This window comes from Streptomyces sp. ALB3, from assembly GCF_044385685.1.
Classification (GTDB): Bacteria; Actinomycetota; Actinomycetes; order Streptomycetales; family Streptomycetaceae; genus Streptomyces.
Genome location: NZ_JBISCE010000003.1, coordinates 683,882 through 739,226, shown reverse-complemented (window position 1 = coordinate 739,226; position 55,345 = coordinate 683,882). Strand labels below are relative to the sequence as shown.

Annotated in this window: 53 protein-coding genes and 1 pseudogene (2 of these 54 cut by a window edge); 21 read left to right on the top strand and 33 right to left on the bottom strand. The window is 71.5% G+C overall.

The window, feature by feature from the left end; genetic code table 11:
• Positions 1 to 782 (bottom strand): annotated as a pseudogene (locus tag ACHFIV_RS05265) (MFS transporter) (it extends 587 nt beyond the left edge of the window).
• 69 nt (positions 783 to 851) lie between these two features.
• Here ACHFIV_RS05265 and ACHFIV_RS05260 point away from each other — a divergent pair.
• Entirely contained in the window at positions 852 to 1,838 is a 987-nt protein-coding gene (locus ACHFIV_RS05260) for an ArsR/SmtB family transcription factor (protein ID WP_398964073.1), read from the top strand.
• Between the two features lie 34 nt (positions 1,839 to 1,872).
• On the opposite strand, the gene ACHFIV_RS05255 is transcribed toward ACHFIV_RS05260, so the two are convergent.
• The 3 genes from ACHFIV_RS05255 to ACHFIV_RS05245 form a co-directional block, all read right to left on the bottom strand.
• Positions 1,873 to 3,330 (bottom strand): glycosyl transferase, encoded by a 1,458-nt coding sequence (locus ACHFIV_RS05255; protein WP_398964070.1) that lies wholly within the window; start codon positions 3,328 to 3,330, stop codon positions 1,873 to 1,875.
• A gap of 155 nt (positions 3,331 to 3,485) precedes the next feature.
• Positions 3,486 to 3,779 carry an MTH1187 family thiamine-binding protein gene (locus tag ACHFIV_RS05250; protein WP_398964068.1) on the bottom strand — a complete coding sequence of 98 codons (294 nt, stop codon included), beginning with the start codon at positions 3,777 to 3,779 and terminating at the stop codon, positions 3,486 to 3,488.
• Positions 3,776 to 4,126, bottom strand: a complete 351-nt coding sequence (locus tag ACHFIV_RS05245; RefSeq protein WP_398964065.1) for a DUF3817 domain-containing protein — start codon at positions 4,124 to 4,126, stop codon at positions 3,776 to 3,778. Before ACHFIV_RS05245 ends, ACHFIV_RS05250 begins: the two co-directional genes overlap by 4 nt.
• 209 nt (positions 4,127 to 4,335) lie before the next feature.
• On the opposite strand from ACHFIV_RS05245, the gene ACHFIV_RS05240 reads away from it, so the two are divergent.
• From ACHFIV_RS05240 to ACHFIV_RS05225, 4 genes are all read left to right on the top strand, one after another.
• Positions 4,336 to 4,968 (top strand): AIM24 family protein, encoded by a 633-nt coding sequence (locus tag ACHFIV_RS05240; protein WP_398964237.1) that lies wholly within the window; start codon positions 4,336 to 4,338, stop codon positions 4,966 to 4,968.
• Positions 4,968 to 5,618 carry an AIM24 family protein gene (locus tag ACHFIV_RS05235; RefSeq protein ID WP_398964062.1) on the top strand — a complete coding sequence of 217 codons (651 nt, stop codon included), beginning with the start codon at positions 4,968 to 4,970 and terminating at the stop codon, positions 5,616 to 5,618. The genes ACHFIV_RS05240 and ACHFIV_RS05235 overlap by 1 nt, the downstream gene beginning before the upstream one ends.
• 2 nt (positions 5,619 to 5,620) lie before the next feature.
• Positions 5,621 to 6,424 (top strand): AIM24 family protein, encoded by an 804-nt coding sequence (locus ACHFIV_RS05230; RefSeq protein WP_398964234.1) that lies wholly within the window; start codon positions 5,621 to 5,623, stop codon positions 6,422 to 6,424.
• Positions 6,425 to 6,520: 96 nt separating this feature from the next.
• Entirely contained in the window at positions 6,521 to 6,997 is a 477-nt protein-coding gene (locus ACHFIV_RS05225; protein WP_398964059.1) for a MarR family winged helix-turn-helix transcriptional regulator, read from the top strand.
• A 12-nt stretch (positions 6,998 to 7,009) separates the two neighbouring features.
• Here ACHFIV_RS05225 and ACHFIV_RS05220 read toward each other — a convergent pair whose 3' ends face one another.
• Both ACHFIV_RS05220 and ACHFIV_RS05215 read right to left on the bottom strand, forming a co-directional pair.
• Positions 7,010 to 8,458 (bottom strand): sensor histidine kinase, encoded by a 1,449-nt coding sequence (locus tag ACHFIV_RS05220; RefSeq protein ID WP_398964056.1) that lies wholly within the window; start codon positions 8,456 to 8,458, stop codon positions 7,010 to 7,012.
• Complete coding sequence (locus ACHFIV_RS05215) at positions 8,455 to 9,114, bottom strand: response regulator transcription factor (RefSeq protein ID WP_398964053.1); 660 nt, start codon at positions 9,112 to 9,114, stop codon at positions 8,455 to 8,457. The genes ACHFIV_RS05220 and ACHFIV_RS05215 overlap by 4 nt, the downstream gene beginning before the upstream one ends.
• A 128-nt stretch (positions 9,115 to 9,242) precedes the next feature.
• Between ACHFIV_RS05215 and ACHFIV_RS05210 the strand changes: the two genes are divergently transcribed.
• The gene (locus tag ACHFIV_RS05210) at positions 9,243 to 9,914 is read left to right on the top strand and encodes a PepSY domain-containing protein (protein WP_398964051.1); all 672 of its coding nucleotides are present in this window, start codon (positions 9,243 to 9,245) and stop codon (positions 9,912 to 9,914) included.
• 35 nt (positions 9,915 to 9,949) lie between these two features.
• On the opposite strand, the gene ACHFIV_RS05205 is transcribed toward ACHFIV_RS05210, so the two are convergent.
• From ACHFIV_RS05205 to ACHFIV_RS05190, 4 genes are all read right to left on the bottom strand, one after another.
• Positions 9,950 to 12,172, bottom strand: coding sequence for a protein kinase domain-containing protein (locus ACHFIV_RS05205; RefSeq protein WP_398964048.1), 2,223 nt, complete (start codon positions 12,170 to 12,172; stop codon positions 9,950 to 9,952).
• Positions 12,169 to 14,526, bottom strand: a complete 2,358-nt coding sequence (locus ACHFIV_RS05200) for a protein kinase domain-containing protein (protein WP_398964045.1) — start codon at positions 14,524 to 14,526, stop codon at positions 12,169 to 12,171. The genes ACHFIV_RS05205 and ACHFIV_RS05200 overlap by 4 nt, the downstream gene beginning before the upstream one ends.
• 150 nt (positions 14,527 to 14,676) lie before the next feature.
• Positions 14,677 to 15,639 carry a methylmalonyl Co-A mutase-associated GTPase MeaB gene (gene meaB / locus ACHFIV_RS05195; protein ID WP_398964042.1) on the bottom strand — a complete coding sequence of 321 codons (963 nt, stop codon included), beginning with the start codon at positions 15,637 to 15,639 and terminating at the stop codon, positions 14,677 to 14,679.
• A 31-nt stretch (positions 15,640 to 15,670) separates the two neighbouring features.
• A complete protein-coding gene (locus tag ACHFIV_RS05190) occupies positions 15,671 to 16,873 on the bottom strand; it encodes an acetyl-CoA C-acetyltransferase (protein ID WP_398964039.1) in 1,203 nt (400 codons plus the stop codon).
• Positions 16,874 to 17,008: 135 nt separating this feature from the next.
• Between ACHFIV_RS05190 and mce the strand changes: the two genes are divergently transcribed.
• The 7 genes from mce to ACHFIV_RS05155 all read left to right on the top strand — a co-directional run bounded on the left by mce (position 17,009) and on the right by ACHFIV_RS05155 (position 26,596).
• On the top strand, positions 17,009 to 17,437 hold the full coding sequence (gene mce, locus ACHFIV_RS05185; protein WP_398964036.1) for a methylmalonyl-CoA epimerase: 429 nt from the start codon (positions 17,009 to 17,011) through the stop codon (positions 17,435 to 17,437).
• Positions 17,438 to 17,674: 237 nt separating this feature from the next.
• Positions 17,675 to 21,469 carry a polarized growth protein Scy gene (gene scy / locus ACHFIV_RS05180; RefSeq protein WP_398964034.1) on the top strand — a complete coding sequence of 1,265 codons (3,795 nt, stop codon included), beginning with the start codon at positions 17,675 to 17,677 and terminating at the stop codon, positions 21,467 to 21,469.
• A 174-nt stretch (positions 21,470 to 21,643) separates the two neighbouring features.
• The gene (locus tag ACHFIV_RS05175) at positions 21,644 to 22,579 is read left to right on the top strand and encodes a cellulose-binding protein (RefSeq protein ID WP_398964031.1); all 936 of its coding nucleotides are present in this window, start codon (positions 21,644 to 21,646) and stop codon (positions 22,577 to 22,579) included.
• Between the two features lie 90 nt (positions 22,580 to 22,669).
• Complete coding sequence (locus ACHFIV_RS05170; RefSeq protein ID WP_398964028.1) at positions 22,670 to 23,683, top strand: ATP-binding cassette domain-containing protein; 1,014 nt, start codon at positions 22,670 to 22,672, stop codon at positions 23,681 to 23,683.
• 5 nt (positions 23,684 to 23,688) lie between these two features.
• Complete coding sequence (locus ACHFIV_RS05165; protein WP_398964025.1) at positions 23,689 to 24,468, top strand: ABC transporter permease subunit; 780 nt, start codon at positions 23,689 to 23,691, stop codon at positions 24,466 to 24,468.
• A 137-nt stretch (positions 24,469 to 24,605) separates the two neighbouring features.
• Entirely contained in the window at positions 24,606 to 25,739 is a 1,134-nt protein-coding gene (locus ACHFIV_RS05160) for an ABC transporter ATP-binding protein (RefSeq protein ID WP_398964022.1), read from the top strand.
• Positions 25,736 to 26,596: an ABC transporter permease gene (locus tag ACHFIV_RS05155; protein WP_398964019.1), complete on the top strand. Its 861-nt coding sequence runs from the start codon at positions 25,736 to 25,738 to the stop codon at positions 26,594 to 26,596. Before ACHFIV_RS05160 ends, ACHFIV_RS05155 begins: the two co-directional genes overlap by 4 nt.
• Before the next feature lie 33 nt (positions 26,597 to 26,629).
• Here the strand turns inward: ACHFIV_RS05155 and ACHFIV_RS05150 are convergent, their stop codons facing one another.
• Positions 26,630 to 26,959 (bottom strand): ATP/GTP-binding protein, encoded by a 330-nt coding sequence (locus tag ACHFIV_RS05150; RefSeq protein ID WP_398964016.1) that lies wholly within the window; start codon positions 26,957 to 26,959, stop codon positions 26,630 to 26,632.
• A 217-nt stretch (positions 26,960 to 27,176) separates the two neighbouring features.
• Here ACHFIV_RS05150 and ACHFIV_RS05145 point away from each other — a divergent pair, with 217 nt between their 5' ends.
• Positions 27,177 to 28,208 carry an LLM class flavin-dependent oxidoreductase gene (locus ACHFIV_RS05145; protein WP_398964013.1) on the top strand — a complete coding sequence of 344 codons (1,032 nt, stop codon included), beginning with the start codon at positions 27,177 to 27,179 and terminating at the stop codon, positions 28,206 to 28,208.
• Between the two features lie 97 nt (positions 28,209 to 28,305).
• On the opposite strand, the gene ACHFIV_RS05140 is transcribed toward ACHFIV_RS05145, so the two are convergent.
• Positions 28,306 to 28,698: an SCO5389 family protein gene (locus tag ACHFIV_RS05140; RefSeq protein WP_203182494.1), complete on the bottom strand. Its 393-nt coding sequence runs from the start codon at positions 28,696 to 28,698 to the stop codon at positions 28,306 to 28,308.
• A gap of 257 nt (positions 28,699 to 28,955) precedes the next feature.
• On the opposite strand from ACHFIV_RS05140, the gene nucS reads away from it, so the two are divergent.
• Positions 28,956 to 29,627 (top strand): endonuclease NucS, encoded by a 672-nt coding sequence (nucS, locus tag ACHFIV_RS05135; RefSeq protein ID WP_398964009.1) that lies wholly within the window; start codon positions 28,956 to 28,958, stop codon positions 29,625 to 29,627.
• A 70-nt stretch (positions 29,628 to 29,697) separates the two neighbouring features.
• On the opposite strand, the gene ACHFIV_RS05130 is transcribed toward nucS, so the two are convergent.
• The 4 genes from ACHFIV_RS05130 to ACHFIV_RS05115 all read right to left on the bottom strand — a co-directional run bounded on the left by ACHFIV_RS05130 (position 29,698) and on the right by ACHFIV_RS05115 (position 34,560).
• A complete protein-coding gene (locus ACHFIV_RS05130; RefSeq protein WP_398964007.1) occupies positions 29,698 to 32,169 on the bottom strand; it encodes an ATP-binding protein in 2,472 nt (823 codons plus the stop codon).
• Positions 32,170 to 32,380: 211 nt separating this feature from the next.
• Entirely contained in the window at positions 32,381 to 32,704 is a 324-nt protein-coding gene (locus ACHFIV_RS05125; protein WP_398964005.1) for an STAS domain-containing protein, read from the bottom strand.
• 239 nt (positions 32,705 to 32,943) lie between these two features.
• A complete protein-coding gene (locus ACHFIV_RS05120) occupies positions 32,944 to 33,792 on the bottom strand; it encodes a 3-hydroxyacyl-CoA dehydrogenase family protein (protein ID WP_398964002.1) in 849 nt (282 codons plus the stop codon).
• Between the two features lie 126 nt (positions 33,793 to 33,918).
• Complete coding sequence (locus tag ACHFIV_RS05115) at positions 33,919 to 34,560, bottom strand: TetR/AcrR family transcriptional regulator (RefSeq protein WP_398964000.1); 642 nt, start codon at positions 34,558 to 34,560, stop codon at positions 33,919 to 33,921.
• Positions 34,561 to 34,642: 82 nt separating this feature from the next.
• Here ACHFIV_RS05115 and ACHFIV_RS05110 point away from each other — a divergent pair, with 82 nt between their 5' ends.
• From ACHFIV_RS05110 to ACHFIV_RS05100, 3 genes are read left to right on the top strand one after another with little or no spacing between them, the layout of a single operon-like run.
• Complete coding sequence (locus ACHFIV_RS05110; RefSeq protein WP_398963997.1) at positions 34,643 to 35,425, top strand: ABC transporter ATP-binding protein; 783 nt, start codon at positions 34,643 to 34,645, stop codon at positions 35,423 to 35,425.
• A gap of 8 nt (positions 35,426 to 35,433) precedes the next feature.
• Complete coding sequence (locus ACHFIV_RS05105) at positions 35,434 to 36,183, top strand: ABC transporter permease (RefSeq protein WP_398963994.1); 750 nt, start codon at positions 35,434 to 35,436, stop codon at positions 36,181 to 36,183.
• 13 nt (positions 36,184 to 36,196) lie between these two features.
• Positions 36,197 to 36,769 (top strand): cob(I)yrinic acid a,c-diamide adenosyltransferase, encoded by a 573-nt coding sequence (locus ACHFIV_RS05100; RefSeq protein WP_398963991.1) that lies wholly within the window; start codon positions 36,197 to 36,199, stop codon positions 36,767 to 36,769.
• On the opposite strand, the gene ACHFIV_RS05095 is transcribed toward ACHFIV_RS05100, so the two are convergent.
• Positions 36,770 to 37,327: a hypothetical protein gene (locus ACHFIV_RS05095; RefSeq protein ID WP_398963988.1), complete on the bottom strand. Its 558-nt coding sequence runs from the start codon at positions 37,325 to 37,327 to the stop codon at positions 36,770 to 36,772.
• A 150-nt stretch (positions 37,328 to 37,477) separates the two neighbouring features.
• Between ACHFIV_RS05095 and ACHFIV_RS05090 the strand changes: the two genes are divergently transcribed.
• The 3 genes from ACHFIV_RS05090 (at position 37,478) to ACHFIV_RS05080 (ending at position 41,373) form a co-directional block, all read left to right on the top strand.
• Positions 37,478 to 38,674 carry a sensor histidine kinase gene (locus ACHFIV_RS05090; RefSeq protein ID WP_398963986.1) on the top strand — a complete coding sequence of 399 codons (1,197 nt, stop codon included), beginning with the start codon at positions 37,478 to 37,480 and terminating at the stop codon, positions 38,672 to 38,674.
• Positions 38,671 to 39,321, top strand: coding sequence for a response regulator (locus ACHFIV_RS05085; RefSeq protein WP_398963984.1), 651 nt, complete (start codon positions 38,671 to 38,673; stop codon positions 39,319 to 39,321). Before ACHFIV_RS05090 ends, ACHFIV_RS05085 begins: the two co-directional genes overlap by 4 nt.
• 168 nt (positions 39,322 to 39,489) lie before the next feature.
• A complete protein-coding gene (locus tag ACHFIV_RS05080) occupies positions 39,490 to 41,373 on the top strand; it encodes a glycosyl hydrolase family 18 protein (protein ID WP_398963981.1) in 1,884 nt (627 codons plus the stop codon).
• Positions 41,374 to 41,461: 88 nt separating this feature from the next.
• On the opposite strand, the gene ACHFIV_RS05075 is transcribed toward ACHFIV_RS05080, so the two are convergent.
• From ACHFIV_RS05075 to prfA, 16 genes are all read right to left on the bottom strand, one after another.
• The gene (locus ACHFIV_RS05075; RefSeq protein WP_398964232.1) at positions 41,462 to 41,908 is read right to left on the bottom strand and encodes a DUF2550 domain-containing protein; all 447 of its coding nucleotides are present in this window, start codon (positions 41,906 to 41,908) and stop codon (positions 41,462 to 41,464) included.
• 142 nt (positions 41,909 to 42,050) lie between these two features.
• Positions 42,051 to 42,425 (bottom strand): F0F1 ATP synthase subunit epsilon, encoded by a 375-nt coding sequence (locus ACHFIV_RS05070; protein ID WP_325747706.1) that lies wholly within the window; start codon positions 42,423 to 42,425, stop codon positions 42,051 to 42,053.
• A gap of 109 nt (positions 42,426 to 42,534) precedes the next feature.
• Entirely contained in the window at positions 42,535 to 43,977 is a 1,443-nt protein-coding gene (gene atpD, locus ACHFIV_RS05065) for a F0F1 ATP synthase subunit beta (protein ID WP_033298380.1), read from the bottom strand.
• The gene (locus tag ACHFIV_RS05060) at positions 43,977 to 44,894 is read right to left on the bottom strand and encodes a F0F1 ATP synthase subunit gamma (RefSeq protein WP_382092057.1); all 918 of its coding nucleotides are present in this window, start codon (positions 44,892 to 44,894) and stop codon (positions 43,977 to 43,979) included. Before ACHFIV_RS05060 ends, atpD begins: the two co-directional genes overlap by 1 nt.
• Before the next feature lie 3 nt (positions 44,895 to 44,897).
• Complete coding sequence (gene atpA / locus ACHFIV_RS05055) at positions 44,898 to 46,469, bottom strand: F0F1 ATP synthase subunit alpha (RefSeq protein ID WP_073745255.1); 1,572 nt, start codon at positions 46,467 to 46,469, stop codon at positions 44,898 to 44,900.
• 144 nt (positions 46,470 to 46,613) lie between these two features.
• Entirely contained in the window at positions 46,614 to 47,429 is an 816-nt protein-coding gene (locus ACHFIV_RS05050) for a F0F1 ATP synthase subunit delta (protein WP_398963976.1), read from the bottom strand.
• The gene (locus ACHFIV_RS05045; RefSeq protein ID WP_398963974.1) at positions 47,426 to 47,968 is read right to left on the bottom strand and encodes a F0F1 ATP synthase subunit B; all 543 of its coding nucleotides are present in this window, start codon (positions 47,966 to 47,968) and stop codon (positions 47,426 to 47,428) included. Before ACHFIV_RS05045 ends, ACHFIV_RS05050 begins: the two co-directional genes overlap by 4 nt.
• A gap of 42 nt (positions 47,969 to 48,010) precedes the next feature.
• Positions 48,011 to 48,256 (bottom strand): ATP synthase F0 subunit C, encoded by a 246-nt coding sequence (gene atpE, locus ACHFIV_RS05040; protein WP_014048348.1) that lies wholly within the window; start codon positions 48,254 to 48,256, stop codon positions 48,011 to 48,013.
• A 73-nt stretch (positions 48,257 to 48,329) separates the two neighbouring features.
• Positions 48,330 to 49,145, bottom strand: coding sequence for a F0F1 ATP synthase subunit A (gene atpB / locus ACHFIV_RS05035; protein ID WP_203182480.1), 816 nt, complete (start codon positions 49,143 to 49,145; stop codon positions 48,330 to 48,332).
• Positions 49,146 to 49,367: 222 nt separating this feature from the next.
• A complete protein-coding gene (locus ACHFIV_RS05030) occupies positions 49,368 to 49,805 on the bottom strand; it encodes a hypothetical protein (protein ID WP_398963971.1) in 438 nt (145 codons plus the stop codon).
• 262 nt (positions 49,806 to 50,067) lie between these two features.
• Positions 50,068 to 51,426, bottom strand: coding sequence for an MraY family glycosyltransferase (locus ACHFIV_RS05025; RefSeq protein ID WP_398963968.1), 1,359 nt, complete (start codon positions 51,424 to 51,426; stop codon positions 50,068 to 50,070).
• Between the two features lie 95 nt (positions 51,427 to 51,521).
• Entirely contained in the window at positions 51,522 to 52,802 is a 1,281-nt protein-coding gene (locus tag ACHFIV_RS05020) for a serine hydroxymethyltransferase (RefSeq protein ID WP_398963965.1), read from the bottom strand.
• A gap of 127 nt (positions 52,803 to 52,929) precedes the next feature.
• Entirely contained in the window at positions 52,930 to 53,571 is a 642-nt protein-coding gene (locus ACHFIV_RS05015; protein ID WP_398963963.1) for an arsenate reductase/protein-tyrosine-phosphatase family protein, read from the bottom strand.
• The gene (locus ACHFIV_RS05010) at positions 53,568 to 54,215 is read right to left on the bottom strand and encodes an L-threonylcarbamoyladenylate synthase (RefSeq protein ID WP_398963960.1); all 648 of its coding nucleotides are present in this window, start codon (positions 54,213 to 54,215) and stop codon (positions 53,568 to 53,570) included. The genes ACHFIV_RS05015 and ACHFIV_RS05010 overlap by 4 nt, the downstream gene beginning before the upstream one ends.
• 67 nt (positions 54,216 to 54,282) lie before the next feature.
• On the bottom strand, positions 54,283 to 55,128 hold the full coding sequence (gene prmC / locus ACHFIV_RS05005) for a peptide chain release factor N(5)-glutamine methyltransferase (protein ID WP_398963957.1): 846 nt from the start codon (positions 55,126 to 55,128) through the stop codon (positions 54,283 to 54,285).
• Positions 55,129 to 55,172: 44 nt separating this feature from the next.
• Positions 55,173 to 55,345, bottom strand: the 3' portion of a protein-coding gene (gene prfA / locus ACHFIV_RS05000; RefSeq protein WP_398963955.1) for a peptide chain release factor 1. The gene runs 904 nt beyond the window's last position; the window shows 173 of its 1,077 coding nt (coding positions 905–1,077); the start codon falls outside the window, past its right edge; it ends in the stop codon at positions 55,173 to 55,175.

Genomic DNA, 55,345 nt, shown 5'->3' with positions numbered 1-55,345 from the left:
CGGTCACCCAGGACGGCGCGGGCCCCGGCGAGCGAGTCCCCGATCAGTGCGCCCCCGGCACCCCCTCCCGCGCGGGCCGGCCGGTCCTTGGTGCCCAGGCGCAGCAGCACGGCGGAGCAGAGGAACGTGGCGACGGTGACCGTGATCGCCCCACGCGGGGACAGGACGGTGAGCAGCGCCCCGCCCGCGCCGAAGCCGGCGAACAGGGCGCTCTGGGAGACCAGGCGCAGGAGCGAGCGGCCGAGGACGTAGAGGTCGCCCTCACCGAGGATGTCGGTGAGGGCCGCCGTCCGTGTCCCGGTGAAGACGGGCGCCACCGCGGCCACCAGGCAGCGCAGCACCAGCAGCCCCGCGACGGGGGTGCCGGGGAGCGCCATCACGGCGACGCAGCCGGCGCAGACCAGGTCGCAGGTGACGAGGACCCTGCGGGCCGGGTACCGGTCGGCGACGCCGGCGAAGAGCGTGCCGCCGACGGCGTACGGGAGGAAGCCGAGCGCGAGGGTGAGCGCGGACAGCAGGGGCGAGCGGGTGAGCTCGTAGACGAGCACGGTCAGGGCCAGCTCGCTGACGACCACACCGAGGAGCGAGAGCACGTGCGCGGCGAACACCGGCCGGAACTCCCGCACGGCGAACACCGCCCGGTAGCCCCCGCCCGGGTCCGCCCCCGGCTCGGGGCCCGGGCCGGACGCGGAGGAACGCTCCGGGGGCGGTGCCGGGGACAACGCCTCGGCGGCGGTCGTGTCGCGGGGTGTACCCGCCGGGGTGGTGGTGTCTCTCGGCATGGACGCAGCGTGGAGGAACGGCCCCGCCGCGCCGTAGACTTTCGGCTCACGCCGAAACTTGGATGGCCGATGCCGTTCCGCCTGTACTTCGACGAGAGCGATCTGCTCCGCTGCCGCTTCGCCCTCTCGCCGCTCTGGGAGACGCAGGAGGCCGTGCGGACGCTCCACCGGCCCGGCCGTCACGGCTACCACCTGCCCTGGCTGCGGCGCGTCCGGGAGAGCGCCGCCGGGCTGGACCTGGCGCCGCTGTGGCTGCTGATGCCGGACGGCGGCCACAACCCCGACTTCATCTGTCCGCCCCCACGGGGCCCGCTCGCCACCTTCACCGAGGAGCTCGCGGCCGTCCGGGCGACGGACCCGGCCACCGCCCGTGACGACATGGCCCTCGCGCTCGCCGACCAGCCGGGCGGGCCGGGCTCTCCCGCCGGGCGGCGGCTGCTGGCCGACCCGGCGCGGACGGTCCAGGAGCTGGCGGACCTGCTGGAGCGGGCCTGGCAGGTGATGGTCGAGCCGCACTGGCCCCGGCTGCGGGCCCTGCTGGAAGCGGACATCGCCTACCACTCGCGCCGCCTCGCCGAGGCGGGCTTCGAGCGGCTCCTCGGCGAGCTCAGCCCCCGGCTGCGCTGGGCGGACTCGACCCTGACGGTGGCCGGCACCCGGGGGGACCACAGCCGGGTCCTGGGCGGACAGGGGCTGGTCCTGATGCCCAGCGTGTTCGTGTGGCCGGATGTGGTGGGCGGCTACGAACCACCCTGGCAGCCGGCCGTGATCTATCCCGCGCGCGGGATCGGCGGCCTGTGGACCGAGCCGGCCGGCCGCACGCCCGACGCGCTCGCCCGGCTGCTGGGAAGGGCCCGTGCCGACGTGCTGTGCGCCCTCGTCGAACCGGCGGGGACGAGCGCGCTGGCGCACCGGCTGTCGCTCGCCCCCTCGTCCGTGTCCGCCCACCTGTCGGCGCTGCGCGCGGCGGGGCTGCTGACCTCCCGGCGGTACGGTCATCAGGTGCTGTACGAGCGCACCCCGCTGGGTATCGCGCTGGCGTCGCAGGAGCCCTGAGCGCGGGACCGGAACGGTCCGCCCCCGCCGTGGATCAGGTGCCTCCCGCCGGGCCGCTCGCGGTGGCGGCTGTGGCGAGCGCCGGCTCCCCGTCCTGGACGGGACGCACGGTGCGGGAGCGGCTCCCGGCCGCGCGGCGCGGACGGCCACGCAGCAGCGTGGAGGACCACAGCAGGCCGGGCGGGAGGGCCGCGGCCGCCAGGGCGCACACCGTCTGGACGCGTGTCTGGGCCTGCGTGAGGGCCAGCAGGCAGCTCAGTACGCAGAACAGGCAGGTGACGGCTGCCACGGGGCGGCGGAGGAGGGTCAGCGTGTAGCTGAGGAGACGCCCGGGCGGCACCCGGAACAAGGCTTTGCCGTACTGCGTCAGCAGGGCCCCGTACGCCCCGCGGGCCCGGCGGCGCCGCCGGGTGAGGGCGTGCGCCGGGGCGCTGAGGCCGTCGCCGGCGGCCGGGGCGTCCGGGGTGTGGACCGAGCGCCAGAACCGCCCGGTCCGCGGGTTGCGCAGACGGTGGATCCCGAAGCCGGTGGCCATGTCCCCCGCGGCCGAGTCCTGGAAGCCGCCGGCCCGCCGCAGGGCCGCGACACGCATGACGCGGCCGGTGCCGGCGAGGACGGGCGCTCCGTAGCGGTTGCCCGCGCGCTGGACCAGCGCGCGGAAGGGTGAGTGCGGGGGCCCGGCGATCCCGGTGACGGCGGGGGCGTCACCGTAGTGGAGGGGCGGTGCGACGACGAAGGCGATGTCCGGGTCGCGGAAGTAGCCCGTCATCCGCTCCAGGAAGCCCGGCAGCGGGACGAGGCCGGTGTCCAGGGAGGCGAGGAAGTCGTAGTCGTCCCCGTGCTTGGCGAGCCAGGCGTTGTAGTTGCCGTGCCTCGTCCCGGTCCGGTGCGGGCCTGCCTCACGGTTCCACTCGGGCACCCCGAGGCGGGTGAAGTGGTGCACGCCCAGCTCCGCGCAGAGCATCCTGGCCTCCGGGTCGTCGCTCTCGTCGAGCAGCCAGACGTCCAGGGGCCCCGGGTGCCGCAGTCGTACGGCGCCCTCCAGGGTGGCCCGCACCGTGGAGAGGTGCTCCCTGCCCGGTACGTACGTCACGAGGAAGGCGAGCCCGGTGCCGCGCTCGGGCGCCACCGGGACGGGATCCCGGACGACCCACGCGGCGTACGCGACGGCGATCACGTTGACCAGCAGGAACAGTTCCGCCATCGCGAGGGACACGAGTGTCACGGAGTCCGCGAGCGCCACCCATCTCTGGGCGTTCCCGCGGCCCGTCCAGTGCGTGTGCCACAGCGCGTGGAGCAGCAGCAGTCCGGCGAGCGCGGGGGCGAGCGCCGTCAGCAGGACCGCTCCCGTCCGGTACTTCCCGGCGCGCGGGAGGACGCGGTACCGCACCCGGTACCCCGTCGGGGGCGGCTCGGCGAGCACCCCCGCGAGACGGCCCCGGTTGTCGTGGTCGTAGCCCTCCGACGGCATCACGCCTCCCTGGTCGGCCATGCGTACCCCTGTAGAACGCGTATCCCTACAGAAGGGGAGATATGACGACGTGTCGAGCCGGAAGGCCCGAGTGAGGGATTCCTTCGCCCGAACGGGAGGAGCCCCCGTGGGCCGGGGGCTCCTCGTCTGCCCGGGGGCCGGGCGTGGGGGCCGAGTCAGCCCGCCAGGTGCCGCTCGACGGTCTCGACCTTGGAGGTCAGGCCGTCGGTGACGCCCGGCCGGATGTCGGCCTTCAGCACCAGGGAGACGCGGCCCGCCCGCGCCTCGACGGCGGCGACGGCACGTCTGACGACGTCCATGACCTCGCCCCACTCGCCTTCGACGGAGGTGAACATCGCGTCCGTGCGGTTGGGCAGCCCGGACTCACGGACCACCCGGACGGCGTCGGCGACGTACTCGCCGACGTCCTCGCCCACGCCCAGCGGACTGACGGAGAAGGCGACGATCACGCGCTGACCGTCCCCTCGGCGCGGGCGCGGGCGGCGATGACGCCGTCCGCCTCGTACTTCTTGAGCAGCTTCTCGCCGTAGAGGCCGCCGAAGGGCACGACCGCGAGGAGGAAGAACAGTGCGACGCGCTTGAGCGGCCACTTGGCCTTGACCCAGACGTCCAGCAGGAACACCACGTAGACCGTGAAGAGAAGGCCGTGGAGCGCGCCGAGGGGCGGCATCAGGAAGTCGATGTCCGAGACCCGCATGAGCAGCGAGCCGAAGATGAGCAGCGCCGGGAAGGACAGCGCCTCGGGAAGCGAGATGAGGCGCAGCCGGTGCAGGGCGGAAGCGGTCTTGATGTCCACGAGGGCACCTTCGGTGGGAGGGGCGTGTCGGCTTGTGAACGCAGGCACAAGCAGAGCCATTGTGGCATCGTTGCCGGCTCTCCGGGGCAGGGGGTCCGCGTCCGGCCGCCGCTGCGCGAATCAGCGCATATCAGGGTCATGTCGGGGTCCGGATCAGCCACCGGGCTCTGTCCGGCGGGGTCCCGTGCGGCTAACGTCGCACCGTGGCGATGTTCCGACTCCAAGGCAGCAAGACGCTCGCCGTCGACCTGACAGGCGATGCCGTCAAGGCGAAGAACGGCTCGATGGTCGCGTACGACGGCCGGATGGGTTTCAAGAAGATGTCGGGCGGCGGTGAGGGCCTCCGGGGGATGGTGACCCGCCGGCTGACCGGCGAGCAGATGGAGATGATGGAGGTGAGAGGGCAGGGCACCTGCTACTTCGCCGACCGCGCGAGCGAGATCAACCTCGTGTCGCTGCGCGACGACACGCTGTACGTCGAGGCGAGCAACCTGCTGGCCTCGGACGCCGGACTGCGCACCGGCACCTCGTTCACGGGCCTCCGCGGCGGCGCGAGCGGCAACGGCCTGTTCACCACGACCGTCGAGGGCACCGGCCAGGCCGCGATCACGTCGGACGGCTCCGCCGTGGTGCTGCGGGTGACGCCCCGGTACCCGCTGAGCGTGGACCCCGGCGCCTACATCGCCCACCAGGGCAGACTCCAGCAGCACTTCCAGTCCGGGGTGAACTTCCGCACGTTCATGGGCGAGGGTTCCGGCGAGTCCTTCCAGATCCGCTTCGAGGGCGACGGCCTCGTCTACGTGCAGCCCAGCGAGCGGAACACCGTCGGGGGCGATGCCTGATGCCTTTCCGTGAGATCAACTCGAAGATGGTCGAGGCCGTGGTGGCCCCCGGCCGGACGATCTACAGCCAGCGCGGCGCGATGCTCGCGTACCGGGGGGACGTCTCGTTCACCCCGGACATCCAGGGCGGGCAGGGCGGCCTGGGGTCGATGATCGGCCGGCGGGTGGCGAACGAGGCGACCCCCCTGATGACGGTCGAGGGCAGCGGCACGGTGATGTTCGGCCACGGCGGTCATCACATCCAGGTGATCGACCTGGCGGGTGACACCCTCTGCGTGGAGGCCGACCGGCTGCTCGCCTTCGACGGGACGCTCCGGCAGGGCACCCTGTTCATGGGCTCGCAGGGCGGGGTGATGGGCATGGTGCGCGGCCAGGTGACGGGCCAGGGCCTGTTCACGACGACGCTCAAGGGCCACGGCGCGGTCGCCGTGATGGCGCACGGCGGTGTGATCGAACTGCCGATCACGCCGGGCCGGCCGGTCCATGTGGACCCGCAGGCCTATGTCGCCCACCACGGGGACGTGACCAACAAGCTGTCCACCGCCCTCGGCTGGCGCGACATGGTGGGGCGCGGCTCCGGTGAGGCGTTCCAGCTGGAGCTCAGCGGCAGCGGAGCGGTGTACGTCCAGGCGTCGGAGGAGAAGCTGTGAGCATGCCGGATCGGGGCCCCGCCACGGGCGCCGGGCCCGAGGGGGCCTTCGACCCGACGACGCTGCCGTCGGACGACAACGTCAACGCCTACACCTTCTGCGTGGAGCTCAAGGGGAGCCAGTGGTTCCTGCAGAAGGGCAAGATGATCGCCTACTACGGGCAGATCGACTTCAACGGCATCGGGCACGGGCGGTTCGAGCGGCTCGTCCGTACGAGCTTCCACTCCCCACTGCACGCGAGCGACTGGGTGGTGGCCGAGGGCAGCGGCAAGATGCTCCTCGCCGACCGGGCCTTCGACGTCAACTCCTTCGACCTGGAGGACGGCAATCTGACGATCCGGTCCGGCAACCTGCTCGCCTACCAGCCGACGCTGGCGCTGAAGCAGTCGATCGTGCCGGGCTTCCTGACCCTGATCGGGACGGGGAAGTTCGTCGCCGCGTCCAACGGCCCGGTGGTCTTCATGGAGCCGCCGCTGCGCGTGGACCCGCAGGCGCTGGTGGGATGGGCGGACTGCCCCTCACCGTGCCACCACTACGACCACGGCTACATGAGGGGCGTGATGGGCGGCCTGCGTGCGCTGACCGGGATCGGCGGCACCTCCGGCGAGGAGCACCAGTTCGAGTTCGTCGGGGCGGGCACGGTCCTGCTCCAGTCGACCGAACTGCTCATGCCCGAGCAGGCGACGGGCGCCGTCCCGCACGAGCCGGGCGTGCCCGGAGGCGGACCGGGGGCCGGCGGTCAACACGGCTCCACGCCCCGCATGCCCGGACAGCTGGGGGACCTCCAGCGTCGCTTCGGGCTGTGAACGGTAGTCTGCGGAGTGTGACGTCCGGCAGGCGCGTGCGCGGGGTCACACTCCCAGACTTCGTCCGGCTTTCAACATCTTAGGTAGAATCGATACATGGAGACCGAGACGGCCACCCGCTGGCTGACCGATGCTGAGCAGTGCGCCTGGCGCACGCACCTGGACGTCAGCAGGCTGCTGACACACCAGCTGGAGAAGGACCTCCAGCCGTTCGGCCTGACCATGAACGACTACGAGATCCTGGTCAACCTCTCGGAGTCCGACGACCAGCGCATGCGGATGAGCGATCTCGCCTCCGCCACCCTGCAGTCCAAGAGCAGGCTCTCGCACCAGATCACCCGCATGGAGAACGCCGGCCTGGTCAGGCGCGAGCACTGCGAGTCGGACCGGCGCGGACTGTTCGCGGTCCTCACGGACGCGGGCGGCGAGACCATGCGGAAGGTCGCACCGCACCATGTCGAGTCGGTGCGCAGGCACTTCATGGACCTGCTCTCACCGGAGGAGCTCGCAGGACTGCACTCGGCGCTGACCCCGATCGCGGAACATCTGCGCGGCCGGCGCGGCAAGCCGTAGCACGGGCCGCTCTCAGCCCCGGCCCGCCGCCGGCTCCCGGCCGGGCAGCCGCAGGGTGAAGAGCGCGCCGCCGCCCGGAGCCGTACCCACCGTGAGTGTGCCTCCGTGCCTGGAGGCCACGTCACGGGCGATGGCGAGACCCAGCCCCGCCCCGCCGTCGTCGCGGCTGCGGGCGTCGTCCAGGCGCACGAAGCGCTCGAAGATCCGGTCGTGTTCGGCCTCGGGCACGCCGGACCCGTCATCGGTCACCTCCACGAGCACGTCGCCGCCGTCCGCCCGCACGCACACGCCGACGGAGCGCGCGGCGTGCCGCTCGGCGTTGTCCAGGAGGTTGCCGACCACCCGGGCCAGCTGGCCGCGTGAACCGGTCACCTCGAGTGGCCCGGCCGCCGCGACGGACACCTCCGGCGGGATCCGGTCCGCCGCTCGCTGGGAGACCTCCTCACGGACGAGCGCGCCGAGGTCGACCGGTGTGAGCCCCGGCCGCTCCCCGGCGTCCAGCCGGGCGAGCAGCAGCAGGTCGGCGGCCAGCGCCTGGAGCCGTACCGTGTCGGCGACCGCGCCGGGCACGTCCAGCAGCTCCGGGTGGGCCGCACCCACCTCCAGCTGGGTGCGGAGCGAGGCGATCGGGCTGCGCAGTTCGTGCGAGGCGTCGGCGACGAAACGCCGCTGCCGGTCGACCGAGGCCTCCAGGACGGTCAGGGTCTCGTTGGTCGTGCGGGCCAGCCGCGCGATCTCGTCCCGCGAGCCCGGCTCGGGGACGCGGCGGCCGAGGTCCTCGGACGCGGTGATGGCGGCCAGTTCACGCCGGATGCCCTCGACCGGGCGCAGGGCCCGCCGTGTGACCAGCCAGGTCACCCCCGCGACGACGAGCAGCATGAGGGGCAGCCCGGTCAGCATGGAGGTGCGCACGGTGTTCACGGCCTCCTGCTCGGCGGCGAGCGGGGCGCCCGCGTGGACGGTCAGGGTGATGTCCTGCTCGGTGGTCGCCTCGACCGAGGCGAAGCGGTAGTCCGCCGTCTCGCCGTCGACGGTCGCGGTGCCGTTCGCGAAGTCCGGCGCGTCGGTGGAGACCTCGCCGCGTGCGGGGTCGTGCCCGCCGTCGTCATCGTCGTCGTCTCCGTCGCCCGGGCCGGGAGCCGGGGCCGGGGACACGGGTACGACCCCTGACGTGCCGGTCCCGGAGATGGCCTCCAGGTCCTTGGAGACGGCCACCACGCGCCCCGCCTCGTCGGTCACCTGCACGGGGTGGGTGTCCTCGTCGCCGGGCTCCAGCTCCGCGTACGCCGTTCCCAGCGCCAGCTCCCCGGCCACCTCCCGGGCGGCCACTTCGGCCTCCAGGCCCGCTCTGTCCGTCAGATTGCCCCGCAGGACCGCCAGGACCGCCAGTCCGGCGACCGTCAGGGCGACGGCGACGACGAGGGTGGCGCCCAGGGCGGCCCTGGCCCGTACGGACCTCATGGCGCCTCCAGCCGGTAGCCGGCGCCCCGCACCGTACGGATCGAGTCGGCGCCGAGTTTGCGGCGCAGGGTGCTGACGTAGACCTCGACGATGTTCGGGTCGCCGTCGTAGGCGAAGTCCCAGACGTGTTCCAGGATGTCCGCCTTGCTGACCACCTCGCCGGCCCGCTGCACCAGCTGCTCCAGGACGGCGAACTCCTTGGCGGTGAGCGCGACTTCTTCGTCGCCACGGTGCACCCGGCGGGCGGCGGTGTCCATCCGCAGCGTTCCGGCGGTCAGCACCGGCGAGGCGGAACCGCCACGGCGGCGCAGGAGCGCCCGGACGCGGGCGACGAGCACGACGTAGGAGAACGGCTTGGTCAGGTAGTCGTCGGCGCCCGTGTCGAGGCCCTCCGCCTCGTCGTACTCCCCGTCCTTGGCGGTCAGCATCAGGATCGGCATCTCGTGCCCCGCCGCGCGCAGGGCGGCGCAGATCCGGTAGCCGTTCATGCCGGGCAGCATGATGTCCAGGACCACGAGGTCGTGGACGCCCTGGCCGGCCAGGTGCAGGCCCTCCTGACCGTCGTGCACGACGTCCACGGCGAAGCCCTCGGCGGTGAGTCCTCTCGCGAGGGACGTGGCGAGACGCTTCTCGTCCTCGACGATCAACAGGCGCATGGGGACAGCTTCGCAAACCGGAGCTGAAGAAGCCTTCAGGTGGCTTCAGGCTGCGTTCAGCATCGCCGGGCCAGTGTGGTTCCCGTCGCTCAGCACGATCCGGCACATCCCATCGGGAGGAACCCACCATGAAGCGCAACATCGCCGTCGCCACCCTCACCGCGGCCGTACTGGCCGGCGGCGGGCTCGCCGCGACCGCGGCCTTCGCGGACTCCGACGGCAACGGGGAGGACGGCCGGACGACCGCGGCCGAGCGGTCCCCCGGAGCCACCGGGGAGCAGCGGACCGCGCGGCTCACCGTGGACGAGGCCGTCGGCGCCGCGCTGAAGTCCGTCCCCGGCACGGTCACCGGTGCCGAGCTCGACGACGACGACCGCGACCGCACCGTCTGGGAGCTCGACGTGTACGGCTCCGACAAGGTCTGGCACGACGTGACCGTGGACGCGCGGAACGGCAAGGTCCTGTCCGACCGCGAGGACGACGACAACGACGACCGCGACCGGCACGCGCCCCGCTCGGCGGCCGTGTCCCTGGACGCGGCGGTGAAGGCGGCCCTCGGGGCGCAGCCCGGCACGGTGACGTCGGTGGACCTCGACGACGACGGTGACGACGGGGCCGAGGGCGAGCGCGGTGCGCTGCGGTGGGACGTCGACGTCGTGGGCAAGGACGGCAAGGACGGCAAGGACGGCAAGGACGGCAAGCAGCACGAACTGCACGTCGACGCGAAGAGCGGCAAGGTCACCGCGGACCACGACGACAACGACGACACCAACGACAGCGACAACAACGACGACGACTGACCCGCCGGGCCCCGGGCGGTCCTGTCCGGTGCTCCTCAGGGGGCGATACCGGACAGGACCGTGCCGTCGTCGGGCGAGGCGAGGAACAGCGCGTCGCCGACGGCGATCAGGGAGGGCGGGGCACCGCCGATGGGCAGCGCGAACGTCTTGCCGGTGGCGGGAGGGTTCGCGCCGCGCTCGTCCAGTTCGTGGGCGCTGACCGTGACGTCCGCGTGGACGAAGGCCCTGGAGCCCACGACCGACACGTTCCCCGCCGCCTCGTCCAGCAGGGTGTCGACGTGGTGCCAGAGCTCCTCGCCGTCACGGAGCCGGAACGCCCTGACCTCACCGGGCGCCGAGACCACCACCGTGCCGTCCGCCGTGACGGCGGGCTTCATCGCGCCCTCCATCCCCCGGGCCAGGGTGCGCCGGGCGGCGGGAGCGGAGAGACCGGTCACAGTGAGGCCGTCCCGGGCGACGCAGATCAGCTCGCCGGCCTTGAGCACGGGATGGCCGCACTCCGTGTCCTCCTTGCCGACGCCCGGCAGCCGCTTGCCGGAGCTCGCGTCGAAGACCCGGATGTCGCTCCCCACGGCGACCACCCGGCCGTCGCCCGCCAGCAGGGTGAACTGGAACTCGTCGTAGTCGGCGCCCCACTTCTCGGGCTTCCCCTCGCCGGTGATCTGCTGGGCGACCAGTCGGCCGGCCGAGCCTCCCGCGACCCTGGAGACGTAGTAGATCACTCCGTCCGCGTACACCGCGCCCGTCCCCAGGCGGCCGTCCGGCAGGGGGCGCTTCCACACCTCCTTGCCGTCGGCCAGGCGCAGCCCGACGAGGTCGTCCCGCACGAAGGCGTAGACCGTGCCGTCCACCACCGCGGCGATCGACCGGCCGTCCGTGCCGGTCCGGGAGCCGGACTTCTCCGGGACGTTCCAGCGTTCTTCGCCCGTCGCCGCGTCGAGGGCGGTGACGCCCCGCCCGCCGGAGCAGACCAGGGTCCCCGCCGACAGCACGCAGCCGTACTCGCCCACGTCCTTGCCGGTCGTCCAGGGTTTCCATCCCGCCGGGCGCGCGGAGAGGTCCGCGCCGAGGGCCCCGAAGTCGTCGGTGCGGCCGGCGTCCGCCGCGGGCACCACCGTGGGCCCCTCCGAGGCCGCGGAGGCGGACGGGGAAGCCGCTCCCCCGGGCCGGCCGGCGGCCGGGGTGTCACCGTCGAGCAGCCCGGGCAGCAGTACGGCGCCGAGCGCCGCGACGGCCACCACGAGCGCGGCCACGGCCACCAGGGGACCACGCCTCCGGGCGGGTACGGGAGCTTCCGGCGGCACGGGGCGGGCGGCCGGTGGTGGCGGGACCGCCGGCACCGACCCGGCACACCTCAGCGCCGCTTCCGCGTGCGCCGCGCACCGCTCGCGCACCGCCGGGTGCCACGGGAAGGGCTCCGGGACCCCGCCCGGCGCGAGCAGCCCAGCGAGCTCGGCCGGAACCGGCCGGTCCTCGGGACGGGTGGCGAGGCAGCGCTCGATCACGGGCCGCAACCCGGGTGGTACGCCGTCGAGCGAGGGCTCACCGTGCGCGATCCGGAAGATGACCGCCGCCATGTCGGGGTCGTCGAAGGGGCCGCGTCCGCACGCCGCGAACGCCAGCACCGCCCCGAGGCAGAACACGTCCGAGGCCGGGACCAGAGCGGTCGAGCCGTTGACGTGTTCGGGCGAGATGTAGCCGGGACTGCCGACCACCACCCCGGTCCGGGTGAGCTGGGTGGCCTCGAAGGCCTGGGCGATCCCGAAGTCGATCACCTTGGGGCCGTCGGCGCCCAGCAGGACGTTGCCCGGCTTCAGGTCGCGGTGCAGCACCCGGACCGCGTGCATGTCGGCGAGGGCCAGGGCGAGGCGCGCACCGAGGACGCGGACCACGGCTTCGGGCAGCGGTCCGCCGCGGGAGACCGCCTCGGCGAGCGAGGGTCCCGGCACGTATTCGGTGGCGAGCCAGGGCGCCGCACCCGTCGCGTCCCCGGCCACCAGGGCCGCGGTGTGACGGCTGCGCACGGCACCGGCCGCCGCGATCTCCCGGCGGAAGCGGATCCGGAAGCCGTCGTCCAGGTCGAGCCCGGGCAGCACGGTCTTGAGGGCGACCAGCCCGGCGGACGGGCCGGCGCCGGCGGGCGGCGCGGCGTCCGCGCGTGCCAGGTACACCTCGCCCATGCCGCCCGCGCCGAGCCGTCCCAGGAGCCGGTAGGGGCCGACGCGGGTGCGGCCGCCGGGGAGAAGTGGCTCGATCATGAGCTCCGTCCGGGCAGCGCGAGGGAGACGGCGAAGCCGTGGCGGTAGACGATGTGGACGACCCCGCCGGCCGGGAAGACCTCCGGCGGCCTGTTCTCCTTGCCCAGCGCGATCCCGAAGTCGGGGTCGTACGGCTCCTCCACAGCGGGGACGGGCACGTCCGCGATCGGGGTGCGGCGCAGCGGCCCCGGCGTGTCCCCGTCACCCAGCTCGACGCTGGTGAGTGCGCCGGTGTCCGCCCAGAGGAGGGTGCCGTCGGCCACGACCGGGGCCGAGACCGGGTTCTTCTTCCGCGCCTCGGCGTCCTTGCCCAGGCCGTAGCGCTTCAGCACCGTCCCGTCGCCCCTGCGCACGAGCACGATCTCGGGTTCTCGCGCCTCGCCCGCGCCCGGCCCGTCCGCGGCCCCGCCCTCGGCGTTCCCCGTCCTGTACACGGTCAGGCGGTCCGTCTCCGCGACCACGGCCGCGTCCTCGCCGACTCCGGGCGGCGGGTCCTCCTCACCGGTTCCGTCCCCGGATCGCACGCAGTGGACAGCGAGGTCGGCCGGGGTCTCCCGGGGGCATCCGGCGGTCCGTTCCTTGCCGTCCTCGGCGCGGAAGGCCCGCAGGCCGTTCTCGTCGCTCGCGTAGAGCACCCCGTCGCGGGCGCCCAGTGGCCAGAAATCGCCCCTCTCGGCCTTCGACAGGCCGTCGCCGGCGAGCGGTCTGCGCCACTTCTCCGTGCCGTCCCGGACGTCGAAGGCGGCGAGCCCGGACCCTTCGGGCAGGTCGCCGCCGGCGGCGAAGACCAGCCCGTCCGCGGCCTGCGGTGAACTCTGCGGCATGTGGGCACCGCCGGCGCGGACCTCCCATCGGGTCCCTCCGGTTCCGGCGTCGACGGCCAGGAGCCGGTTGCCGGTGGCGAAGTAGACCGAGTCCTCGTGGACCAGGGGGAGGGTGGAACCGCCCGGCATGAAGAACTGACCGCTGGGGCTGATCCGGGCATCCCCGTCCCCCGGCTCCTCGACCGAGGCGAAGTCCCAGCGCTTCCCGCCGTCGGCCGAGGAGAGCGCCTCGTAGCCCCCGTCGGCCGTGCGGCAGACCACCACGTCCTGGCCGGCCGCGCAGCCGAGCGGGGTGCCGGCGAAGGTGGCGTGCCACGGCTTCCAGCCGGTGGGCCCGGCCTGCGCGGGGGTGGTCCCTCGCGGGCCGCCCCCGTCCTCGCCGCCGTCCCACAGGGCCGGCAGGGCCCCCGTGACGGCCGCCGCGACGACGACGGCGGCCACGGCGGCGCCCAGGAGGCGGCGACGGCGGGAGGGACGGCCCGGGGCGGCCTCGGGCGGCAGCCCGGGGCCCTGCGTGGGCAGCTGGTCCACCGGTGTCGCACCGGGTCCCGGGGTGGGTCGCTGACCGGCCGGCGTCGCGGCGCCCGCGGCCCCCTGGGTCGGCGTGCGGAGGGGCAGGAGCGGCCCGCCCAGTGCCCGCAGGGAGGCGAGTTCCCGCTCGTACCCGGCGATGTGGGCCGTGACCGGGGCGGGCCAGCGCACCGAGCCCTCGGGTGCGAGGCGGGCGGCGAGAACGGCGGGCGTGGGGCGGGCGGAGGGGTCGGCCACCAGGCAGTCCTGGAGGACCGCCCTCAGGGCGCCGGGCACCCCGTCGAGGTCGGTCTCGACGTACTTCACCCGGTACAGCACGGCGGCGACGGGACCGTCACCGAACGGGTCGCGGCCGGTGGCGGCGAAACACAGGAGGGACGCGAGGCAGAAGACGTCGGAGGCGGGCACGACGCGTCCGCTGCCCGCCACGTGCTCGGGTGACATGAAGGCGGGGCTGCCGACCATGCGGCTGGTGGTGGTGAGCTGGGCGGCGCCCGCGCCACGGGCGATCCCGAAGTCGATCAGGCGCGGCCCGCCGGCGGCGAGGAGGACGTTGCCGGGCTTCACGTCCCGGTGCACGACACCCGCCGCGTGGACGGTCTCCAGGGCCCGGGCGAGCTCCGCGCCGAGCATCCGGACCTCCTCCTCGCCCAGCGCGCCCGACCGGCGGACGGCGGCGGAGAGAGTCGGCCCCGCGACGTAACCCGTGGCCAGCCACGGCACGTCCGCCTCGGCGTCGCCGTCCAGGACGGGGGCGAGGGCGGGTCCGGTCACCGAGCGGGCGACGGCGATCTCACGGCGGAACCGCTGCCGGAAACCGGGATCCTGGGCGACGTCCCGGCGGACCGTCTTCACGGCGACGGGACTGCCGTCCGGCTCGGGGCCGGGACCGTCCCGCAGGCCCAGGAAGACCTCACCCATGCCGCCCGCACCGAGACGGGCAAGGACGGCGTACGGCCCTATGCGTCTCGGCGAGTCCTCCCGCAACGGCTCCAGCATGCGTCCCCCCGGGGTTCCACGACCCGGGACGCGCACCGCGCGCGCCCCGCCGTGGCGCATGTTCTCACGGCCCGTCAGGTGGGAATCGCGGCCCCTCACCGAGCGGGCGGCGACGGTTCCCGGGCGGCCCGCACGCCGCCCGGGAGCTCGTCAGTCCTCGCCGGTGAGTCCCGCGACCAGCTCGTCGGCGGCCGTGTAGGGGTCCAGGGCTCCGGCCACGATCCGCTCCGCCAGCGCGTCCAGCCGGCGGTCGCCGTGCAGATCGGCGATCCGCTCCCGGAGCCCGGTGACGGCGATCGTCTCGACCTCGCGGGCCGCGCGCGCCGTGCGCCGCTCGGCCAGGACCCCGTGCTCCTCCATCCACGCCCGGTGCTTCTCGAGGGCCTCGACCACCTCGTCCAGGCCCTCACCCCGGGCGGCGACCGTCTTCACGATCGGCGGCCGCCAGTCGCCGGGCCCCCGGGACTCACCCAGGCCCAGCATGTGGTTCAGCTCGCGGGCGGTGGCGTCCGCACCGTCCCGGTCGGCCTTGTTGACGACGTACACATCGCCGATCTCCAGGATTCCGGCCTTCGCCGCCTGGATGCCGTCGCCCATGCCGGGGGCGAGGAGGACGACGGAGGTGTCGGCCTGGGAGGCGATCTCCACCTCCGACTGGCCCACCCCCACCGTCTCCACGAGGATCACGTCGCAGCCCGCCGCGTCCAGCACCCGGATCGCCTGCGGTGCCGACCACGCGAGGCCGCCCAGATGACCGCGGGTGGCCATCGAGCGGATGTAGACCCCGGGGTCCGAGGCGTGGTCCGACATCCGGACCCGGTCCCCGAGCAGCGCGCCCCCGGAGAACGGGGACGACGGGTCGACCGCCAGGACCCCGACGCGCTTGCCGGCCTTGCGGTAGGCGGAGACCAGCGCCGAGGTCGAGGTCGACTTGCCGACACCCGGCGATCCGGTCAGGCCGACGACGTACGCGTGCCCCGCGAGCGGAGCCAGGGCGGCCATCACCTCGCGCAACTGCGGCGACGCTCCCTCCACCAGGGAGATGAGCCGGGCCACCGCACGCGGCCTGCCCTCACGCGCCTGCTCGACCAGGGTGGGGACGTCCACCTTCACGCTCGGCCTCCTCGCTCGCTCGTACGGTCCGCTACTTGCCCGGTACGCGGATGATCAGCGCGTCGCCCTGGCCACCGCCGCCGCACAGCGCCGCAGCCCCGGTGCCGCCGCCGCGCCGCTTCAGCTCCAGCGCCAGGTGCAGCACCACACGGGCGCCCGACATGCCGATCGGGTGGCCGAGCGCGATCGCGCCGCCGTTCACGTTGACCTTGTCGGAGGTGACGCCGAGGTCCTTCATCGACTGGACCGCGACGGCCGCGAAGGCCTCGTTGATCTCGATCAGGTCCAGGTCCTCGACGCCGATGCCCTCCTTCTTCAGGGCGTGCCTGATGGCGTTCGACGGCTGCGACTGGAGCGAGTTGTCCGGACCCGCCACGTTGCCGTGGGCGCCGATCTCGGCGATCCAGTCCAGGCCCAGCTCCTCAGCCCTGGCCTTGCTCATGACGACGACCGCGGCGGCGCCGTCGGAGATCTGCGAGGAGGTACCCGCGGTGATCGTGCCGTCCTTGGTGAAGGCGGGGCGCAGCCTGCCGAGGGACTCGGCGGTCGTCTCGGGACGGATGCCCTCGTCCTTGGAGAAGAGGACCGGGTCGCCCTTGCGCTGCGGGATCTCGACGGGGGTGATCTCGGCCTCGAAGATGCCGTTCTTCTGGGCGGCGGCGGCGCGCTGGTGGGACAGGGCCCCGATCTCGTCCTGTTCCGCGCGGGCCAGGCCCAGGCGGGTGTTGTGCTTCTCGGTGGACTCGCCCATCGGGATGTTCTCGTAGGCGTCCGTCAGGCCGTCGTAGGCCATCGAGTCGAGCATCTCGACGGCACCGTACTTGTAGCCCTCGCGGGACTTCGGGAGCAGGTGCGGGGCGTTGGTCATGGACTCCTGGCCGCCGGCCACCACGACGTCGAACTCGCCGGCGCGGATCAGCTGGTCCGCCAGGGCGATCGCGTCGAGTCCCGACAGGCACACCTTGTTGACGGTGAGCGCGGGGACGTTCAGCGGGATTCCGGCCTTGACGGCCGCCTGGCGTGCCGGGATCTGCCCTGCCCCGGCCTGGAGCACCTGGCCCATGATCACATACTGGACCTGGTCCCCGCCGATCCCGGCCCGGTCCAGCGCCGCCTTGATGGCCACGCCTCCGAGGTCGGCTCCGGAGAAGCTTTTCAGCGAGCCGAGCAGACGGCCCATGGGCGTCCGCGCACCCGCGACGATCACTGAGGTGGTTCCGGTCGTTCCTGACATGAGGCGCAGCCCCTTGGGATCGGTTGTGAACGAGGGTTTACCTGAATGTACTGAGCGGTACGGCGCCCGTCATCCGGCAGTGGGTGTGATCGCGCGCACGTTGCGTAACCATCCCCGGGGCGCTGCACTGGTTCCATGCTGACGCGAATCGACCACATCGGAATCGCCTGTTTCGACCTCGACAAGACGGTGGAGTTCTACCGTGCGACCTACGGCTTCGAAGTGCACCACTCCGAGATCAACGAGGAGCAGGGTGTCAGGGAGGCGATGCTGAAGATCAACGACACCTCGGACGGCGGGGCTTCCTACCTCCAGCTCCTCGAACCGACCCGTGAGGACTCGGCGGTCGGCAAGTGGCTGGCGAAGAACGGTGAGGGCGTGCACCACATCGCCTTCGGGACCGCGGACGTCGACGGGGACGCCGCGGACATCCGGGGGAAGGGCGTCCGGGTGCTGTACGACGAGCCCAGGACCGGGTCGATGGGCTCCAGGATCACCTTCCTCCACCCCAAGGACTGCCACGGTGTACTGACCGAACTGGTCACCTCGGCGCCGGAGCACTGACCCGGCCCTCACCCGGGCCGGTAGAGTGGGCGGTTCCGGGCCGGGGCCGGGTCGGGGCCGTGCCGCGTCCCCGCCGTTCATCTGTCACCATTCCCCAGGGAACCGCTCGCCGGCGAGCGGTACTCGTATGGAGAATTGCGACAGGGTCGGGGCCTCCCCTGCTCAGTGGGCATCCCCTGCTCGAACGAAGTCGAGAGCTGGGGAAATTGAGAGCTCGGGGAAGGATGGGACCGCGCAGTGCGGGGCTACGAGAGCCAGCAGAGCCACCGAGCTGACGACGACCATCTCTCGCGGTTCGAAGCCGAGATGGACCGGCTGAGGACCGACCGGGAGAAGGCCGTCCAGCACGCCGAGGACCTCGGTTACCAGGTCGAGGTCTTGCGCGCCAAGCTGCACGAGGCGCGGCGCAATCTGGCGACCCGTCCCGCACACGACAGCGCGGACATCGGCTACCAGGCCGAACAGATGCTCCGCAACGCCCAGATCCAGGCCGACCAGCTGCGCACGGACGCCGAGCGCGAACTGCGTGAGGCCAGGGCGCAGACACAGCGGATCCTGCAGGAGCACGCCGAGCACCAGGCCCGGCTCCAGGCGGAGTTGCACGCCGAAGCCGTGCAGCGGCGTCAGCGGCTCGACCAGGAACTGGCCGAACGCCGGCAGACCGTCGAGTCCCACGTCAACGAGAACGTCGCCTGGGCCGAGCAGCTGCGGGCCAGGACCGAGTCGCAGGCCCGCCGCCTCCTGGACGAGTCGCGCGCGGAGGCCGAGCAGTCACTGGCCGCCGCCCGCTCCGAGGCGGCCCGGCTCGCCGACGAGACCCGCCGGCGCCTCAACTCCGAGGCGGAGGCGGCCCGCGCCGAGGCGGAGGCCACGCTGCTGCGGGCCCGCAGGGACGCCGAGCGGCTCCTGGGCGCCGCCTCCACGCAGGCGCAGGAGGCCACGAGTCACGCCGAGCAGCTGCGGACGACGGCCACCGCCGAGACCGAGCAGACGCGGCAGCAGACCGCGGAGCTGAACCGGACCGCCGAGCAGCGCATGCAGGAGGCCGAGACCCGGCTGCGCGAGGCCAGGCTGGAGGCCGAGAAGGTCCTCGCCGAGGCGAAGGAGGCCGCAGTCAAGCGGCTGGCCGGCGCCGAGTCGCAGAACGAGCAGCGCACCCGTACGGCCAGGTCCGAGATCGCCCGGCTGGTCGGCGAGGCCACGAAGCAGGCCGAGACGCTCAAGGAAGAGGCCGAGCGCGCGCTCGTCGACGCCCGGGCGGAGGCCGAGCGGGTGGTGGCCGAGGCCGCCGAGAAGGCCCGCACCCTGGCCGCCGAGGAGTCCGCGGCCCAGCTCGCGAAGGCCGCCCGCAGTGCCGAGGAGGTCCTGACCAAGGCCTCCGACGACGCCAGGTCCACCACCAGGGCGGCGGGCGAGGAGGCCGACCGGATCCGCCGCGAGGCGGAGGCCGAGGCCGACCGGCTGCGTGGTGAGGCCGCCGAGCAGGCCGACCAGCTCAAGGGCGCGGCCAAGGACGACACCAAGGAGTACCGGGCCAAGACCGTCGAGCTGCAGGAGGAGGCCCGCCGGCTCCGCGGCGAGGCCGAGCAGCTGCGCTCCGAGGCTGTGGCCGAGGGCGAGCGGATCCGCGGCGAGGCGCGCCGCGAGGCCGTCCAGCAGCTCGAGGAGGGCGCCCGCACCGCCGAGGAGCTGCTCACCAAGGCCAAGGCCGACGCCGAGGAGCTGCGGACCTCCGCGAGCGCCGAGAGCGAGCGTGTCAGGACCGAGGCGGCCGAGCGCGCGGCCACTTTGCGCAAGCAGGCCGAGGAGGCGCTGGAGCGCAGCCGCGTCGAGGCGGAGAAGCTTCGTGCCGACGCCGAGGAGCAGGCCACCGCCCTGACCGCCGCCGCGGAGGCGGCGGCCGAGGCGCTGCGCGAGGAGACCGAGCGCGGGGTCGAGGCCCGCAGGTCGGAGGCCGCCGAGGAGCTGGCCCGGCTGCACACCGAGGCCGAGTCCCGGGTCGCCTCCGCGGAGGAGGCGCTCGGCGAGGCGCGCGCGGAGGCGGAGCGGATCCGCCGCGAGACGAGCGAGGAGTCCGAGCGGCTGCGTGCGGAGGCCGCCGAGCGGATCCGTGTGCTCCAGGAGCAGGCGACGACGGAGGCCGACCGCCTCCGCACCGAGGCCGCCGCCGACGCCGCGCAGTCGCGCGCCGAGGGCGAGTCCGTCGCCGTGCGGCTGCGCAGCGAGGCCGCCGCCGAGGCCGAGCGGCTGAAGAGCGAGGCGCAGGAGAGCGCCGACCGGGTGCGCGCCGAGGCCGCGGCCGCCGCCGAGCGGGTCGGCACGGAGGCCGCCGAGGCTCTGGCCGCCGCCCAGGAGGAGGCGCACCGGCGCCGCCGTGCCGCCGAGGAGGTACTCGGCTCCGCGCGCGCCGAGGCGGAGCAGGAGCGTGAGCGCGCGCGCGAGCAGAGCGAGGAGCTCCTGGCCTCCGCGCGCAAGCGGGTCGACGAGGCCCAGGCCGAGGCCCGGCGGCTGGTCGAGGAGGCGGAGAGCCGGGCCACCGAGCTGGTGTCCGCGGCCGAGCAGACCGCCCAGCAGGTGCGGGACTCCGTCGCCGGGCTGCAGGAGCAGGCCGAGGAGGAGATCGCCGGGCTGCGCTCCGCCGCCGAGCACGCGGCGGAGCGGACGAGGACCGAGGCCCAGGAGGAGGCGGACCGGGTCAGGTCCGACGCCTACGCCGAGCGCGAGCGGGCCACCGAGGACGCCAACCGCGTCCGCCGGGTCGCGCACGAGGAGTCGGAGGCCGCGAAGGCCCTGGCCGAGCGGACCGTCGCCGAGGCCGTCGCCGAGTCGGAGAAGCTGCGCTCCGACACCTCGGAGTACAGCCAGCGGGTCCGCACGGAGGTGTCCGACGCCCTCGCGTCGGCGGAGCAGGACGCCTCGCGCGCCCGCGCCGAGGCCAGGGAGGACGCCAACCGGATCCGTTCCGAGGCGGCGGCGCAGGCCGACCGGCTCATGGCGGAGGCGGCGAGCGAGAGCGAGCGGGTCCGCACCGAGGCCACCGAGCAGTCGGAACGCTTCCTCCAGGAGGCGACGGACGAGGCGGAGCGGCTGCGGGCGGAGGCGGCGCGGACCCTCGGTTCGGCCCAGGAACACGCGGCCCGCACCCGCGAGGAGTCGGAGCGGATGCGTGCCGACGCCGAATCCGCGGCGGAGCAGGTGCGCGCGGAGGCCCGTCAGGAGGCGGACCGGCTGCTGGACGAGGCGCGCGAGGCCGCGGCGAAGCGCCGTGCCGACGCCGCCGAACAGGCCGACCAGCTCGTCGGCAAGGCCCAGGAGGAGGCGCTGCGCGCCGCCACCGAGGCCGAGGAGCAGGCCGACAGGATGGTCGGGGCCGCCCGTAACGAGGCCGTCCGGATCACCTCGGAGGCGACGGTCGAGGGCAACACCCTGGTGGAGCGGGCCCGTACGGACGCGGACGAACTGCTCGTCGGCGCACGCCGGGACGCCACCGCCACCCGGGAACGGGCGGAGGAGCTCAGGGCCCGGATCGAGAGCGAGATCGAGGAACTGCACGAGCGGGCCCGGCGCGAGACCTCCGAGCAGATGAAGACCGCGGGTGAGCGCGTCGACAAGCTGATGAAGGCGGCGACGGAGCAGCGGGCGGAGGCGGAGGCCAAGGCCAAGGAGCTGCTGGCGGACGCCAGTTCGGAGGCGAGCAAGGTCCGTATCGCCGCCGTGAAGCGTGCCGAGTCGCTGCTCAAGGAGGCCGAGACCAAGAAGGCCGAGCTGACCCGGGCGGCCGAGAAACTGCGCGCGGACGCCGAGGCGGAGGCGAAGCAGATGGTCGACGAGGGCCGTCGCGAGCTGGACCTGCTGGTCCGCAGGCGTGAGGACATCAATACGGAGATCTCCCGTGTCCAGGACGTCCTGGAGGCGTTGGAGTCCTTCGAGGCTCCGGGCGGAACGGGCAAGTCGTCGGGGGGTGGCGCGGGGGGCGTCAAGGCCGGCGCGGCGGCGGGGAACCGGTCCGGGGGCAAGTCGTCGGACGGGTAGCCGCTCACCTGTTCGCCATGAACATTCAACCCTTCGGGTCGCAAGCACTCCGGGGGGCAGCCACTCAAAAGGGGTGTCATTCTCCATACCAAAGCGGCATCTTCACGTTGACACGCCGCCCAGGCCCCTAGGATTCCCTCTAACACCTCACCGGTCTCATTCGACAGGAACCCCATGAGCGACCCTTCCTCCCCCTTCGGCTTCGAGCTCGTGCGACGTGGATACGACCGCGGTCAGGTGGACGACCGCATTACCAAACTCGTCGCCGACCGTGACAGTGCCCTCGCCCGTATCACTGCTCTGGAAAAGCGCATCGAGGAGCTCCACCTCGAGACGCAGAACGCCCAGGCCCAGGTCAACGACGCCGAGCCGTCGTACGCCGGGCTCGGCGCACGCGTCGAGAAGATCCTCCGTCTCGCCGAGGAGGAGGCGAAGGACCTGCGTGAGGAGGCCCGCCGCGCGGCCGAGCAGCACCGCGAGCTGGCCGAGTCGGCCGCCCAGCAGGTGCGCAACGACGCGGAGACGTTCGCAGCGGAGCGCAAGGCGAAGGCCGAGGACGAAGGCGTCCGCATCGTCGAGAAGGCCAAGGGCGAGGCGAGCACGCTGCGCACCGACGCCCAGAAGGACGCCCAGCAGAAGCGCGAGGAGGCGGACGCCCTCTTCGAGGAGACCCGCGCCAAGGCCGCCCAGGCCGCCGCGGACTTCGAGACGAACCTCGCCAAGCGCCGCGACCAGTCGGAGCGCGACCTCGCCTCCCGTCAGGCGAAGGCCGAGAAGCGTCTCGCCGAGATCGAGCACCGCGCCGAGCAGCTCCGCCTGGAGGCCGAGAAGCTCCGCACGGACGCCGAGCGCCGGGCCCGTCAGACGGTGGAGACGGCACAGCGTCAGGCCGAGGACATCGTGGCCGACGCGAACGCCAAGGCCGACCGGATCCGCAGCGAGTCGGAGCGCGAGCTGGCGGCGCTCACCAACCGCCGCGACTCGATCAACGCCCAGCTCACCAACGTCCGCGAGATGCTGGCGACGCTGACGGGCGCCGCGGTCGCCGCCGCGGGCTCCCCCGAGGACGATTCCGCCACGCGCGGGGTCCCCGCGCAGCAGACCCGCTGACGCGACGGCGCGTACACCGGCCGTATCTTTCGCGCGCCCGGTTCCGCCTTTGTGGTGGCGCCGGGCGCGCGGCCGTTCTAGCGTGAGCGCATGATCGAGCTCGACGGCCTCACGAAACGCTTCGGCAACAAGGTTGCCGTCGACCATCTGTCATGCCGGGTCAGACCGGGCATGGTGACGGGCTTCCTCGGCCCGAACGGCGCGGGCAAGTCCACGACCATGCGGATGATGCTCGACCTCGACAACCCGACCAGCGGCACCGTGCGGATCGACGGCCGCCACTACCGCGAACTCCAGGAGCCGCTGAAGCACATCGGGGCGCTCCTGGACGCCAAGTCGATGCACGGCGGGCGCAGCGCGTACAACAACCTCCTGTGTCTCGCCCAGAGCAACCGCATCCCGGCGAGCCGGGTCTCGCACGTGCTGGACACGGTGGGCCTGAGCGCGGTGGCCAAGAAGAAGTCCAAGGGCTTCTCCCTCGGCATGGGCCAGCGGCTGGGAATCGCCGCCGCCCTGCTCGGTGATCCCGAGATCCTGATGTTCGACGAACCCGTCAACGGTCTGGACCCGGAGGGGATCCACTGGATCCGCAATCTGATGAAGGCCCTGGCGGCGGAGGGCCGGACGATCTTCGTCTCCTCGCACCTGATGAGTGAGATGGCTCTGACCGCGGACCACCTGATCGTGATCGGACAGGGCAAGCTGCTCGCCGACACCTCGATGGCCGACTTCATCCGCGAGAACTCACGCAGCTTCGTGCGTATGCGCTCCCCGGAGCAGGAGCGCCTGCGCGACGTCCTGCACGCGGAGGGCGTCGTCGCGGTCGAGTCGGGCAACGGCACGCTGGAGATCGACGGCGAGGCCCCGGAGCGGCTCGGTGAGCTCGCCGGCCGGAACGGGATCGTGCTGCACGAGCTCAGCGCCCAACGGGCCTCCCTGGAGGAGGCCTTCATGCAGATGACCGCGGGCTCCGTGGAATACCACGCCCACTCCGAGCGCGACGACGCGCAGCCACCACCGCAGGCGGGCCCGCACTGGGGCGACCGGTGGAACGAGCAGCAGGCCGGCGGCGGCACGTCCGACGTCCGTACGAAAGAGGTGTGACGGCGATGGCATCGGTTCCCGCGGTCCTCAATTCCGAGTGGACGAAGATCCGCACCGTCTCGTCGACCACATGGACGCTGATCTGCGCGTTCGTCGTCACCGTCGCCATGGGCGCGGCCCTGAGCGCCCTGCTGAACAGCCAGTTCGACGATCTCTCCACCGCCGAGCAGGCCACCTTCGACCCGACGTTCGTCAGCTTCTCGGGGATGGTCCTGGGACAACTGGCGATGGTCGTCTTCGGCGTCCTGGTGGTGGGTACGGAGTACAGCTCGGGCATGATCCGCACCTCGCTCGCGGCGGTGCCGCAACGTGGGTCGTTCCTCTTCAGCAAGATCGCCGTGGCGGGCGTCCTGGCCCTGGTGGTCGGTCTCGCCACCAGTTTCGTGACCTTCTTCCTGAGTCAGGCCATGCTCGGCGACCGGGGGACGGACATCGGCGCGGAGAACGTGCTGCGCGCGGTCTTCGGCGGCGGCGTCTACATGGGCCTGATCGCCGTCTTCTCGATGGGCGTGGCCACGATGCTGCGCAGCTCCATGCTGTCGCTGGGCATCCTGATGCCGTTCTTCTTCCTCGTGTCGCAGATCCTCTCCGCGGTCCCGGGTGCCAAGAGCGTGGCCCGCTACTTCCCCGACCAGGCCGGCTCCAAGATCATGCAGGTGGTTCCGGACGCCATGAACAGTGATCCGGCACCGTACGGGCCGTGGGCCGGGCTCGGGATCATGGCGCTGTGGGTGGTGGCGGCACTGGCCGGCGGCTACCTCGTGCTGAAGAAGCGGGACGCCTGAGCGGCCCTCTGGACGCCGGCGCTCCGCGCGACGGCTTGGCCGGAACCACCGGCGGCTGGTTATCCTCCTAACTCTTACGGGGGGCGTGCGGCCGGTGGCCTGGGCCCCGACGACAGATAAGTCGATGGGGCTGGAGAATGATCGAGGCAGTCGGCCTGACCAAGCGCTACGGCGCGAAGACGGCCGTGCACAACCTTTCCTTCCAGGTGCGGCCCGGGGCCGTCACGGGGTTCCTCGGTCCCAACGGGTCGGGCAAGTCCACCACCATGCGCATGATGCTCGGCCTGGACCGGCCGACGTCCGGACACGTGACGATCGGCGGCCACGCCTTCCGCAGCCTTCCCAACGCCCCGCGCCAGGTGGGTGCGCTGCTCGACGCCAAGGCCGTGCACGGCGGGCGCAGCGCCCGGAACCACCTGCTGTGCCTGGCCCAGCTGGCGGGTATCCCGGCGGCCCGGGTGGACGAGGTCCTCGGTGTCGTCGGGCTCCAGGAGGTCGCGAAGAAGCGGTCCAAGGGCTTCTCCCTCGGTATGGGCCAGCGGCTCGGGATCGCGGCGGCGCTGCTCGGCGACCCGCAGGTCCTGCTCTTCGACGAGCCGGTCAACGGGCTCGACCCCGAGGGCATCCTCTGGGTCCGCAACCTGATGAAACAGCTGGCCTCCGAAGGCCGCACGGTGTTCGTCTCCAGTCATCTGATGAGCGAGATGGCACTCACCGCCGACCATCTGATCGTGATCGGCCGCGGGCAGCTCCTCTCCGACATGAGCGTCACCGACTTCATCTCGGCCAACTCCGCGGACTTCGCCCGGGTACGCGTCCCGGCGGACCGGCCGGAGTACCGGGAGAAGCTGACCGCCGCGCTCACGGAGGCGGGCGGGCAGGTCATGCCCGAGCCGGACGGCGCCCTGCGGATCACCGGGCTCGGACTCCCCCGGATCAGCGATCTGGCGCACGCGGCGGACGTACGGCTGTGGGAGCTCTCGCCGCACCGGGCATCGCTGGAGGAGGCGTACATGCGGATGACGCAGGGCGCCGTGGACTACCGCTCGACGGCGGACGCCAAGCAGGGACTCCAGCCGCCGCCCGGGTACGGCCCGCCCGGCTCCGAGGGCTACGGGCAGCCCGGATACGCGCCCCGGCCGCCCCAGGAGATCCCGCAGCAGGGCTGGTACGCCCCGCCGCCCCCGGGACAGAACCCGTACGCCGACGCACCCGTTCCCGCGCCCACCGCCGACCGGGCCGGGCACAAGACCAGCGAGGACTCCCGATGACGATGCCCCCGCCGCAGGCGCACCAGGCACCCCAGCAGCCCCAGCAGGGCTGGGGCGGCCCCGCAGGCCTGTACGCCTCACCGATCCCCGTACGCACTCCGGGCCTCGGTGACGCCATCGCCTCGGAGTGGACGAAGATCCGGTCGGTGCGCTCCACGATGTGGACGCTCGGCGTGATGATCGTGCTGCTGATCGGCATCGGGCTGCTCACCGCGATCGCCGTGAACGTGTCGGACGCCCCCATGGACGACACCCCGGTGCTCAGCCTCGGCTTCTTCGGCGTACTGCTCGGCTCGATCTGCGTGATCACGCTCGGGGTGCTGACGATCGCGTCCGAGTACGGCACCGGGATGATCCGTACGACGCTGACCGCGTGCCCGAGCCGTGCGCGGATGCTGATCGCGAAGTCGGTCGTCTTCTTCCTGCTCGCCTTCACGATCACCACGGTGACCACCGGGGTCGTCGGCGTCCTGCAGACGGCCATGCTCGACGGTGCAACTCCCGGCACGGGCTTCTGGGTGCGCTCCACCGTCGGGGTCGGCTCCTACGTCGCCATGCTCGGGCTGCTCTCGCTCGCGCTCGGTGCGATCATCAGGCACTCCGCCGGAGCCATCACGATCATGATCGCGGTGGTACTGCTCCCGCTCGTGCTGGCGATGTTCATGTTCTCGCCGACGCTGGCCGGTGTGCAGCAGGCCCTGTTCGAGTACTCGATCCCCAACCAGCTCGGGGCGATGTACGACACGTCGGTGACCACGTCGGGCCCCACGGGCTGGGAGCCGCTGTGGGTCATCACCGGTGTGACCGCCGTGGCCATGGCCGGGGCGTTCGCGTCCCTGGACCGCCGGGACGTCTGAGCCGGTGCCCCGGGGCCTTCCCGGCCCGACGCGTCAGTGACGCGGAGCGTTCCTGGACCGCTGCACCCGTGTGGTGCGGCGGTCCCTCGCGTTCCAGCAGGCCTTGTGCCAGTGCCTGCGGTCGTCGATCCCGCCGAACTCCGGCCAGGCGACGAGATGGGGGACCCCGGAGGGGATCTCCTGGTCGCAGCCGGGGCAGCGGTAGCGCTTGCCCGCGGCGCTCGCGCCGCTCACCGGGCGCACCGACCACTCCTCGCCCTGCCAGCTCTCCGTGGCGCCTCCCCCGCCGTACCGCTCCGCCTGCTCTCGGGCGTTGCCGATGGGACTCTCGCCGCCTCGGGGGCGGTTGCGGCGCGGGGACACGGGACACCTCACGGGGCGGCGGTACGGGCGGATCGTCCCGTCCAGCCTAGAGGCATCGGCCGACGGCCTGTTGCGCGTGGGGCTTCTGAGCTGCGGCGGAGCGAGTGGGTTACCGGAAAATCGCAACAACTTCCTCGTGGACCGTGCCTTTGGCACGTGTCGGACGTTGTTGCCAGTGGAGGGGGAGACCGCGTCGGCCGTAAGGAGGCACAAGGCGATGCGCGTAGGAACGTTCGTACTGGCAGCCCAGTTCCCGGGTCAGGGACAGGGTGAGGCCCTGCACCGCGCCGTCCGATCCGCGGAGGTCGCGGAGGAGTCGGGGCTCGAGTCCGTCTGGCTGGCGGAACATCACTTCGTGCCGTACGGGGTGTGCCCGTCCGCCACGACACTGGCCGCCCTGCTGCTCGGCCGCACCCGCAGGATCCGCGTGGGCACGGCGGTGAGCGTGCTGCCGAACCAGCACCCTGTCGCGCTCGGCGAGCAGGCGGCGCTGCTTCACCTGACGAGCGGCGGGCGCTTCTCCCTCGGGGTGGGGCGTGGTGGTCCGTGGGTCGACCTGGAGGTGTTCCAGGGAGGCCTCGACGCGTACGAGAAGGGCTTCCCCGAGGCGCTGGATCTGCTGCTCGACTGGCTGGACAAGCCCCGCGTGGCGGGCCGTGGGGAGCGCTTCGGCTTCCGGGAGGTGGCCGTCGTGCCCCGGGCCGACGAGCTCCTCGGGGACGGTCCGCCGGGGCCTGAAGTGATCGTCGCGTGCACGTCGCCGAAAAGCGTGGAACTCGCCGCTGCGAAGGGTTTGCCGATGCTCCTCGGGATGCATTGCGGCGACGAGGAGAAGGCCGGCATGGTCGCTCTGTGGCGATCGGCGGCCCTGGAGGCGGGCCAGCCGGTGGAGGTCGTGGAGCGAGTAGCACATGTGTCCGCGGGGGTGGCCCAGATCGCCGACCGTCCCGCGGACGCCGTGGAGACGCTCGTGAAGGCGATGCCCGGCTGGCTGCGCCAGGGGCTGGACGCCCATGTGACGGTCGACGGCCGCCACCGGGTGATGCGTGATCCCGTCGCGTACACGGAGTTCCTCTGCGGTCTGCATCCGGTGGGCCCGCCCCGTCTGGCCGCTGACCGGCTGGCCGCCACGGCGGAACGCACGGGCATCACCCGCTTCGCCCTCCTGGTCGAGGGGTCCGGTGATCTCGCGGCGACGGAGACGAACGTGCAGCGGCTGGGCACGGAAGTGCTGCCGTTGCTGGAGTGACCCGTTCGCGCTGGTGGTCCTGGTGGTGCGGTGGTGCGGGAGCTGCCGCCCCGGAGCCAGTTGCACCTCCCGCGGCCCGAAGCGGCAGCAGAAGCGTTCAGCAGTCCCGTAGTTCGGGCGACTGGTTGAGCAACTGGCCTCTCACCGAGGTGAATCGGGCCAGCCGCTCGTCGACCGAGGTGTCCAGCGGGAACACCGCCACGCGGTGGCAGTTCTGGAATGCCAGACGCACTCCGAAGTGCCGCTGCAGCGCGCCGCGTATCGCATCACTCGCGAGCGCACGCAGCAGCTGACCACGTGCCTGCTCGTCCGGCGGGGGCGTCTGGTTGTCGGCGAACTCTCCGCCGTCCACCTTCAGCTGGGCCACCAGGGAGCTGATCATCTCCCATGCGTAGGGCAGGGAGGTCCGGACGCAGTCGACGAAGTCGGCTTCGTCGACCTCGCCTCGCTCGGCCTGTTCCAACAGCGCCGGTGAGACGTCGAGCGACATGGGTTCTCCTCTCGCGACCCCGACAGGTGGCCGGGGCCTTACGGGCAGGGCAGGGTGGCGACGCTGCGTACACAGACGGCGACCTCCTGCTTCCACGGTAAGGGCGCAGTCCGGGCCGCACCAGGAGATTGGGAACACAACCGGCCAATAACGAACGGTCTCAAAGAGGGGCAAGCCAGATCGCGCCCGTCAAGGGGTGTGCGCGGAGGCGTCCGGGAATCGCGTGGACCCCGGGTCGTCGAGTAGCGTTGCCGACCATGCGTCTCGTCATCGCCCGTTGCTCCGTCGACTACGCGGGCCGGCTCACCGCCCACCTGCCCTCCGCCCCCCGTCTGATCCTGGTGAAGGCGGACGGCAGCGTCTCGATCCACGCCGACGACCGGGCGTACAAACCGCTCAACTGGATGTCCCCGCCGTGCACCCTGAAGGAGGGCGCCGGTGAGAGCGAGGGCGTCTGGACCGTGGTGAACAAAGCGGGCGAGAAATTGATCATCACGATGGAGGAGATCCTTCACGACTCGTCCCATGAGCTGGGCGTCGACCCGGGGCTCATCAAGGACGGTGTGGAGGCGCACCTCCAGGAGCTCCTCGCCGACCGCATCGAGACGATCGGCGAGGGCTACACCCTGATCCGCCGTGAGTACCCGACCGCGATCGGCCCCGTCGACATCCTGTGCCGTGACGCGGACGGCGCGACGGTGGCCGTGGAGCTGAAGCGGCGGGGGGACATCGACGGCGTGGAGCAGCTGACCCGCTATCTGGAGCTGCTCAACCGTGACCCGCATCTGGCGCCCGTGCGGGGTGTGTTCGCGGCGCAGGAGATCAAGCCGCAGGCCCGGGTGCTGGCGACCGACCGCGGGATCGGGTGCCTGGTACTCGACTACGACGCGATGCGCGGTATCGAGGACGACAAGCTGCGGCTGTTCTGACCCCGGGCGGCTGTCGCCTCCCTGACGCCGTGCGGGCCCGGTCTCCGGGCCCGCACGGCGTTCTGCGCTGTCAGGCCGTCGTCGGCGAGCTGCTTCCGGCTTCCGTGGCCGACGCGCTGACGGTCTGCGCCGGGCCGCTGGCGGAGTCGGAGGTCTCCGGCTCCGTCACCGTTTCGGTGGGGGTCGGCTCCGTGGGGGTGGGCTCGGTGGGGGTGGGCTCCGTGGGAGTCGTGGGAGGCGTGCTCGACGGAGTGGTCGGCGGCTTCGGCGGCTTCTTCGTCGGCGACGGGCTGCCCTGCGTCGGCGAGTCGCTGGGGCTGCCGCTCGACGGGCTGCCCGTTCCCGGGCTCGTCGCGGTTCCCGAGGCGCCCGGGGACGGGGTGCTGCTCGCGGACGGGCCGGCGGTGCCGGACGGGCCGCGGGACTCGGAGCCGCCGCCGGTCGTGCCCCCGCCGGTGGACGGCTCGTCGGACGGCTCGTCCGCGGGGAGGCCGTTCCCGCCGTCGTCCTCGTCCGCCGACTGTTCGGTCGTGACGTTCTGCCCCTCCGGGTCCTCGCTGCCCGACGTGGCGCCCAGCGTCACCACCGTGCCGAGTACGGCCGCCAGCAGTGCGCCGGCGCCCACCGCGACGAGGTTGCGCCGGGCTCCCCGCAGCACCCCCAGGGGCCCGGTGGGAGCACCGGCCGGCTGCGGGGTGCGACGGGCGGCCAGGGTCGCGGGCGTCTCGGTGTGCCGGGGGAAGAGGGGGGTCGCGGCCGGGGTATCGCCGGGGAGTGAGGCCGGCCCCTCGTGACGCGGGCTCGGCGCCTCCTCACCCGCCGGGGTTGTGTGCAGCGGTTCGCCCGAGCGGTCCGCCACGAGTGCGAGCGCCCTGCGCCCGGCCACCGCACCGGCCTTGTCGGCGAGCGCCCCGCGCATGCCGATGGATGCCTCCAGCTCGGCCCTGGCCCGGTCCAGATGGCCGGTGCACAGCGCCAGCACACCCAACTCATGGTGGAAGTAAGCCTCTTCGGCCACCTCGCCGGCGAGCCGTGCGGCCTCCTGGCCGGTCCTGAGGGCCTTCTCCCACGCACCCCACTGCATGCCCGCCGCGAAGGCGGGGGCGGCGCTGCGGGCCAGCAGGACGGCCACGCTGGCCTGTCCCGGTGTGTCGCCGGGGACGAGGCGGGCCATCGAGGCGAGCAGGGCGTCCGCCTCGGCGACCGCGCGTTCCGGGGTGACCGAGGGGTGCCCCGCCCACCAGGCGTAGTGCTGGGCGGCGCTGCGGGCGTGTGCTTCCGCGTTCTCGCCGTATCCGCTCGCCTCCAGCTGGGCCAGGACCCCGGCGGCCAGCCGGTAGCGGGGGCCCGCCGGGGAGAGCAGACCGACGAGTGCCAGCTCACCCAGTGCGGCATCGGCGTGGGTGTCCCCCACGAGGGCCGGCAGATGTGCCTGGTGCGGCACCTCGCCACCGAGCGCGACGGCGAAGCGCAGGGTCTCGCGGGCGGCCTCGCTCAGCCGGGAGGCGAGCAGCGCGGCGGGTGCCGCACCCTCCCCGAGGCTGGGCAGCGGCAGATCGGCCGGCTCGGCGTGGCCGAAGGGCGCGTCTGCCGGGTCTCCGTCGTACTCGTCGTACGTGTCCTGGCCGGCCCGCAGGTCGTCCCGCTGGCGCAGCAGGGCGCCGGCCTGGACGAACCGGAGGGGCAGCCCCTCCGACTCGAACCAGAGGTCTCCCGCCCAGTTCGCCTCCTCCTCGGTGAGGGGGCGCTCGACGACGTGTTCCATGAGCTCGATCGAAGCGCCGCGGCCGAGACCGGCGAGGACCACCTCGTCGAGGTTCGCCTCGGCCGCGGGCGCGGCCGCGTCGGGGGCGGCGGCGAGGAGGAACGCGCACTCCGGGGTGGCGTCGAGCAGTTCCTGGAGGGCCGCGCCGCCGAGGTCCAGGTCGTCGACGACGACGACGGCACCGATGCCGTGGAGGAGGGCGAGGAGCCCTTCGCGGTCGGGGCGGTGCAGCGGAGCGCGGTAGACGGCCTCGAACAGCCCGTACAGCAGGTCGGTGGCGGTCCGCTTGTGACCGGAGAGCCGTACGACGCCGTCTGGGGCCAGATCCGCGCAGTCGGCGGCGACGGCGTCCAGGAGGGCCGTGCGGCCGGACCCGGCGGGCCCGGTGAGGCTCACGGAACGCCCCCGGGCGAGCAGCCGTACCAGCCGCTCACGCTCCTCCTGGCGTTCCAGGAGGGGCATCTGCGGCGCGGGCGGTCCGGGGGGCACGGGCGGCGCCGCCGCGCGCTCACGCTCCACGCGCTGGGCGGCTGTGTGGCGCACGGGCGCGTCGGGCTGTCCGCCCGGCCTGCACGGCTCGATCTCGCTGCCGTCGACCGGGTTGACGGTGAGGAGGAAGTCGCCCGATATCAACTGCACCGTGCGGGACTGCTGTGGTGTCTGGTGCCCGAAGTCGGGCGTCAGCGGGTCGCGGGACTGTCGTCGCCGCCCGCCTTCGTCACCGGAACGGTCGTTGCCGTGGCCGTACTCTTCCGGCCCCCGATTGGTCGGGTCCATCGTCAAAGTCCCCTCAGACGCGCAGCGCGCGGTTGCCCCCTCCGGCCTCGCACGCCCGGTGTCGCTCCGGTCCGGTGTCCGCCAGCGGGTCCTCGTCGATCGGCAGACGGCCGAACCCTAAACCTTCGCACAGTATCCATGAACCGCTGGGGGGCCGCGCCGCCCCTGACATCACGTTCTTGTGAGGATTGTGCGTGTATCGCCGCCGCTCTCAGACACGCGGCAGGGAGTCAGCGGCGATCCCGCCCTCGATGGCGAGGATGCGGTGCAGCCTCGTCGCCACCAGCAGGCGCTGCATCTGCGGCGGCACGCCGCGCAGCACCAGTCGCCGGCCGGCCCGGCCGGCTCTGCGGTGGGCCCCCATGATGACGCCGAGGCCGGTGGCGTCCCAGGAGTCCAGCTCGGTCAGGTTCAGCACGAGGTCGCCGGCTCCGTCGTCGACGGCCGAATGCAGGACCGTACGGGCGTCCGCCGCGCTTCGGACATCGAGGCGGCCCCCGACGGCCAGCTCGGCGTGGTCGCCCCTGATGTGCATATACGCTCCCCGGAAGTGCTCCGCGCGGTCGGTCGGTCTGGATCTCTTTCTGCCTCTGTCACCACTGACTGCCGCAGTGACAGGGAAGTTGCCGTCTGTGAGCGAACCGATACCGAATTCACCCCGAGGGGTGAAGCAGGTCCGGCGGTACCACACGATCCGCGCACCGGACGGCGCCGGATCCCCGGCCCCCGGGTCCGATTGACGGCACATCGGACGGCCCGGGGGCCCGGTCGTAATCAGTAGGTGTAGAAGCCCTGCCCGCTCTTGCGCCCGATGTCACCTGCGTCGACCATCCGGCGCATCAGCTCGGGAGCGGCGAACTTCTCGTCCTGGGATTCGGTGTAGATGTTGCCCGTGGCGTGCAGGAGGATGTCCACGCCCGTCATGTCGGCCGTGGCGAGCGGGCCCATCGCGTGGCCGAAGCCCAGCTTGCAGGCGGTGTCGATGTCCTCGGCGGAGGCGACACCCGACTCGTACAGCTTGGCCGCCTCGACGACCAGCGCCGAGATCAGCCGGGTGGTGACGAAGCCGGCGACGTCGCGGTTGACGACGATGCAGGTCTTGCCCACGGACTCGGCGAACTCCCGTGCGGTGGCGAGGGTTTCGTCGCTGGTCTTGTAGCCGCGCACCAGCTCGCAGAGCTGCATCATCGGGACCGGCGAGAAGAAGTGCACCCCGACGACACGCTCCGGGCGCTCCGTCACCGCCGCGATCTTGGTGATCGGGATGGCGGAGGTGTTGGAGGCGAGGACGGCGTCCTCCCGTACGACCTTGTCGAGCGTACGGAAGATGTCGTGCTTGACCTCGAGCTTCTCGAAGACGGCCTCGACGACGACGTCCGCGTCGGCCACGGCGTCGAGGTCGGTGGTCGTGGTGATCCGGGCGAGGGCGGCCTCGGCGTCGGACGCCTCCAGCTTGCCCTTGGCGACGAACTTGCCGTAGCTGGCCTCGATGCCGCCGCGCCCGCGGGCCAGCGCCTCGTCGGTGACATCACGCAGCACGACGTCCCAGCCCGCCTGGGCGGAGACCTGCGCGATACCGGAACCCATGAGTCCGGCGCCGATGACGGCGAGCTTCCTGGCCACGTTTGGCACCCCAATGCTTCTAGTCGTTCGCATGCTCTCCGGCGGAGATTAGTACCCGTGAGGGGTCAGGGGGCCGTGAAGAGATGCGCGTCACGTCTCACATGACGGACATCACACCGGCCTGTGTCACGTGGCGGCGCGTCGCGCGTAGTTGAGCACTTTTCCGCCGAGCAGCTCCTCCATGTCGTCGAGCAGGGCGAGAGCGTCGCGCGAGACCTCGTGCGTCCCGCGCCCGGCGACCATCTCGCCGCCGATGTACGCCATGAGTGTGCTGTGCAACCAGGAGAGCTGACCGGCCACCAGCCCCGGAGCGCGGTCGCCGGGAGCCGCCCCGGCCTCCTCCCGCAGCGTCGCCTCCAGTTGCTCCTGGGCCTCCTGGCCGATGTGCCAGAGGCGGGCCTTGAGGCTGTCGGCCCCCTCGATGACCCGCATGAAGTGCGCGTAACCGTCCATGAGGCCGACCGTCGGCGAGACGCCCTCCACCTGGATCCGCAGCTCACGCAGGACGGCTTCGACAGCCGACTCCCCCACGTCCCGGCCGCGGACGTAACGCGAGAGCCGGTCGACGATGCCGCTGCTGCGGTCGAGGAAGAGGTCCTCCTTGGCCGGGAAGTAGTTGTACACGGTGTTCACCGAGACGTCGGCGGCCTCCGCGATCTCGGCGATCGTGACCGCGTCGAAGCCCCGCTCGACGAAGAGTCCGGTGGCCACGTCCGAGAGGTGCTGTCTCGTCCGGCGCTTCTTCCGCTCCCTCAGTCCCTCAGCCATGGCTCCATCCTACGGATCCGGTGGTGCTCCTGAATTTTTGGAGCCATTGCATTTTTGGAGTCACTCTGTTTTCGTAGGAGCTATGCCAGTCATCAGCACTGCCGGGCTCGCCCGGACCTTCACGACCAAGGCGGGGCCGGTGCACGCCGTGCGCTCGGTGGATCTCACCGTCATGCCGGGAGAGATCGTCGGTCTCCTCGGACCCAACGGCGCGGGGAAGACCACCACCCTGCGGATGCTCACCACGCTGCTCGCCCCCACCGGTGGCGCGGCCACCGTCGCCGGCCACGACCTGGCCGCGGACCCGGCCGGGGTCCGGGCGAACTGCGGTTACGTCGCCCAGTCCGGAGGGGTGGACCCGCACGTCACCGTGCGGGAGGAGCTGGTCACCCAGGGGCGGCTGTACCGGCTGGGCAAGGCCGAGGCGGTCGCGCGCGCGGCGGAGCTGGCCGGGCACCTCGGCCTCGGTGATCTGCTCGACCGCAGAACGGCCGCCCTCTCCGGTGGCCAGCGGCGGCGCCTCGACATCGCGATGGGCCTCACCCACCGCCCGGCCGTGCTCTTCCTCGACGAACCGACCACCGGGCTCGACCCGGGCAGCCGGGAGGACCTGTGGGACCTCGTACGGGGACTGAGGGCCGACTTCGGCACGACGATCGTGCTCACCACCCACTACCTCGACGAGGCCGACGCCCTCGCGGACCGGCTGGTCGTCGTCGACGGCGGCCTGGTCGTCGCCGAGGGGGCGCCGGCCGCGCTCAAGGCCGAGCACGCCGGCTCGCCCGACGCCTCGCTGCACGACACCTTCCTCGCGATCACCGGCCGCGCCCCGGCTGCCGCCGGGACCGCCCCCGTCGCCGTATAGGACCTCCGATGCTTCTCCATGACACGTCGCTCATCTTCGGCCGGTACCTCCGGCAGACCCTGCGCTCCCGGTTCCAGATCTTCTTCGGGATCCTGATGCCGCTGCTCTACCTGCTCTTCTTCGGCCCGCTCCTCACGGGCCTCCCGCTCGGCTCGGAGGGCGACTCCTGGCAGGTCCTGGTGCCCGGACTGCTGCTCCAGCTGGGGCTGTTCGGCGCCTCGTTCGCCGGCTTCTCGGTCATCATCGAGAAGTCGACGGGAGTGGTGGAACGCATGCGGGTGACCCCCGTCAGCCGTCTCGCCCTCCTGCTGGGGAGGGTGCTGCGGGATGCCCTGCTGTTCATGTTCCAGGCCGTGCTGCTGGTGCTCGCCGCCCTGGTCATGGGCCTGCGCGCGCCGCTTCCCGGGGTGCTCATCGGCTTCGCGTTCGTGGGCCTGCTCACGGTCTCACTGGCCTCGCTGTCCTACGCCCTGGCCATGAAGGTGCGCACACCGCAGGAGTTCGGGCCGGTGATCAACGCGCTCACCATGCCGGCCATGCTGCTCTCCGGCCTGATGCTCCCGATGACGCTCGGCCCCACCTGGCTGGACGTTTTGTCGCACTTCACACCATTCCGCTACCTCGTGGACGCGGTGCGGGACGCGTACGTCGGCTCGTACGCCACGGCGCACATGCTGTACGGGGTGCTGGTGGCCGTGGCGTTCGCCCTTCTGGCCGTGACGGCCGGCACACGGGTCTTCCGCAGGGCAGGGGCGTAACTACGCTGGCCCCATGGTCAATCTGACGCGCATCTACACCCGTACCGGCGACAAGGGCACCACCGCCCTCGGCGACATGAGCCGGACCGCCAAGACCGATCTGCGGATCTCGGCCTACGCCGACGCCAACGAGGCCAACGCCGTCATCGGCACGGCCATCGCTCTCGGGAACCTCCCCGAGGACGTCGTGAAGGTCCTCGTCCGGGTCCAGAACGACCTGTTCGACGTGGGCGCGGACCTGTCCACGCCGGTGGTCCAGGACCCGCAGTACCCGCCGCTGCGCGTCGAGCAGTCCTACGTCGACAAGCTGGAGGCGGACTGCGACACCTTCCTGGAGGAACTGGAGAAACTGAGGAGCTTCATCCTTCCGGGCGGTACCCCGGGGGCCGCGCTGCTGCACCAGGCGTGCACGGTCGTCCGGCGGGCGGAGCGTTCCACCTGGGCGGCGCTGGAGGTCCACGGGGACGCGATGAACGCGCTGACCGCGACCTACCTGAACCGCCTGTCCGACCTCCTGTTCATCCTCGCCAGGACGGCGAACAAGGAGGTCGGCGACGTGCTGTGGGTGCCGGGCGGCGAGCGCTGATCAGCGGCCCGCCCCCACCCGGCCCCTGGGCTCCTGCTTGGGGAACACCGTGTAGCCGCCGGCGATGAACAGGTTGATCCCGATCACCCAGAGCATCTTCTGCTGCCACTCCCGCAGCGAGCCGGTGTCACCGTCCCCGCCGACGTACCAGATCGCTGCCTGGAGCAGGGCCATGGCGGTCACCGCGGCGACGGTCCAGCGGGCGGCTGTGCGCCACTCGTGGGCGGCGCGCGCCATCCCGTACTTCGGGGGCCGTACGGGTGGCGGTCCGCCCGCGAAGCGGTGGGCGACCCTGGCGTCGACCCACTTGATGGTGGAGTGGCCGAGTCCGACGGTGAAGCCGATGTAGACGGCGGCGATGCCGTGCCGCAGGCCCGGCTCGGCGCCGTTCTTCAGGTCCATGGCCGTCACCACCAGCAGGACGACCTCCAGCAGGGGCTCGCACAGCAGCACCGCCGCCCCGAGCCGGGGTTTCCTCGCGACGTAGCGCAGCGCGAGTCCGGCGGCCAGCAGGACCCAGAACCCGACCTCGCAGAGCACGATCAGTGTGACGATCACGGCAGTTCTCCTTCCGGTCCCTCCAGGCTCCCCCGCGTGGGGCGCCGGAGCGTCGTCGGGAGTGACGAAACCTGACTGCATCCTTCGATGTAGCCGCGCCTCGACCCGTGTACGGACGTGCCCGGGCGCGCCGCCGTGTTGGATGGGCGTGTGTCCTTCCTTGCGCGCCCGCACCGCGACGACGTACTCCTCGCGGTCATCGGGCTGTCCGGCGGCGTGCTGCTGTGGCTGGTCGGGATCCACATCCAGAACGGCCGGCTGTTCGACACCCCCTGGGTGTCCCTGCTGCCGCTCGCGGTCATGTCGGCCCTGGAACTGCTCCGCCGCAGCGCCCCCCTGACCGCGCTGGCGGCCGGCACGCTCGCGCTGGTGGCCGACCAGTTCACCGTGGGCAGCCTGGCGACCCTGCTCATGTTCACCGACCTGGTGTACGCCGCGGTGCTGTACGGCTCACCCGCCGCCTCACGTCGCATCCCGGTGATCACCCTGCTCGTCACGGTCGCCACCACGATCGGTTTCGTCGCCTGGCTCCCGTCGGCGGACGCCCTGCTCATCGGCATCGTCACCGGCATGGTCTCCTTCGGCCCCGCCCTCACCGGTGTCAGTGTGCGCAACCACCGGGAGGCCGCGGACGCGGCCCGGCTGCGTGCCGACCAGACCGCGCTGCTGGCCGAGATGGACCGGGTCCAGGCGGTGACCGCCGAGCGCTCCCGGATGGCCCGCGAACTGCACGACATGGTCGCCAACCACCTGTCGGCCATCGCCATCCACTCCACCGCCGCGCTCTCCATCGACGATCCGGGCACCTCCCGCGACGCCCTCGGAGTGATCCGGCGGAACAGTGTGGACGGGCTGGCGGAGATGCGGCGGCTCATCGGACTGCTGCGGGAGAGCGGTGCGGCGTGGCCGCCGAGCGCGGCACCGACCCTCGCCTCCCTGGACGCCCTCGTGGCGCAGGCGGGCGCGAACTCCGCGTCCAGCGGGCTCACCGTCACCCTTCTGGACGGCCGTGACGAGTCCGGGCCGCTGCCCGCACCGGTGGAGCTGGCGGCGTACCGCATCGTCCAGGAATCGCTGACGAACGCGTTGAAGCACGCGGCACCCGGCCCGGTGACGGTCCGGCTGGAGCGGTCGGGCACCCTGCTCACGGTGGAGGTGAGCAGCGTGTCCGGCGACCGCCCCGGACCTCGCGCGCCCGGATCGGGCGCCGGTCTCGTGGGCATGCGGGAACGGGTCGCGCTGCTGGGCGGGACGATCGTGGCGGGGCCGGAGCCGAGGGGCGACGGCACGAAGATCTGGCTGGTGCGGGCCGAACTGCCCGTCGAAGAAGGGACTCACCGAACATGACCATCCGGGTACTGGTCGCGGAGGACCAGTCGGCCGTGCGCGCGGGACTGGTCCTGATCCTGAGCAGTGCGCCGGACATCGAGGTCGTGGGTGAGGCGGCCGACGGCGAGGCCGCCGTGCGCCTGGCCCGTGAGCTCCGCCCGGACCTGGTGCTGATGGACGTGCAGATGCCGCGGCTCGACGGGGTGTCCGCGACGCGGCAGGTCGTGTCGGAACGGCTGGCGGACGTGCTGGTGCTGACCACCTTCGACCTGGACGAGTACGTCTTCGGGGCGCTGCGCGCGGGCGCGTCGGGCTTCCTGCTGAAGAACACCGAGGCCGAGGACCTGCTCGAAGCCGTACGGACGGTGGCACGCGGCGAGGGCACGATCGCCCCGGCCGTGACGCGGAGGCTGATCGAGGAGTTCGCCGGGACCTCCTCCGCGCGCAGGGCGGGCGGGCCCGTGCCCGAGGCGCTCGACACCCTGACGCGCCGGGAGCGGGAGGTGCTGGGCTGTCTCGGTGAAGGGCTGTCGAACGCGGAGATCGCGGGGCGGCTCTCCATGGCGGAGGCGACGGTGAAGACGCACGTCAGCAGGCTGCTCGGCAAGCTCGACCTGCGCAGCAGGGTCCAGGCAGCCGTGCTCGCACAGGAGTTGGGCCTCTGAACTCCGGCCAGGATCTTTGGTCCAGACCTCTTGACGATTGGTCCAGACCTTCCTAATCTCACCGGACACGCTGCGGTGAGTACGCCATGACAAAGCGGGCTCAGGGCGACGCAGGGTTCGAAGGTTACGGACCATCCCCGTTTGCCGGACCTCACCCGAGGAGCACCGTTGAGCACTGACAACCCCGTACGCCGGTCCCGACTCAGATGGAGACGAGGAACCGGCACAGCAGCCAGGTCCAAGACGGTCGCGGGCCTCACCGCGCTGCTGCTCCCCCTGGCCGCGATGGTGGGCCTGGCCTCCCCCGCCGAGGCAGCCACCTCCGCCACCGCCACCTATCTCAAGAAGTCCGACTGGGGCAGCGGCTTCGAGGGCCAGTGGACGGTCAAGAACACCGGCACGACCGCCCTCTCCTCATGGACGATCGAGTGGGACTTCCCCTCCGGCACCGCGGTCGGCTCCGCCTGGGACGCCACCGTCACGAGCTCCGGAACGCACTGGACCGCCAAGAACCTCGGCTGGAACGGCACGGTCGCCCCGGGCGCCAGCATCAGCTTCGGCTTCAACGGCACCGGCACCGGCTCCCCCACCGGCTGCAAGCTGAACGGCGCCTCCTGTGACGGCGGCAGCGTCCCCGGCGACAACCCCCCGTCCAAGCCCGGCACACCGGCCGTGAGCAACGTGACGGACACCTCGGCGAAGCTCAGCTGGAGCGCCGCCACCGACGACAAGGGCGTCAAGAACTACGACGTCCTGCGCGACGGCGCCAAGGTCGCGACGGTCACCACGACGACGTACACCGACACCGGCCTCACCAAGGGCACCGACTACTCGTACACGGTGCAGGCCCGCGACACCGCCGACCAGACCGGTCCGGTCAGCTCCTCGGTCGCCGTGCGCACCACCGGGACCACCGACCCGGGCAACCCCGGCACCGGTGACAAGATCAACCTGGGCTACTTCACCGAGTGGGGCGTCTACGGGCGCAACTACCACGTGAAGAACCTCGTGACCTCCGGCTCCGCCGCGAAGATCACACACATCAACTACGCGTTCGGCAACGTCCAGAACGGCAAGTGCACCATCGGTGACTCCTACGCCGACTACGACAAGGCCTACACCGCCGACCAGTCGGTGGACGGCGTCGCCGACACCTGGGACCAGCCGCTGCGCGGCAACTTCAACCAGCTGCGCAAGCTGAAGGCCAAGTACCCCCACATCAAGGTCCTCTGGTCGTTCGGCGGCTGGACCTGGTCCGGCGGCTTCCCGCAGGCAGCCCAGAACCCGGCCGCCTTCGCCCAGTCCTGCTACGACCTGGTCGAGGACCCCCGCTGGGCCGATGTCTTCGACGGCATCGACATCGACTGGGAGTACCCGAACGCCTGCGGTCTCACCTGTGACACCAGCGGTCCGGCGGCACTGAAGAACGTCGCCTCCGCCCTGCGGACGAAGTTCGGCACCGGCAACCTGGTCACCGCCGCGATCACCGCGGACGGATCGACGGGCGGCAAGATCGACGCGGCCGACTACGCCGGCGCCGCCAAGTCCATGGACTGGTACAACGTCATGACGTACGACTTCTTCGGCGCCTTCGCCCCGAAGGGTCCGACGGCCCCGCACTCGCCGCTGACCTCGTACACCGGCATCCCGCAGGAGGGCTTCAACTCCGCCGCCGCCATCGCCAAGCTGAAGGCCCAGGGCGTCCCCGCCTCGAAGCTGCTCCTCGGCATCGGCTTCTACGGCCGCGGCTGGACCGGTGTCACCCAGTCCGCCCCCGGTGGCACGGCGACCGGCGCGGCCCCGGGTACGTACGAGCCCGGCAACGAGGACTACAAGGTCCTCAAGAACACCTGCCCCGCCACCGGCACGATCGCCGGCACCGCCTACGCCCACTGCGGCACCAACTGGTGGAGCTACGACACCCCGGCGACGATCACGTCCAAGATGGCCTGGGCGAACAGCCAGGGTCTGGGCGGGGCGTTCTTCTGGGAGTTCAGCGGTGACACCGCGAACGGTGAACTGGTGAGCGCGATGGACAGCGGCCTCAACTAGCCCCCCCACGGGTCAGCCGCACCCCCGAAAAGCGCCGGGGAGACAGGTCCGCCCCCTGTCTCCCCGGCTTTCGTGTGTCTGCGGGCCCTCAGGCCACGTTCACCCTCTGGCCGGGCGGTGCCGCCTCCAGCCAGGCGAGGAAACCGGTCAGGGCGTCCTCGCTCATCGCCAGCTCAAGGCGGGTCCCCCAGTGGAGACAGCCGAGCACGACGGAATCGGGCGGGAGCGCGAGCTCCTCCTCGCCCTCGGGCAGCCGGCGCGCGACCACCTCGATGGCGGAGCGCTCCAGGCCGCGGCGCGGGCGGGGCGAGTACGAGAAGACGCGGAACCAGTCGACGCGGTCACCGCTGTAGCGCGCGACGCCGTAGGCCCAGCCCTTGCCGGACGGGTCCGGTTCCGTGGACACGTCCCATCGCAGGCTGCAGTCGAAGGTGCCGCCCGAGCGCTGGATCAGCCGCCGACGGAGACCGAAGACGAACAGACCCACCGCGACCAGTACGACGACCAGGCCGCCCACCCACAACGCGAGGACCATCTCCACCGACCTCCTCGCATCGTCGAGTAACGGATACCGCACCGAGCCGAACCGGACTGCACCTGCATCGCCTCAGCCGCGACACGGTCTGGATCTCTCCAGCTCGGGCCGCGGCTGAGTCAAGAACTACTCGTGGGGACGCTCAGTGCGCCGCCACCGCACGCAGTCGCACGTCCGCGCGGCGCTCGGCGCCCGCGTCCGTCTCCGACTTCGCACGCTCCAGCGCACGCTCGGCGCGCTGGACGTCGATCTCGTCAGCAAGCTCAGCGATCTCCGCCAGCAGCGAGAGCTTGTTGTCCGCGAACGAGATGAAACCGCCGTGCACAGCGGCGACGACAGTGCCGCCGTCGCTCGTACGGATCGTCACGGGGCCCGATTCCAGCACACCCAGAAGCGGCTGGTGACCGGGCATGACGCCGATGTCGCCGGACGTGGTACGCGCGACAACGAGGGTGGCCTCGCCGGACCAGACACTGCGGTCCGCGGCGACCAGCTCGACATGCAGCTCAGCAGCCAAGGGTGGCTCCTCGGGTCACCACCCGGCGGTCGTGCCGGGTGTTGGGTCAATTCTACGGGGCGTGGTGAGGGGGGCGGGACACACCCACCCCCCTCGGTGAGCCGGAGGCTCAGGAGACGCCGAGCTCCTTGGCGTTGGCCTTGAGGTCCTCGATGCCACCGCACATGAAGAACGCCTGCTCGGGGAAGTGGTCGTACTCACCGTCGCAGATCGCGTTGAACGCGGCGATCGACTCGTCGAGCGGGACGTCCGAACCGTCCAGGCCGGTGAACTGCTTGGCGGCGTGGGTGTTCTGCGACAGGAAGCGCTCGACGCGACGGGCACGGTGGACGACGAGCTTGTCCTCCTCGCCCAGCTCGTCGATACCGAGGATCGCGATGATGTCCTGGAGGTCCTTGTACTTCTGCAGGATCCCCTTGACGCGGCTGGCCGTGTCGTAGTGGTCCTGCGCGATGTAGCGCGGGTCCAGGATGCGGGACGTGGAGTCCAGCGGGTCCACGGCCGGGTAGATGCCCTTCTCGGAGATCGGACGGGAGAGAACCGTCGTCGCGTCGAGGTGGGCGAACGTGGTGGCCGGGGCCGGGTCGGTCAGGTCGTCCGCGGGGACGTAGATCGCCTGCATCGAGGTGATCGAGTGACCACGCGTCGAGGTGATGCGCTCCTGGAGCACACCCATCTCGTCGGCCAGGGTCGGCTGGTAACCCACCGCGGACGGCATGCGGCCGAGCAGCGTGGAGACCTCGGAACCGGCCTGCGTGAAGCGGAAGATGTTGTCGATGAAGAGCAGCACGTCCTGCTTCTGCACATCGCGGAAGTACTCCGCCATGGTCAGGGCGGACAGCGCGACCCGCAGACGGGTGCCCGGCGGCTCGTCCATCTGGCCGAAGACCAGCGCGGTCTTCTCCAGGACGCCCGAGTCGGTCATCTCGTCGATGAGGTCGTTGCCCTCACGGGTGCGCTCGCCGACTCCGGCGAACACCGACACACCGTCGTGCAGCTTCGCCACACGCATGATCATTTCCTGGATGAGGACCGTCTTGCCGACGCCCGCACCACCGAACAGACCGATCTTGCCGCCCTTGACGTACGGGGTCAGCAGGTCGACGACCTTCAGGCCGGTCTCGAACATCTCGGTCTTGGACTCGAGCTGGTCGAAGGCCGGGGCCTTGCGGTGGATCGGCCAGCGCTCGGTGATCTGCGCCTCGGCCTCCGGCTCGTTCAGGATCTGACCGAGGGTGTTGAACACCTTGCCCTTGGTGATGTCACCGACGGGGACGGTGATGCCCTCGCCCGTGTTGGTCACCGGGGCCTGACGGACCACGCCGTCGGTGGGCTGCATCGAGATCGCGCGGACCATGCCGTCACCCAGGTGCTGGGCGACTTCCAGGGTCAGCGTCTTACGAGCGCCGGCCTCGGCCGGGTCGTCGACCTCGATGTGCAGGGCGTTGTAGATCTCCGGCATCGCGTCGACGGGGAACTCCACGTCGACGACCGGGCCGATGACCCGGGCGACGCGGCCCGTGGCAGCGGCCGTCTCAACTGTCGTCGTCATTACTTGTCACTCCCCGCGGACGCGTCGGCCAGCGCACCTGCACCGCCGACGATCTCGCTGATTTCCTGGGTGATTTCGGCCTGGCGGGCCGCGTTGGCAAGCCGGGAGAGGCTCTTGATCAGATCCCCGGCGTTGTCGGTCGCCGACTTCATCGCACGACGGCGGGCGGCGTGCTCGGAAGCGGCGGCCTGCAGCAGTGCGTTGTAGATACGGCTCTCGACGTAGCGCGGCAGCAGGGCGTCGAGGACGTCCTCCGCCGACGGCTCGAAGTCGAACAGCGGCAGGATCTCGCCCTTACCGGTGTTCTCCTCCGCGACCTGGTCGAGCGACAGCGGCAGCATCCGGCCGTCGACCGCGTTCTGCGTCATCATCGACACGAATTCCGTGAAGACGATGTGCAGCTCGTCGACGCCGCCCTCGGCCGTGTCCTTCTGGATGGACTCGATGAGGGGCTCGGCGATCTTCTTGGCGTCCGAGTACTCGGGGCTGTCGGTGAAGCCGGTCCACGATTCCGAGACCTTGCGCTCACGGAAGCCGTAGTACGCGACACCCTTGCGGCCGACGATGTAGGTGTCGACCTCCTTGCCCTCGGCCGCCAGCCGCTCCCGGAGCCGCTCCGCCGCCTTGATGGCGTTGGAGGAGTAGCCGCCGGCCAGACCGCGGTCGCTCGTGAGGAGCAGGACCGCGGCCCGGGCCGGGGACTCGGCCTCGGTGGTGAGCGGGTGGTTGGTGTTCGAGCCGGTCGCGACCGCGGTCACCGCGCGGGTGAGCTCGGTCGCGTACGGCATCGACGCCGCCACCTTGCGCTGCGCCTTGACGATGCGCGAGGCGGCGATCATCTCCATCGCCTTGGTGATCTTCTTGGTCGCGGTGACGGCTTGGATGCGGCGCTTGTAAACGCGAAGCTGAGCGCCCATCGATCAGCCCTCGCCCAGGAGCTTGCCGTCCGAGGTCTCGAACTGCTGCTTGAAGGCGGCGATCGCGTCGGCGATCGACTGCAGCGTGTCGTCGGACATCTTGCCGCCCTCGGCGATGCTGGTCAGGAGGTCCTTGCGCTCGCGGCGCAGGAACTCGAGCAGCTCGCTCTCGAAGCGGCGGATGTCCTCGACCGGGACGTCGTCCATCTTGCCCGTGGTGCCGGCCCAGACGGAGACGACCTGCTCCTCCATCGGGAACGGGGCGTACTGCGGCTGCTTCAGCAGCTCGACCATGCGCTTACCGCGCTCCAGCGACGCCTTGGAGGCCGCGTCCAGGTCGGAACCGAAGGCGGCGAACGCCTCCAGCTCACGGAACTGGGCGAGGTCCACGCGCAGACGGCCGGAGACCTGCTTCATGGCCTTGTGCTGGGCGGAGCCACCGACTCGGGAGACCGAGATACCGACGTTGAGCGCCGGACGCTGACCCGCGTTGAACAGGTCGGACTCCAGGAAGCACTGGCCGTCGGTGATGGAGATGACGTTGGTCGGGATGAACGCCGACACGTCGTTCGCCTTGGTCTCGACGATCGGGAGGCCCGTCATCGAACCGGCTCCCATGTCGTCGGAGAGCTTGGCGCAGCGCTCCAGCAGACGCGAGTGCAGGTAGAAGACGTCGCCCGGGTAGGCCTCACGGCCCGGCGGACGGCGCAGCAGGAGCGACACAGCACGGTAGGCGTCGGCCTGCTTCGAGAGGTCGTCGAAGATGATGAGGACGTGCTTGCCGTCGTACATCCAGTGCTGGCCGATGGCCGAGCCGGTGTACGGCGCCAGGTACTTGAAGCCGGCCGGGTCGGACGCCGGCGCGGCGACGATGGTCGTGTACTCCAGGGCGCCGGCCTCTTCGAGGGCACCGCGCACGGAGGCGATGGTGGAGCCCTTCTGACCGATGGCGACGTAGATGCAGCGCACCTGCTTGTTCACGTCGCCCGAGCGCCAGTTGTCGCGCTGGTTGATGATCGTGTCGACGGCCAGAGCGGTCTTACCCGTCTGACGGTCACCGATGATCAGCTGACGCTGGCCGCGGCCGATCGGCACCATGGCGTCGACGGCCTTGTAGCCGGTCTGCATCGGCTCGTGCACCGACTTGCGGACCATGACGCCAGGCGCCTGCAGCTCGAGGGCGCGACGGCCTTCGGTCGCGATCTCGCCGAGGCCGTCGATCGGGTTGCCGAGCGGGTCGACGACGCGGCCGAGGTATCCCTCGCCGACGCCGACGGAGAGCACCTCACCGGTGCGCTGCACCGGCTGGCCCTCCTCGATACCGCTGAACTCGCCGAGGACGATCGCACCGATCTCGCGCTCCTCGAGGTTGAGGGCGAGACCGAGGGTGCCGTCCTCGAACTTCAGCAGCTCGTTCGCCATGGCGGAGGGCAGGCCCTCCACCTTCGCGATGCCGTCGCCGGCAACGCTGACCGTCCCGACCTCCTCGCGCGAGGCCGCGTCCGGCTGGTACGACTGGACAAAGTTATCCAGTGCGTCCCGGATCTCCTCCGGCCGGATCGTAAGCTCCGCCATCTGGGGTTCCCTGCTCTCCTTGTTGGGCCCGAAGTTTCTCAAAGGGGTCTGGGGGCGACCCCCAGGAATCTTCTGCAATTTCTGCACGGCCCAACCGGGCCGCTGTTCTTGCTCGTTCAGTTGGTGCGTGGGCGCTGCGCGCTGTCAGCCGGCCATCCTGCGGGTGACCTCTTCGAGGCGCTCCGCGATCGTGCCGTTGATGACCTCGTCACCGACGCGCACCGAGATCCCGCCGAGGACCTCGGGGTCCACGTCCAGGTTCAGGTGCATCTGCCGGCCGTAGATCTTCGCCAGGGCGGCGCCGAGGCGCTGCTTCTGGCGATCGGACAGCGGCACCGCCGAGGTGACGACGGCGACCATGCGGTCCCGGCGCTCCGCGGCGAGCCTGGACAGGGAGTCGAGTCCCGCCTCCAGGCTACGTCCTCGGGGCTGCGTCACGAGGCGCGTGATCACGCGCTCGGTGACGGGCTGGGCCTTGCCTCCGAGCAGGCTGCGGAGCAGCGCGCTCTTGGCGGAGACCGTCGCCTTCCGGTCGGTCAGGGCCGAGCGCAGCGCGACGTCGGAGCCGACGATCCGGCCGAACCGGAAGAGCTCGTCCTCGACGTCGTCGAGCGCACCGGCACGCTGGGCCGCGGTGAGGTCTGCGGTGTTCGCCAGCTCCTCGACCGAGTCCACCAGGTCACGCGACTGCGACCAGCGGGAACGGACCATGCCGGAGACCAGGTCCACGGCTTCGCCGCCCACCTGGCCGCGCAGCAGTCGCCCGGCCAGCTCGGCCTTGGCCTCGCCGCCCTGCGACGGGTCGGTGAGGACCCGGCGCAGCGATACCTCGCGGTGGAGCAGCGCGGTGACGGCTGCCAGCTCCTCGGCGAGCTTCGCCGCGTCGACCGACGTGGAGTCGGTCAGTGCGTCGAGACGCTCGCGTGCGGCGGCCAGCGCCTCGCGGCTCGCTCCATTCATCGGACGGCCTCGGCCTTCGCCTCGAGCTCGTCGAGGAAACGGTCGACGGTGCCGCTCTGCCGGGCGTGGTCCTCGAGGGACTCGCCGACGAGCTTGCCGGCCAGGGCGGTGGCGAGGGTGCCCACGTCCTGGCGCAGCGCGGACGCCGCGGCCTTGCGGTCGGCCTCGATCTGGGCGTGGCCGGCCGCGATGATCTCCTCGCGCTGCCGCTGACCTTCCGCCCTCATCTCCTGGATGATGACGGCACCCTGCTCCTGTGCCTCCTGGCGCAGGCGGGCGGCCTCGTGGCGGGCCTCGGCGAGCTGAGCCTTGTACTGCTCAAGAACGCTCTGGGCCTCGGTCTGGGCCGCGTCGGCCTTCTCGATTCCGCCTTCGATGGCCTCGCGGCGCTCTTCCAGAACCTTGTTGATGTTCGGGAGGAGCTTCTTGGCGAGGAAGCCGAAGACGATGGCGAAGGCGATCAGGCCGATGACGATCTCGGGAATCGCCGGGAGCAGCGGGTTCTGGATCTCCTCGGACGCCAGCTGTAGGGCGTTCACATCAATGCCTTTCGTCGCATCGGGCAGTCGGAATGCCGCGACTTAGTCGACCGGGTAGACGAAGGGCATGACGAGACCGATCAGGGCGAGCGCCTCACAGAGCACGAAGCCGAGGATCTGGTTCGAGCGGATCAGGCCGGCGGCCTCGGGCTGACGGGCCAGCGCCTGGGTGCCGTTACCGAAGATGATGCCGACGCCGACGCCGGGGCCGATCGCGGCGAGGCCGTAGCCGATGGAACCGAGGTTGCCCGTGATGTTGACGGCGGCGAGGGTCTCAAGAGCGGACATGCCGTTTCTTCCTTCTCTTTCAGAACCGGTGGGGGTTGGCCACCGGACGACTATCGGGGGTGGGGCTGGGTGCTCAGTGGTGCTCGGCGAGAGCGCCCTGGAGGTAGTTGCAGGCCAGAAGGACGAACACGTAGGCCTGCAGCGCCTGGATGAACAGTTCGAAGGCGGTCATCAGGATGACCATCACGAAGGAGACACCGGCGTAGGCGATGCCGATGCCGTTCAGCAGGTACCAGCTGGCGATCGTGAAGATCAGCAGCAGCACGTGACCGGCGAACATGTTGGCGAAGAGTCGCACGGCGTGGGTGAAGGGCCGGATCAGCAGGTTCGACATGATCTCGATGACCATGACGAACGGGAGAGCCGGGCCGATCGACGGGTCGTAGCCGGAGATGTTCTTCCAGCCGCCGACGAAGCCGTGCCGCTTGAAGGTCACGCTCACCCAGAGCACGTACACGATCGCGGCCAGCGCCACCGGGAACCCGATGACCGAGACCACCGGGAACTGGGCGAAGGGGATGATCGCCCAGAGGTTCATGATCCAGATGAAGAAGAACAGCGAGACCATGAGGGGCACGTACTTCTTGCCCTCGCGCTTGCCGAGCGTCTCGTACACCACACCGGTGCGGATGAAGTCGTAGCCCGCCTCGGCGACCATCTGGAGCTTTCCGGGCACCAGCTTCGGCTTGTTGAAAGCCGCCCAGAAGAAGCCGACGACGACAACGGTGCTCAGGACCGCCAGCAGCATCGGCTTGTTGATCTCGATGCCGCCGAGGGTGAACATCGGCTCGAAAACAAAGGAGTGCAGGCCAGGAGCCGGGAAGCCGCATCCGTCGAAGATGTGGCAGTCGGTCTCGAAGGCGAGCACCGTCGTCGGGTCAGCACTCACCGCGGGCTCCTTCAGCGTGGCGCATAGGTACGGCAACCTCGTTGTGTCGGCGCGGCAAGCAGCCGCTGGTCGGCACTGGACTGGTGTTACGGATGGGGGGCGGCTCAGGCCTTACGCCTCGCGATGGAGCAGGCGCCGATTTTGATGCCCGCGCCCGCAGTGCCGCAGTTGGCACCGGACGATAGCAGGGTCTCGAACGCGCGCTTATCCCGGCCCTACCCCTCACGTCGAGGACCCCATGTTCTCGGGCGTCTTGCCCGCGGACGAGTCCGGCTCGACGTAGAGCATCTTGGTCTTCATGTGCACACGGATCTGCGCCGCGACCCAGGCGAGGGTGGCGACCATCACCGCGGCCGCGAAGGCCCTGGGATTGAACAGCGTCGTGTCCTTGAAGGCGGCGACGAAGACGAAGAGCAGCAGCAGCTCGGTCGTGTACAGCAGGAGCCCCATGGACTGGAACAGGTGCGGCAGGGACTTGGCCGTGCGCTGCAGAACGCCGAGTCCGATCCCCATGAAGAGGATCACCACCAGCGTCCCGGCCGCCGCTCCGATCGCTCCCTTGCCGCCGGCGAGCGCGGCGCTGACGGCGACGGTGACGACACCGGCGGCGGCAGTGGGCACGGCGGTGTGGAGGAGAGTCCGGGCGTCGTTGGACGGCATGGCGGTTACTCCGCATTGCAGGGGGTGGTCAGTGGTCGTCAGGGACGAGCGTAGGCCCGGGCCGAGTCGATGTTTCGGGCCGAAGGACCGTGCTACTCAGGACCTTCGGCTTCCTCACCGGGCTTCGTGAACGGTATCACAAACTATTTGATGAGGTCTTTACCCAGAAAGTGTGCCAGCTGTCACACATGAGAGTTAACCCGCGCGTGTGTGCAGAACATCACGACGCATTGTCTGGTAAAGGGGCTATTGCGCCCCGGGGTCAACGCGGCGAGTCCGCGCGGTCCCGATTCGTGAAGCGCGAACGGGGGCCGATCGCGGTCGCGCCGTTGACGCCGGAGACACCCACGGCGACCGGGGCCCGGTCCGGGTCCGGAGAGGCCATCTGCGAGCCGTCCGGCCCGTGTTGGCCGTCCGGAGCGTCCTCGGCCCCCTCCTCGTGGTCCGTACGCCGGCGGCGCCGGTAGCGCGGCGGCACGAAGGACTCCGCCCAGCGCGGGGCCCTGGGCGTGAACCGCGGCATCAGCAGCAGGACCAGGCCCACGGCGCTGAGCCCCACGATCACCAGCACGATCCACAGCGACGCGGAGTGCACGGAGTAGCCGACGGCGCCGAAAGCGATCAGCGCGGACCAGAAGTACATGATCAGCACGGACCGGCTGTGCGAGTGCCCGATCTCCAGCAGCCGGTGGTGCAGGTGCCCTCGGTCGGCCGCGAACGGCGACTGGCCGTTCCAGGTGCGGCGGACGATGGCGAGCACCAGGTCGGCGGCCGGGATGGCGATGATCGTCAGCGGCAGCAGCAGCGGGATGAAGACCGGCAGCATCGCGTGGGTGGCCTGGCGCTCACTGCCCTCGAAGAGCTTCATCGCGTCCGGGTCGACCTGGCCCGTCACGGAGATCGCGCCGGCGGCCAGCACCAGGCCGATCAGCATCGATCCCGAGTCGCCCATGAAGATCCGGGCGGGGTGCATGTTATGCGGCAGGAAGCCGAGGCACATGCCCATCAGGATCGCGGCGAAGAGCGTCGCGGGTGCGGCCGCCTCGATGCCGTAGCCGTACCAGAGCCGGTAGGTGTAGAGGAAGAACGCCGCTGACGCGATGCAGACCATCCCGGCCGCCAGCCCGTCCAGGCCGTCGACGAAGTTGACCGCGTTGATGGTGATCACGACCAGCGCGACCGTGAGCAGCGTGCCCTGCCACTGGGTGAGGGCGACGGTGCCCACGCCGGGGATGGGCAGCCACAGGATGGTCAGACCCTGGATGACCATGACGGCGGCGGCGATCATCTGTCCGCCGAGCTTGATCAGCGCGTCGATCTCGAACTTGTCGTCCAGGACGCCGATCAGCCAGATCAGGGCGGCGCCGGAGAGCAGGGCCCTGGGTTCGTTGGACAGTTCGAAGACGCCGTTCAGGTTGAACAGGTGGTCCGCGACGATCAGCCCCGCGCACAGCCCGCCGAACATGGCGATGCCACCGAGCCGAGGTGTCGGTTCCCGGTGCACGTCGCGCGCGCGGATCGCGGGCATCGCCCCGATCGCGATGGCGAACTTACGCACCGGTCCGGTCAGCAGATAGGTAACTGCGGCCGTGACACAGAGCGTCAGCAGGTAATCACGCACGGGCTGCCCCACAGAATTCGCCGGCCATCTCAGCCCCACACCCTAGTCTCATGAGCAAGGACACCGAGCCACGGGTGATCGGTTGCACCGCTCGCCTATCCCGGATACGGCGGATTGCCCTCCGCCAGTGCGCGTACCCCGGCCCGCAGCGCTCCCGCGTCGCCCTCCTCCCGCACGGCCGCGCCGAACAGCGCCGCGATCCTCGCCATGTCGTCCTCGTCCATGCCCTGGGTGGTGACGGCCGCGGTGCCCAGCCTCATCCCCCGCGCGTCCCCGTACGGCAGGGCGCAGGTGTCCACGACCATCCCGGCCGCCATGAGCCGCTCGCGCGCGGTGCGGCCGTCGACGCCCAGCGGGCCGGGGTCCACCACGACGATGTGGGTGTCCGTCCCGCCCGTGGTGACCTCGAAGCCCTCGTCCTCCAGGGCTGCGGCGAGGGCGCGGGCGTGGGCGACGACCCGGTGGGCGTAGACCGCGTAGGCGGGGGTGGCGGCCTCCCCGAACGCGACGGCCTTCGCCGCGACGGTGTGCATCTGCGCGCCGCCCTGGGTGAAGGGGAAGACCGCGCGGTCGATCCGCTCCGAGAGCTCGACGCCGCAGAGGATCATCCCGCCGCGCGGTCCGCGCAGCACCTTGTGTGTCGTCGCGCACACCACGTCCGCGTACGGCACCGGACTGGGCGCCGCTCCCCCGGCGATCAGGCCCATCGGGTGGGCGGCGTCCACGATCAGGTACGCGCCCACCTCGTCGGCGATGTGCCGGAACTGCTCGTAGTCGGGGTGCCGCGGGTACGAGATGGACCCGCAGACGATCGCCTTGGGACGCCGTGCCCGGGCCAGGGCGCGCACCTGTGTGTAGTCGATGAGCCCGCTGTCGGGGTCGACGCCGTAGCCGGCGAACTCGAACCAGCGTCCGGAGAAGTTGCCCGGAGCACCGTGGGTGAGGTGCCCGCCGGACGGGAGCCCCATGGCCAGCACCGTGTCGCCGGGGCGCAGCAGTGCGGCGTACGCGGCGAGGACGGCCGACGAGCCGGAGTGCGGCTGGACGTTGGCGTGCTCGGCGCCGAACAGCGACATGGCCCGCCGGACGGCGACGCGCTCCGCGGCGTCGGCCTGTTCGCAGCCGCCGTGGTGGCGGGCCCCGGGGTAGCCCTCGGCGTACTTGTTGGCGAGGGGGGAGCCGAGCGTGGCGAGGACCGCGGGCGAGGTGAAGTTCTCGGCGGCGATGAGCTGGAGGGTGCTCGACTGCCGCCCGGCCTCGGCCAGCAGGATGCCGGCGATCTCCGGGTCCTGACGGACCAGGGCGCCGAAGTCCTGCGGCATGGCGGTGTCCGACGGGGGCGCGGCCGCGCGTGCGGCTGGAGTGGTGACCGGCATCTGACGGCTCCGGGCCTGGAGGAGGGGGGTGCGGTACGCGACAGCTCCAATGTAGGCCCGCCCCGGGCCGCCTGCCCGCTGCCGGGCGCCCCTCTACGCCGGTCGGCGCACTCCGGCGATCAGCGGCTCAGTGCGGGGCGCGTACTCCGGTCAGCGCCGTCATGACGGGATCGAGCGCCTGGCTGATCTCGTCCCCGACCGAACGGAAGAACGTGATCGGCGCGCCGTACGGGTCGTAGACCTCGTCCGCCTCCGCGGTGGGGGCCAGCAGCCAGCCGCGGAGGGCCGCCGCCGCGCGCACCAGCGCGCGGGCGCGCTCCACGACGCCCTCCTCGCGGGCGTCGGGCAGCGTCGCGGGGTCTATGGCCCGCACCAGCCGGGTGAACTCCTTGAGCGTGAAGGTCCGCAGGCCCGCCGAGTGCCCCATCGAGATCACCTGCGCGCGGTGGTCGCGGGTGGCGGTCAGCACCAGGTCGGCACGGATCACGTGCTCGTCCAGCAGCTCGCGGCCGACGAAGCCGGTGGCGTCGGCACCGAAGTCGGCGAGGACGACCTCCGCGTTGGCCTCCATGGGTGCGCCCTCGTGCCCCCAGGTGCCCGCGCTCTCCACGATGAGGCCGCCGCTGAGCGGATCTCCCAGGCGGTGCACGAGGGCATGGCGGGTCAGCCGCTCGGTGATGGGCGAGCGGCAGACGTTGCCGGTGCTGACGTGGAGGATGCGGAAAGTGTCGTGCCGCCCCGCTATGCCACGCCCCTCGGGGGCGGTCAATTGGCCACCTCGAGGTCGGGTACCACCTTGCGGAGTTCCTCGACCGAGAGCGCGCCTGCCCGCAGCAGCAGCGGGATCCTGCCGGTGACATCGACGATCGAGGACGGGACGATCCCGGGCGTCGGGCCGCCGTCGAGATAGACGGAGACGCTGTCGCCGAGCATCTCCTGGGCCGCGTCGCAGTCCTCGGGCGAGGGGTGTCCGGTGAGGTTGGCGCTGGAGACGGCCATCGGGCCGACCTCCGTGAGGAGCTCGATGGCGACCGGGTGCAGGGGCATCCGGACGGCGACGGTGCCACGGGTGTCCCCGAGGTCCCACTGCAGCGACGGCTGGTGCCTGGCGACGAGCGTGAGGGCGCCCGGCCAGAACGCGTCGACGAGTTCCCAGGCCTGCTCGGAGAAGTCGGTGACCAGGCCGTGCAGGGTGTTGGGGGAACCGATCAGGACAGGGGTCGGCATGTTGCGGCCGCGGCCCTTGGCGTCGAGGAGGTCGGCGACGCCCTCCGAGCTGAAGGCGTCCGCGCCGATCCCGTACACGGTGTCCGTGGGCAGCACGACCAGTTCGCCGCGGCGGACGGCGGACGCGGCTTCACGCAGGCCGGTCGTACGGTCGGTCGCGTCGTTGCAGTCGTATCGCCGTGCCATCAGCCGGCCTCCTCGGACATGTACGGGTAGGGAGGGTGGGGATCGTGCGGTGCCGGTGTCCCGGTGGTCACGGCATGGCCTTGCGGGCCGTCGCGAACCGGGGCCGCTTGTTCAGGTCGGGGTGGTCGGCCGCGTCGGCCCAGCCCCGCTCCTCGGTGAAGATCCACGGCACCTGGCCGCCCTGGGTGTCGGCGTGCTCGATGACGACGAGCCCCCCGGGCCTGAGCAGACGGTGCGCGGTGCGCTCGATGCCGCGGATGGTGTCCAGGCCGTCCTCGCCGGAGAACAGCGCCATCTGCGGATCGTGGTCACGCGCCTCGGGCGCCACGTACTCCCACTCCGTGAGCGGGATGTAGGGAGGGTTGGAGATGACCAGGTCGACCTGTCCGTCGAGCTCCGGGAGGGCGCTCAGCGCGTCCCCGCGGTGGACGGTGACCCTGGACCCCTCGGCGTTCTTCCGGGTCCACCTCAGGGCGTCCTCGGACAGCTCGACGGCGTGCACGCGGGAGCGCGGCACCTCCTGCGCCATGGCGAGAGCGATCGCGCCCGATCCGGTGCAGAGGTCGACGATCAGCGGTTCGACGACGTCCATCGCGCGGACCGCGTCTATCGCCCAGCCGACGACCGACTCGGTCTCCGGGCGCGGCACGAAGACACCGGGGCCCACCTGGAGCTCCAGGTAGCGGAAGAAGGCGCGGCCGGTGATGTGCTGGAGCGGCTCGCGGGCCTCCCGGCGGGCGATCGTCTCCCAGTAGCGGGCGTCGAAGTCGGCGTCCGGTACGTGGTGCAGTTCGCCCCGCTTGACGCCGTGCACGAACGCGGCGAGTTCCTCGGCGTCGAATCGCGGTGAGGGGACACCGGCGTCGGCCAGCCGCTGGGTGGCCTGGGCCACCTCGGCGAGCAGCAGGTTCATCGCGGTTCTCCGTACGGGTTCACGAGCGGGGCGGGGCGGTGGGCTTACGCGGCGGCGAGCTTGGCGGCGGAGTCGGCGTCGACGCACGCCTGGATGACGGCGTCGAGGTCACCGTCGAGCACCTGGTCCAAGTTGTACGCCTTGAAGCCGACGCGGTGGTCCGAGATCCGGTTTTCCGGGAAGTTGTACGTCCGGATCTTCTCGGAGCGGTCCACGG

What these genes read in the sequence shown, in the direction of transcription:
- ACHFIV_RS05260 (WP_398964073.1), top strand. Translation starts at nt 852, where the DNA reads ATGCCGTTCCGCCTGTACTTCGACGAGAGCGATCTGCTCCGCTGCCGC.
- ACHFIV_RS05255 (WP_398964070.1), bottom strand. Translation starts at nt 3,330, where the DNA reads ATGGCCGACCAGGGAGGCGTGATGCCGTCGGAGGGCTACGACCACGAC.
- ACHFIV_RS05240 (WP_398964237.1), top strand. Translation starts at nt 4,336, where the DNA reads ATGTTCCGACTCCAAGGCAGCAAGACGCTCGCCGTCGACCTGACAGGC.
- ACHFIV_RS05235 (WP_398964062.1), top strand. Translation starts at nt 4,968, where the DNA reads ATGCCTTTCCGTGAGATCAACTCGAAGATGGTCGAGGCCGTGGTGGCC.
- ACHFIV_RS05230 (WP_398964234.1), top strand. Translation starts at nt 5,621, where the DNA reads ATGCCGGATCGGGGCCCCGCCACGGGCGCCGGGCCCGAGGGGGCCTTC.
- ACHFIV_RS05225 (WP_398964059.1), top strand. Translation starts at nt 6,521, where the DNA reads ATGGAGACCGAGACGGCCACCCGCTGGCTGACCGATGCTGAGCAGTGC.
- ACHFIV_RS05220 (WP_398964056.1), bottom strand. Translation starts at nt 8,458, where the DNA reads ATGAGGTCCGTACGGGCCAGGGCCGCCCTGGGCGCCACCCTCGTCGTC.
- ACHFIV_RS05215 (WP_398964053.1), bottom strand. Translation starts at nt 9,114, where the DNA reads ATGCGCCTGTTGATCGTCGAGGACGAGAAGCGTCTCGCCACGTCCCTC.
- ACHFIV_RS05210 (WP_398964051.1), top strand. Translation starts at nt 9,243, where the DNA reads ATGAAGCGCAACATCGCCGTCGCCACCCTCACCGCGGCCGTACTGGCC.
- ACHFIV_RS05205 (WP_398964048.1), bottom strand. Translation starts at nt 12,172, where the DNA reads ATGATCGAGCCACTTCTCCCCGGCGGCCGCACCCGCGTCGGCCCCTAC.
- ACHFIV_RS05200 (WP_398964045.1), bottom strand. Translation starts at nt 14,526, where the DNA reads ATGCTGGAGCCGTTGCGGGAGGACTCGCCGAGACGCATAGGGCCGTAC.
- ACHFIV_RS05190 (WP_398964039.1), bottom strand. Translation starts at nt 16,873, where the DNA reads ATGTCAGGAACGACCGGAACCACCTCAGTGATCGTCGCGGGTGCGCGG.
- mce (WP_398964036.1), top strand. Translation starts at nt 17,009, where the DNA reads ATGCTGACGCGAATCGACCACATCGGAATCGCCTGTTTCGACCTCGAC.
- ACHFIV_RS05175 (WP_398964031.1), top strand. Translation starts at nt 21,644, where the DNA reads ATGAGCGACCCTTCCTCCCCCTTCGGCTTCGAGCTCGTGCGACGTGGA.
- ACHFIV_RS05170 (WP_398964028.1), top strand. Translation starts at nt 22,670, where the DNA reads ATGATCGAGCTCGACGGCCTCACGAAACGCTTCGGCAACAAGGTTGCC.
- ACHFIV_RS05165 (WP_398964025.1), top strand. Translation starts at nt 23,689, where the DNA reads ATGGCATCGGTTCCCGCGGTCCTCAATTCCGAGTGGACGAAGATCCGC.
- ACHFIV_RS05160 (WP_398964022.1), top strand. Translation starts at nt 24,606, where the DNA reads ATGATCGAGGCAGTCGGCCTGACCAAGCGCTACGGCGCGAAGACGGCC.
- ACHFIV_RS05155 (WP_398964019.1), top strand. Translation starts at nt 25,736, where the DNA reads ATGACGATGCCCCCGCCGCAGGCGCACCAGGCACCCCAGCAGCCCCAG.
- ACHFIV_RS05145 (WP_398964013.1), top strand. Translation starts at nt 27,177, where the DNA reads ATGCGCGTAGGAACGTTCGTACTGGCAGCCCAGTTCCCGGGTCAGGGA.
- ACHFIV_RS05140 (WP_203182494.1), bottom strand. Translation starts at nt 28,698, where the DNA reads ATGTCGCTCGACGTCTCACCGGCGCTGTTGGAACAGGCCGAGCGAGGC.
- nucS (WP_398964009.1), top strand. Translation starts at nt 28,956, where the DNA reads ATGCGTCTCGTCATCGCCCGTTGCTCCGTCGACTACGCGGGCCGGCTC.
- ACHFIV_RS05130 (WP_398964007.1), bottom strand. Translation starts at nt 32,169, where the DNA reads ATGGACCCGACCAATCGGGGGCCGGAAGAGTACGGCCACGGCAACGAC.
- ACHFIV_RS05125 (WP_398964005.1), bottom strand. Translation starts at nt 32,704, where the DNA reads ATGCACATCAGGGGCGACCACGCCGAGCTGGCCGTCGGGGGCCGCCTC.
- ACHFIV_RS05115 (WP_398964000.1), bottom strand. Translation starts at nt 34,560, where the DNA reads ATGGCTGAGGGACTGAGGGAGCGGAAGAAGCGCCGGACGAGACAGCAC.
- ACHFIV_RS05110 (WP_398963997.1), top strand. Translation starts at nt 34,643, where the DNA reads ATGCCAGTCATCAGCACTGCCGGGCTCGCCCGGACCTTCACGACCAAG.
- ACHFIV_RS05105 (WP_398963994.1), top strand. Translation starts at nt 35,434, where the DNA reads ATGCTTCTCCATGACACGTCGCTCATCTTCGGCCGGTACCTCCGGCAG.
- ACHFIV_RS05100 (WP_398963991.1), top strand. Translation starts at nt 36,197, where the DNA reads ATGGTCAATCTGACGCGCATCTACACCCGTACCGGCGACAAGGGCACC.
- ACHFIV_RS05085 (WP_398963984.1), top strand. Translation starts at nt 38,671, where the DNA reads ATGACCATCCGGGTACTGGTCGCGGAGGACCAGTCGGCCGTGCGCGCG.
- ACHFIV_RS05075 (WP_398964232.1), bottom strand. Translation starts at nt 41,908, where the DNA reads ATGGTCCTCGCGTTGTGGGTGGGCGGCCTGGTCGTCGTACTGGTCGCG.
- atpD (WP_033298380.1), bottom strand. Translation starts at nt 43,977, where the DNA reads ATGACGACGACAGTTGAGACGGCCGCTGCCACGGGCCGCGTCGCCCGG.
- ACHFIV_RS05060 (WP_382092057.1), bottom strand. Translation starts at nt 44,894, where the DNA reads ATGGGCGCTCAGCTTCGCGTTTACAAGCGCCGCATCCAAGCCGTCACC.
- atpA (WP_073745255.1), bottom strand. Translation starts at nt 46,469, where the DNA reads ATGGCGGAGCTTACGATCCGGCCGGAGGAGATCCGGGACGCACTGGAT.
- ACHFIV_RS05050 (WP_398963976.1), bottom strand. Translation starts at nt 47,429, where the DNA reads ATGAATGGAGCGAGCCGCGAGGCGCTGGCCGCCGCACGCGAGCGTCTC.
- atpE (WP_014048348.1), bottom strand. Translation starts at nt 48,256, where the DNA reads ATGTCCGCTCTTGAGACCCTCGCCGCCGTCAACATCACGGGCAACCTC.
- ACHFIV_RS05030 (WP_398963971.1), bottom strand. Translation starts at nt 49,805, where the DNA reads ATGCCGTCCAACGACGCCCGGACTCTCCTCCACACCGCCGTGCCCACT.
- ACHFIV_RS05020 (WP_398963965.1), bottom strand. Translation starts at nt 52,802, where the DNA reads ATGCCGGTCACCACTCCAGCCGCACGCGCGGCCGCGCCCCCGTCGGAC.
- ACHFIV_RS05010 (WP_398963960.1), bottom strand. Translation starts at nt 54,215, where the DNA reads ATGGCACGGCGATACGACTGCAACGACGCGACCGACCGTACGACCGGC.
- prmC (WP_398963957.1), bottom strand. Translation starts at nt 55,128, where the DNA reads ATGAACCTGCTGCTCGCCGAGGTGGCCCAGGCCACCCAGCGGCTGGCC.